Annotated in this window: 53 protein-coding genes (2 of these 53 only partly in view); 33 read left to right on the top strand and 20 right to left on the bottom strand. The window is 73.1% G+C overall.

Features of this window, described 5'->3' with window-relative positions; all coding sequences use genetic code 11:
- Positions 1 to 197: the beginning of a DUF1731 domain-containing protein gene (locus NNW99_RS38525; RefSeq protein WP_215124044.1), read on the bottom strand. The gene continues 751 nt to the left of window position 1, outside the view; 197 of the gene's 948 nt are visible here — the first part of the coding sequence; its start codon is at positions 195 to 197; its stop codon lies off the left edge, out of view.
- A gap of 116 nt (positions 198 to 313) precedes the next feature.
- On the opposite strand from NNW99_RS38525, the gene NNW99_RS38520 reads away from it, so the two are divergent.
- Entirely contained in the window at positions 314 to 640 is a 327-nt protein-coding gene (locus NNW99_RS38520; RefSeq protein WP_215124043.1) for an antibiotic biosynthesis monooxygenase, read from the top strand.
- A 68-nt stretch (positions 641 to 708) separates the two neighbouring features.
- On the opposite strand, the gene NNW99_RS38515 is transcribed toward NNW99_RS38520, so the two are convergent.
- Positions 709 to 2061, bottom strand: coding sequence for a diacylglycerol kinase family protein (locus NNW99_RS38515; protein ID WP_215124042.1), 1353 nt, complete (start codon positions 2059 to 2061; stop codon positions 709 to 711).
- A 326-nt stretch (positions 2062 to 2387) separates the two neighbouring features.
- Between NNW99_RS38515 and NNW99_RS38510 the strand changes: the two genes are divergently transcribed.
- The 5 genes from NNW99_RS38510 (at position 2388) to NNW99_RS38490 (ending at position 6468) form a co-directional block, all read left to right on the top strand.
- On the top strand, positions 2388 to 2894 hold the full coding sequence (locus NNW99_RS38510) for an SRPBCC family protein (protein ID WP_215124041.1): 507 nt from the start codon (positions 2388 to 2390) through the stop codon (positions 2892 to 2894).
- Positions 2894 to 3952 carry an LLM class flavin-dependent oxidoreductase gene (locus tag NNW99_RS38505; RefSeq protein ID WP_215124040.1) on the top strand — a complete coding sequence of 353 codons (1059 nt, stop codon included), beginning with the start codon at positions 2894 to 2896 and terminating at the stop codon, positions 3950 to 3952. The genes NNW99_RS38510 and NNW99_RS38505 overlap by 1 nt, the downstream gene beginning before the upstream one ends.
- 92 nt (positions 3953 to 4044) lie before the next feature.
- A complete protein-coding gene (locus NNW99_RS38500; RefSeq protein WP_215124039.1) occupies positions 4045 to 4734 on the top strand; it encodes a hypothetical protein in 690 nt (229 codons plus the stop codon).
- A gap of 145 nt (positions 4735 to 4879) precedes the next feature.
- The gene (locus NNW99_RS38495) at positions 4880 to 5266 is read left to right on the top strand and encodes a hypothetical protein (protein ID WP_251058051.1); all 387 of its coding nucleotides are present in this window, start codon (positions 4880 to 4882) and stop codon (positions 5264 to 5266) included.
- Positions 5267 to 5364: 98 nt separating this feature from the next.
- Complete coding sequence (locus tag NNW99_RS38490; RefSeq protein WP_215124612.1) at positions 5365 to 6468, top strand: GNAT family N-acetyltransferase; 1104 nt, start codon at positions 5365 to 5367, stop codon at positions 6466 to 6468.
- A gap of 44 nt (positions 6469 to 6512) precedes the next feature.
- Here the strand turns inward: NNW99_RS38490 and NNW99_RS38485 are convergent, their stop codons facing one another.
- The gene (locus tag NNW99_RS38485) at positions 6513 to 7100 is read right to left on the bottom strand and encodes a hypothetical protein (protein ID WP_215124038.1); all 588 of its coding nucleotides are present in this window, start codon (positions 7098 to 7100) and stop codon (positions 6513 to 6515) included.
- A gap of 150 nt (positions 7101 to 7250) precedes the next feature.
- Here NNW99_RS38485 and NNW99_RS38480 point away from each other — a divergent pair, with 150 nt between their 5' ends.
- Complete coding sequence (locus NNW99_RS38480; protein WP_215124037.1) at positions 7251 to 9800, top strand: SpoIIE family protein phosphatase; 2550 nt, start codon at positions 7251 to 7253, stop codon at positions 9798 to 9800.
- Between the two features lie 259 nt (positions 9801 to 10059).
- On the top strand, positions 10060 to 10722 hold the full coding sequence (locus tag NNW99_RS38475) for an ANTAR domain-containing protein (RefSeq protein WP_370869219.1): 663 nt from the start codon (positions 10060 to 10062) through the stop codon (positions 10720 to 10722).
- 23 nt (positions 10723 to 10745) lie between these two features.
- On the opposite strand, the gene NNW99_RS38470 is transcribed toward NNW99_RS38475, so the two are convergent.
- Positions 10746 to 12878 (bottom strand): SpoIIE family protein phosphatase, encoded by a 2133-nt coding sequence (locus NNW99_RS38470; protein WP_215124036.1) that lies wholly within the window; start codon positions 12876 to 12878, stop codon positions 10746 to 10748.
- A gap of 158 nt (positions 12879 to 13036) precedes the next feature.
- Here NNW99_RS38470 and NNW99_RS39020 point away from each other — a divergent pair, with 158 nt between their 5' ends.
- Positions 13037 to 13765: an ankyrin repeat domain-containing protein gene (locus NNW99_RS39020; protein WP_215124035.1), complete on the top strand. Its 729-nt coding sequence runs from the start codon at positions 13037 to 13039 to the stop codon at positions 13763 to 13765.
- 7 nt (positions 13766 to 13772) lie between these two features.
- Here the strand turns inward: NNW99_RS39020 and NNW99_RS38455 are convergent, their stop codons facing one another.
- Positions 13773 to 13955, bottom strand: coding sequence for a hypothetical protein (locus NNW99_RS38455; protein WP_215124034.1), 183 nt, complete (start codon positions 13953 to 13955; stop codon positions 13773 to 13775).
- Between the two features lie 234 nt (positions 13956 to 14189).
- On the opposite strand from NNW99_RS38455, the gene NNW99_RS38450 reads away from it, so the two are divergent.
- The 3 genes from NNW99_RS38450 (at position 14190) to NNW99_RS38440 (ending at position 18401) form a co-directional block, all read left to right on the top strand.
- Complete coding sequence (locus NNW99_RS38450; protein ID WP_215124033.1) at positions 14190 to 15002, top strand: chitosanase; 813 nt, start codon at positions 14190 to 14192, stop codon at positions 15000 to 15002.
- Between the two features lie 92 nt (positions 15003 to 15094).
- The gene (locus NNW99_RS38445) at positions 15095 to 16081 is read left to right on the top strand and encodes a DMT family transporter (protein WP_215124032.1); all 987 of its coding nucleotides are present in this window, start codon (positions 15095 to 15097) and stop codon (positions 16079 to 16081) included.
- A gap of 58 nt (positions 16082 to 16139) precedes the next feature.
- Entirely contained in the window at positions 16140 to 18401 is a 2262-nt protein-coding gene (locus NNW99_RS38440) for an MMPL family transporter (RefSeq protein WP_215124031.1), read from the top strand.
- A gap of 10 nt (positions 18402 to 18411) precedes the next feature.
- Here NNW99_RS38440 and NNW99_RS38435 read toward each other — a convergent pair whose 3' ends face one another.
- From NNW99_RS38435 to NNW99_RS38425, 3 genes are all read right to left on the bottom strand, one after another.
- The gene (locus tag NNW99_RS38435; RefSeq protein WP_215124030.1) at positions 18412 to 19179 is read right to left on the bottom strand and encodes a sulfite exporter TauE/SafE family protein; all 768 of its coding nucleotides are present in this window, start codon (positions 19177 to 19179) and stop codon (positions 18412 to 18414) included.
- Positions 19180 to 19357: 178 nt separating this feature from the next.
- Positions 19358 to 21364, bottom strand: coding sequence for a DUF1996 domain-containing protein (locus tag NNW99_RS38430; RefSeq protein ID WP_215124610.1), 2007 nt, complete (start codon positions 21362 to 21364; stop codon positions 19358 to 19360).
- Positions 21365 to 21628: 264 nt separating this feature from the next.
- Positions 21629 to 22327 carry a lytic polysaccharide monooxygenase gene (locus tag NNW99_RS38425; protein ID WP_215124029.1) on the bottom strand — a complete coding sequence of 233 codons (699 nt, stop codon included), beginning with the start codon at positions 22325 to 22327 and terminating at the stop codon, positions 21629 to 21631.
- A 201-nt stretch (positions 22328 to 22528) separates the two neighbouring features.
- Here NNW99_RS38425 and NNW99_RS38420 point away from each other — a divergent pair, with 201 nt between their 5' ends.
- Positions 22529 to 23605: a YihY/virulence factor BrkB family protein gene (locus NNW99_RS38420; RefSeq protein WP_251058050.1), complete on the top strand. Its 1077-nt coding sequence runs from the start codon at positions 22529 to 22531 to the stop codon at positions 23603 to 23605.
- A gap of 6 nt (positions 23606 to 23611) precedes the next feature.
- On the opposite strand, the gene NNW99_RS38415 is transcribed toward NNW99_RS38420, so the two are convergent.
- Entirely contained in the window at positions 23612 to 24064 is a 453-nt protein-coding gene (locus NNW99_RS38415) for a flavodoxin family protein (protein ID WP_215124028.1), read from the bottom strand.
- Positions 24065 to 24159: 95 nt separating this feature from the next.
- Between NNW99_RS38415 and NNW99_RS38410 the strand changes: the two genes are divergently transcribed.
- Positions 24160 to 24609, top strand: coding sequence for an SRPBCC family protein (locus NNW99_RS38410; protein ID WP_215124027.1), 450 nt, complete (start codon positions 24160 to 24162; stop codon positions 24607 to 24609).
- 70 nt (positions 24610 to 24679) lie between these two features.
- On the opposite strand, the gene NNW99_RS38405 is transcribed toward NNW99_RS38410, so the two are convergent.
- Both NNW99_RS38405 and NNW99_RS38400 read right to left on the bottom strand, forming a co-directional pair.
- Positions 24680 to 29011: a cation-translocating P-type ATPase gene (locus tag NNW99_RS38405; RefSeq protein WP_215124026.1), complete on the bottom strand. Its 4332-nt coding sequence runs from the start codon at positions 29009 to 29011 to the stop codon at positions 24680 to 24682.
- Between the two features lie 16 nt (positions 29012 to 29027).
- A complete protein-coding gene (locus tag NNW99_RS38400) occupies positions 29028 to 29612 on the bottom strand; it encodes a hypothetical protein (RefSeq protein ID WP_215124025.1) in 585 nt (194 codons plus the stop codon).
- A gap of 223 nt (positions 29613 to 29835) precedes the next feature.
- Here NNW99_RS38400 and NNW99_RS38395 point away from each other — a divergent pair, with 223 nt between their 5' ends.
- The 5 genes from NNW99_RS38395 to NNW99_RS38375 all read left to right on the top strand — a co-directional run bounded on the left by NNW99_RS38395 (position 29836) and on the right by NNW99_RS38375 (position 34900).
- Entirely contained in the window at positions 29836 to 30513 is a 678-nt protein-coding gene (locus tag NNW99_RS38395) for a nucleotidyltransferase family protein (protein WP_215124024.1), read from the top strand.
- Positions 30514 to 30523: 10 nt separating this feature from the next.
- On the top strand, positions 30524 to 30811 hold the full coding sequence (locus NNW99_RS38390) for a BON domain-containing protein (RefSeq protein ID WP_215124023.1): 288 nt from the start codon (positions 30524 to 30526) through the stop codon (positions 30809 to 30811).
- A complete protein-coding gene (locus tag NNW99_RS38385) occupies positions 30808 to 31572 on the top strand; it encodes a metallophosphoesterase (RefSeq protein ID WP_215124022.1) in 765 nt (254 codons plus the stop codon). Before NNW99_RS38390 ends, NNW99_RS38385 begins: the two co-directional genes overlap by 4 nt.
- A gap of 240 nt (positions 31573 to 31812) precedes the next feature.
- Positions 31813 to 33477: an alkaline phosphatase gene (locus NNW99_RS38380; RefSeq protein WP_215124021.1), complete on the top strand. Its 1665-nt coding sequence runs from the start codon at positions 31813 to 31815 to the stop codon at positions 33475 to 33477.
- 55 nt (positions 33478 to 33532) lie between these two features.
- Positions 33533 to 34900, top strand: coding sequence for an alpha-lytic protease prodomain-containing protein (locus NNW99_RS38375; protein WP_215124020.1), 1368 nt, complete (start codon positions 33533 to 33535; stop codon positions 34898 to 34900).
- 7 nt (positions 34901 to 34907) lie between these two features.
- On the opposite strand, the gene NNW99_RS38370 is transcribed toward NNW99_RS38375, so the two are convergent.
- The 5 genes from NNW99_RS38370 to NNW99_RS38350 are packed head-to-tail and all read right to left on the bottom strand — an operon-like array spanning position 34908 to position 38797.
- Entirely contained in the window at positions 34908 to 36023 is a 1116-nt protein-coding gene (locus tag NNW99_RS38370) for a serine hydrolase (protein WP_215124019.1), read from the bottom strand.
- Entirely contained in the window at positions 36020 to 36937 is a 918-nt protein-coding gene (locus NNW99_RS38365) for a hypothetical protein (protein WP_215124018.1), read from the bottom strand. The genes NNW99_RS38370 and NNW99_RS38365 overlap by 4 nt, the downstream gene beginning before the upstream one ends.
- On the bottom strand, positions 36934 to 37896 hold the full coding sequence (locus tag NNW99_RS38360) for a hypothetical protein (RefSeq protein ID WP_215124017.1): 963 nt from the start codon (positions 37894 to 37896) through the stop codon (positions 36934 to 36936). Before NNW99_RS38360 ends, NNW99_RS38365 begins: the two co-directional genes overlap by 4 nt.
- Positions 37893 to 38588 carry a hypothetical protein gene (locus NNW99_RS38355; RefSeq protein WP_215124016.1) on the bottom strand — a complete coding sequence of 232 codons (696 nt, stop codon included), beginning with the start codon at positions 38586 to 38588 and terminating at the stop codon, positions 37893 to 37895. The genes NNW99_RS38360 and NNW99_RS38355 overlap by 4 nt, the downstream gene beginning before the upstream one ends.
- 20 nt (positions 38589 to 38608) lie before the next feature.
- A complete protein-coding gene (locus NNW99_RS38350) occupies positions 38609 to 38797 on the bottom strand; it encodes a hypothetical protein (RefSeq protein ID WP_215124015.1) in 189 nt (62 codons plus the stop codon).
- A gap of 207 nt (positions 38798 to 39004) precedes the next feature.
- Here NNW99_RS38350 and NNW99_RS38345 point away from each other — a divergent pair, with 207 nt between their 5' ends.
- Positions 39005 to 39538, top strand: coding sequence for a DoxX family protein (locus NNW99_RS38345; RefSeq protein WP_215124014.1), 534 nt, complete (start codon positions 39005 to 39007; stop codon positions 39536 to 39538).
- A gap of 78 nt (positions 39539 to 39616) precedes the next feature.
- Positions 39617 to 40180, top strand: a complete 564-nt coding sequence (locus tag NNW99_RS38340; RefSeq protein WP_215124013.1) for a hemerythrin domain-containing protein — start codon at positions 39617 to 39619, stop codon at positions 40178 to 40180.
- A 50-nt stretch (positions 40181 to 40230) separates the two neighbouring features.
- On the opposite strand, the gene NNW99_RS38335 is transcribed toward NNW99_RS38340, so the two are convergent.
- A complete protein-coding gene (locus tag NNW99_RS38335) occupies positions 40231 to 41205 on the bottom strand; it encodes an NAD-dependent epimerase/dehydratase family protein (RefSeq protein ID WP_215124012.1) in 975 nt (324 codons plus the stop codon).
- Between the two features lie 128 nt (positions 41206 to 41333).
- Positions 41334 to 41864 (bottom strand): hypothetical protein, encoded by a 531-nt coding sequence (locus NNW99_RS38330; protein WP_215124011.1) that lies wholly within the window; start codon positions 41862 to 41864, stop codon positions 41334 to 41336.
- A gap of 258 nt (positions 41865 to 42122) precedes the next feature.
- Here NNW99_RS38330 and NNW99_RS38325 point away from each other — a divergent pair, with 258 nt between their 5' ends.
- On the top strand, positions 42123 to 42755 hold the full coding sequence (locus tag NNW99_RS38325; protein ID WP_215124608.1) for a hypothetical protein: 633 nt from the start codon (positions 42123 to 42125) through the stop codon (positions 42753 to 42755).
- Positions 42752 to 43288, top strand: coding sequence for a hypothetical protein (locus tag NNW99_RS38320; RefSeq protein ID WP_215124010.1), 537 nt, complete (start codon positions 42752 to 42754; stop codon positions 43286 to 43288). Before NNW99_RS38325 ends, NNW99_RS38320 begins: the two co-directional genes overlap by 4 nt.
- A 29-nt stretch (positions 43289 to 43317) precedes the next feature.
- On the opposite strand, the gene NNW99_RS38315 is transcribed toward NNW99_RS38320, so the two are convergent.
- Positions 43318 to 43641, bottom strand: coding sequence for a hypothetical protein (locus tag NNW99_RS38315; protein ID WP_215124009.1), 324 nt, complete (start codon positions 43639 to 43641; stop codon positions 43318 to 43320).
- 166 nt (positions 43642 to 43807) lie between these two features.
- On the opposite strand from NNW99_RS38315, the gene NNW99_RS38310 reads away from it, so the two are divergent.
- The 8 genes from NNW99_RS38310 to NNW99_RS38275 all read left to right on the top strand — a co-directional run bounded on the left by NNW99_RS38310 (position 43808) and on the right by NNW99_RS38275 (position 51332).
- Positions 43808 to 44662 (top strand): fructosamine kinase family protein, encoded by an 855-nt coding sequence (locus NNW99_RS38310; RefSeq protein WP_215124008.1) that lies wholly within the window; start codon positions 43808 to 43810, stop codon positions 44660 to 44662.
- Positions 44663 to 44850: 188 nt separating this feature from the next.
- Positions 44851 to 45519 (top strand): hypothetical protein, encoded by a 669-nt coding sequence (locus NNW99_RS38305; protein ID WP_215124007.1) that lies wholly within the window; start codon positions 44851 to 44853, stop codon positions 45517 to 45519.
- 200 nt (positions 45520 to 45719) lie between these two features.
- On the top strand, positions 45720 to 47498 hold the full coding sequence (locus tag NNW99_RS38300; RefSeq protein ID WP_215124006.1) for an ATP-binding protein: 1779 nt from the start codon (positions 45720 to 45722) through the stop codon (positions 47496 to 47498).
- The gene (locus NNW99_RS38295; RefSeq protein WP_215124005.1) at positions 47495 to 47917 is read left to right on the top strand and encodes a roadblock/LC7 domain-containing protein; all 423 of its coding nucleotides are present in this window, start codon (positions 47495 to 47497) and stop codon (positions 47915 to 47917) included. The genes NNW99_RS38300 and NNW99_RS38295 overlap by 4 nt, the downstream gene beginning before the upstream one ends.
- A complete protein-coding gene (locus tag NNW99_RS38290) occupies positions 47914 to 48276 on the top strand; it encodes a DUF742 domain-containing protein (protein ID WP_215124004.1) in 363 nt (120 codons plus the stop codon). The genes NNW99_RS38295 and NNW99_RS38290 overlap by 4 nt, the downstream gene beginning before the upstream one ends.
- Positions 48248 to 48874, top strand: a complete 627-nt coding sequence (locus tag NNW99_RS38285) for an ATP/GTP-binding protein (protein ID WP_215124003.1) — start codon at positions 48248 to 48250, stop codon at positions 48872 to 48874. Before NNW99_RS38290 ends, NNW99_RS38285 begins: the two co-directional genes overlap by 29 nt.
- Positions 48871 to 50109, top strand: coding sequence for a cytochrome P450 (locus NNW99_RS38280; RefSeq protein WP_215124002.1), 1239 nt, complete (start codon positions 48871 to 48873; stop codon positions 50107 to 50109). Before NNW99_RS38285 ends, NNW99_RS38280 begins: the two co-directional genes overlap by 4 nt.
- Positions 50106 to 51332: a cytochrome P450 gene (locus NNW99_RS38275; RefSeq protein ID WP_215124001.1), complete on the top strand. Its 1227-nt coding sequence runs from the start codon at positions 50106 to 50108 to the stop codon at positions 51330 to 51332. Before NNW99_RS38280 ends, NNW99_RS38275 begins: the two co-directional genes overlap by 4 nt.
- 214 nt (positions 51333 to 51546) lie before the next feature.
- Here NNW99_RS38275 and NNW99_RS38270 read toward each other — a convergent pair whose 3' ends face one another.
- Positions 51547 to 53040, bottom strand: coding sequence for a helix-turn-helix domain-containing protein (locus NNW99_RS38270; RefSeq protein ID WP_215124000.1), 1494 nt, complete (start codon positions 53038 to 53040; stop codon positions 51547 to 51549).
- A 136-nt stretch (positions 53041 to 53176) separates the two neighbouring features.
- On the opposite strand from NNW99_RS38270, the gene NNW99_RS38265 reads away from it, so the two are divergent.
- Both NNW99_RS38265 and NNW99_RS38260 read left to right on the top strand, forming a co-directional pair.
- Positions 53177 to 53797 (top strand): L-threonylcarbamoyladenylate synthase, encoded by a 621-nt coding sequence (locus NNW99_RS38265; RefSeq protein ID WP_215123999.1) that lies wholly within the window; start codon positions 53177 to 53179, stop codon positions 53795 to 53797.
- Positions 53798 to 53991: 194 nt separating this feature from the next.
- Positions 53992 to 54727: the 5' portion of a dienelactone hydrolase family protein gene (locus tag NNW99_RS38260; RefSeq protein ID WP_215123998.1), read on the top strand. 20 nt of this gene lie beyond the right edge of the window; 736 of the gene's 756 nt are visible here — the first part of the coding sequence; the start codon lies at positions 53992 to 53994; its stop codon lies beyond the right edge, outside the window.

Here is a 54727-nt window from a genome sequence, read left to right as displayed (position 1 = left end):
CTCCGGCCGGCCAGGTTGACGACGACGTCGCTGCCGTCGATCTCCTCGCACCAGGGCCCCAGGGTCGCACCGTCCCAGTGCACTTCGCCCGGTGCGGGGTGCCTGCTCAACACCACGACGTCATGTCCGGCGGCGCCCAGCGCGCGCTTCAGGACCGTGCCGACCTGTCCGGTCCCGCCGGGTATCACGATCTTCATGAAGGCCTCCCCCTCGACGTGTGGGATCGACCCTAGCCCATATTTGAACGCGTTCAAAACCTCCCGGAGGTGCAGGTCCCGGTCGGCTCGGAGGTGCCATCGGGCAAGATGGGGCCATGAGCGTAGTCAAGATCAATGTGCTGACCGTGCCCGCCGAGCAGCGGGAGACGCTGGAGAAGCGGTTCGCCTCCCGCGCGCACACCGTGGAGAGCTCCGACGGGTTCGAGTGGTTCGAGCTCCTCCGCCCGGTGGAGGGCACCGACACCTACCTCGTCTACACGCGGTGGCGTGACGAGGCGTCGTTCCAGGCCTGGATGGAGGGGCCGATGAAGGCCGCGCACCAGGGCGGCGGCGAGGGCGGCGAGCGGCCCAAGCCGGCCGCGAGCGACTCGAACCTGTGGTCCTTCGAGGTCGTGCAGCAGGCGGGCCCGAAGGGCGCGTAGCCCGCTGGAGCGCGTACGCGAGGTCCCCCATGCCGGAAGCGGCATGGGGGACCTCGCGCCTATCGGGCTCAGGACCGCCGGGAACGCGTGGGCGCGGCCGTACGGCCGACCGCGGCCGCCAGCTTGCGGAGCCGGCGCCAGTCCAGGCGCGGGGGCGCCTCGGGGACCCCGGGGCGGTTGCGGGGCACCCGGACGCGCAGGGCCCGGCGTGCGATGCGGCAGTGGACGGGGGCCGGAAGGGTGAGCGCCTCGCCGTCGAGGCCGACTTCGAGATGCGGTTCGTCGGAGTGGACGACGACGTGCTGGGCGGTGAGCACGGTGAGGCCTTCCGGCCGCGGGGACAGCAGGAGCTCGGCCGCTTCCACGGCGCTGTCCACGCGGACGGCGAGCACGCCCAGCTTCCCGGAGTTGAGCCGCTCGCGCCGGCCGAAGCCGAACGGGTCGTCCATCCGGTAGGCGTTGTTGCTCACCAGGACGGCCTGCGGGTCGGCGATGGTGGTGCCGTCGGCGGTCGCCGTCAGCCGCGGGCCGCTCTGCCGCGTGAGCAGCTCGGGCAGCCGCTCCAGCGCGGCGCCCACCTTGTCGTCGCGGTAGCCGGGGCTCTGGACGACGGCCCCGTAGACGCCGAACGAGGCGTTGTTGACGAAGGGGCGGTCGTCGGCGAAGCCGAGGTCGACGCGGAGTTCGACCCCGTCCGTGAGGGCGTCGAGGCAGGTGGACGGGTCGTCCCGGTCCAGGCCCAGGTCCATGGCGAAGTGGTTGCGGGTGCCGGCCGAGATGACGAGGAACGGCAGGCCGTGTTCCGCCGCGACGGCGGCGACCATCGCCTGTGTGCCGTCGCCGCCCGCGACGCCCAGGAGGTCGGCCCCGTCGGCCACGGCGGCCTTGGCCAGTTCGGTGACGTCCTGGTGGTGCTCCGGGTCGAGCAGGACGACCCGGGCGCCCAGCTCCTCGGCCTTCTCCTTGAGGGAGAACTTCTCGACCTTGCCGCCGCCGGAGCGCGGGTTGAGCAGGAGGAAGGGGCGTCGCGGCGGCGGTGTGCGGTACTCCTTGGCCCGTACCGGCCGCAGCCCCGTGCTGCGCAGGGCGTAGCGGCCGCTCCAGACCGCGACACACCACAGCAGCAGCGAGGCGAAGACCACCCAGATCAGATTGGCGGCCGCGAAGAGGACGATGACGCCGACGGGGGCGACGAGGGCCAGGACGGCCGCCGCCATGCGTGCCGGTCCGCGGCGGGACAGGACCCACCAGAGCGCCGCCGCGGTCAGGGCGAGTCCCGCGATACCGGCCAGAAGCAGCAGCAGTCCCTTCAGACCGCCGGAGACGAGGGGCAGCAGCGCCGCCAGCGCGACCGCGGCCAGGGCTCCCCTGGCCGCCCATCTCTGCCGGCGGTGATCCCGCTCGCCCATCGCCGATCCCATCTCGTTCCTCCGCTCGAAGGCACGGCCCGGGCGCACCCTCGCGACCGCGCCCGGCCGTGCATCTCGGTGCCCGCCGACGGATCGGCTCGGCCACTGCCGTCCCCTGATGACTCCCCACCGGCGGGCACGTCAGACGTGAAGATCCCCGGGGCGGAGCCATCGGTAGCGTACGCGGCCCGGCGCGCATGCTTCCGCGCACCGGGGCACGTCGGCACCGACCTTCACCGCCCGTTGGGGAGACGGACACCCGCGCCCTCTTGACCTAGTGAGTCTTATTACGCAACTCTGCTGCCCACAACCCCTGTCGACGAGGAGGCCGGCACGCGATGGAGTGGACGGGCGCGCGGTACGCGGACCAACCGACGGTCGAGGTGACGACCTGGATCGCGGCGCCGCCGGGGAGAGTGTGGGCGCTGGTGTCGGATGTGACGCGGATGCCGGACCTGAGTGAGGAGTTGCAGTGGGCGGGGTGGGCCGACGGAGCCGCCGGTCCGGCCGTCGGGGCGCGGTTCACCGGCCGGAGCAGGCACGAGTCGTTCGGTGAGTGGGAGACGACCTCCACGGTTGTCGCCTGCGACCCGGAGCGGGTGTTCGCCTGGGCGGTCGGGGATCCGGCCGAGCCCAGCGCCGTCTGGCGGTTCGGGCTCGAGCCCCGGGACGGCGGCACCGAACTGTCGCAGTGGATGCGGATGGGGCCGGGGCGCTCCGGCCTCTCCGTCGCGATCGACGCCATGCCGGAGAAGGAGCAGAAGATCGTGTTCGTGAGACTGCGGGAGTTCGAGCGGGGCATGACCGCCACGCTGGAGCACATCAGGCAGCGGGCGGAGGCGTGATGCGCACGGCGACGACCGTCGAGGCGGCGGCTCTCGGCTCCTGGTCCCGGCAGGCCGACTTCGTCGTCGAGGCGGAGAAACTGGGGCTCGACGTCTGCTGGGTGGCCGAGGCGTGGGGATCGGACGCCCCGTCCGCCCTGGGCTTCTACGCGGCCCGTACGGAGCGGATGCTGCTGGGCTCCGCGGTCATGCAGGTCGGCACGCGCACACCGGTGGCCCTCGCCCAGGCGGCGATCACCCTGTCCAATCTCTCCGGCGGGCGTTTCCTGCTGGGTCTGGGTCCGTCCGGACCGCAGGTGATGGAGGGCCTGCACGGGGTGCCGTTCGCCCGTCCGCTGGCCCGGACGCGCGAGACGGTGGAGATCGTGCGGCAGGTGGTCGCGGGCGGCAAGATCTCCCATTCGGGCTCGGAGTTCAGGATTCCGCTGCCGGGCGGGGAGGCGGTGCCGATGCGTCTGTCGATGCGGGCCGAGCACCCCGTGCCCGTCTACCTGGCCGCGCTGTCGCCCGCGATGCTGCGGCTGACCGGCCAGGTCGCGGACGGCTGGCTCGGCACCAGCTTCGTACCGGAGGGCGCGGCGGAGGCCTACTTCGCTCCGCTGGACGAGGGGCTGGCCGCCGCCGGCCGTGCACGTGCCGGGTTCGACGTCTGCCAGGGCGCCGAGGTCGCGTTCGCGCGGGACGAGGAGGAACTCGGCCCCATGATCGCGGACCGGAGGAAGGAACTCGCCTTCAGCCTGGGCGGCATGGGTTCCGCCTCGACCAACTTCTACAACCGGGCCTACGGCCGTCAGGGCTGGGCCGAGGTCGCGGCCGAGGTACGGGAGCGCTGGCAGGCGGGCGACCGGGACGGCGCGGCCGGTCTCGTCACCGACGAGATGGTGCTGGCCACCACGCTCATCGGCACCGAGGAGATGGTGCGACGGCGGCTGCGGGTCTGGCGGGACGCCGGGGTGGACACGGTCCGTCTCTACCCGGCCGGGGAGACCCTGGACGACCGGCTCGACACCCTGGGCCGAGCGATCGAGTTGGTCCGGGAGACCGGTTCCGGAGCGTGAATCCGGCCTGTCCGCCGGGCGCACCGGCGGACGGGTAGGCTCCCGTGCTGATCATCGGCCGACACGAACATCTGGGGGGCTCCGTGCGGGCCATGGCTACCGTGACGACGACCGCGCTCGCGTGCCTGCTGGCGGGCGCCGCCCTCGCCGGGTGCGGATCCGGCGGCTCCGGCGAGGACAGGTCCGCGGGCGACCTCCTCGACGAGGCCAACGCGACGATGCGGAAGCTGGACTCCGTCACCGTCGACATCACCAACCGCACGACGAGCGGCGCCACCGTCACCAGCCGTCTCGTGACCGACCTGGTCAGCCGGTGCAGGTCGAAGACCGAGATGAGCGGAGGCGCCGCCCTGGAACAGATCCGGCTGGGCGAGACCGACTACGTCCGGCCGAACCGGGCCTACCTGCAGGAGTGGAAGAAGATCCCGGGTGCCACGGGCGAGCAGAAGCTCTGGGTGAAGACGCCGGTGGACCCGGCCGGTTCGGGTGACGGTCTCACCTCGTGCGAACGGCCCTTCGAGTCGTTCGGCACGGCGAAGAAGGGCGGATCCACCCGGGTCGGGGGCACGAAGGCCGTCGAGCTGATCGTGACCGACAAGGCGGACAAGAAGGGGACGTACACCTTCTACGTGGCCGAGGAAGGCGAGCCCTACCTCCTCAAGACCGTCTACAAGAACGGTGCGCAGCACACCACCACCTCGTTCAGCGCCTTCGACGAGCCCCTCGGTATCCGGGCGCCAAAGGCGGGCGAGGTGCTGAGCCTGCCCGGCGGCAGCGGCTGACCCGATCCCGCGAAGGGTGCGGCAGCGCTTTCCGTTGGATTTCGGCAGCAACTGGCCGAGCGGGGCGAATCGGCCCACAAGGGCTTGACGCGGGCGAGATGCGCTCGGCCTACTGGTAGGCGCAGCGGCCGTGTCGGGGGGTCTGATGGTGCGGCGACGATGGGCGGCGGTGGTGGGCCTGGTGGCCTGCCTGCTGGTGCTGCAGCTCGCCGCCCCGGGGCCCGCGCAGGGCGAGCGCACGGCGGGGGCCGCGGTCACGGCAGCCGTGGAGACACGGGCGACCGGTGCGGCTTCGACGCCCGAGGCCGAAGGAGCCGGAGATCCCTGTCCGTGCGAGGCGGAGCCGTCGCTGAGGCACCTGGCTGCACGGACACCGAGGGCCGCCGGCCCGGCCGGGGCGAGCGCGGCGGTGACCGGGACGCCCGTGGTGGACCGGGGCGGTACGGACCTCCGGGCGGCGGGGACGAGCCGGTGTACGGGGACGGTCGTGTCCGCCCCGGACACGGTGGAGCTGCAGACGTTCCGCTGCTGAGCGACGGCAGTACCGACAAAGGGCCTGCGCCGTGCGGCCTGCGTACTGCCTGGTGCCGATTCGCGGCGATGTACAGGCCTTCGTGTGTCCCCATGCCGATGACACAGGAGGCGGAGTTGCCTGGAAAGCGTGTTCTCGTTCTGCGGCCGGACGAACTGGGCCCGAACGACCAGAAGATGTGGCGGGAGATACGGACGGAGTCCGCGGCCCCCGCGAATCCCTTTCTCGACCCGGCGTTCACCATCCTGGTGGGGCGGGTCAGGCCGGGAGCGAGAGTGGCGGTGCTGCTCGACGACGACTCCCCGGTCGGGTTCTTCCCCTACGAGAGGGGACCCTTGGGGCAGGGCCGGGCCATCGGGCTCGGGGTGTCCGACAGTCAGGGGGCCGTACTGCGGCCCGGGATCCGGCTCGACGCCCGCGGGCTGCTGCGGTCCTGCGCGCTGTCGTCCTGGGAGTTCGACAACCTCGAAGCCGGCCAGGGGCTGTTCGTGCCGCACGCGGCGGAGGAACTCGCCTCCCCGGTCGTCGACATCGACGAGGGTTTCGAGCGGTACCGGGAGCGGCTGCGGGCGAAGTCGCCGAGCTTCCTCAGACAGACCCTGGCCAAGGAGCGCAAGCTGGCCCGGCAGGTCGGCGAGGTGCGGTTCGCCTACGACGCCCAGGACCCGGACGCTCTGCGGGCGCTGATGGACTGGAAGTCGGCGCAGTACCGGCGGACCGGCCGGCGCGACCGGTTCGCGCAAGAGTGGATCACCCGGCTGGTGACGCTGCTCGGGGAGAGCGAGGAACCGGAGTGCCGTGGGGTGCTGTCCGTGCTCTACGCCGCGGACCGGCCCGTGGCCGCGCACTTCGGTCTGCGCTCGCGCACGGTGCTGTCCTGGTGGTTCCCGGCGTACGACCGCGCCTACGCCAAGTACTCCCCCGGTCTGGTGCTGCAGCTCAGGATGCTGGAGGCCGCGGCGGCCGACGGTGTCGGGACGGTGGACCTGGGCAGCGGCCCCGCCCGCTACAAGGAGTCGCTCAAGACCCGTGACCTGCGGGTGTACGAGGGGGCGGTGGTACGGCCCGTGCCGGGCGGTGCCGTCCACTGGCTGGGCCGGGAGCCCGCCCGGGCCGCCCGCCGCTTCGTACGCAACCGGCCCCGGCTGGCCGGTGCCGCGGCACGGACCCTGGCGGAGCTGGGGCGTGTGCGGGGACGGTGAGAGACGTCCGCGCCCGGCTCAGGAGAACCGGGCGCGTGGTGCCGTCACCGCGTGGCGGTCCAGCTGTGGGCCACGTCCACGATGAGACGGTCGTCCAGCTGCAGGACCCGGAAGGGCAGCCGGGCGCGCAGACCGAGTCCGACCTGGGTCTCCCCTTCGAAGCTGCCGGCGAAGCGGGTGTCCCGGAAGGTGCTGTAGCCGGTGAGGTCCACGCCCGGCAGCGGGCGCGCCACCCGGCCGGGATACGTGGCGGCGCCGGTCTCCGGGTCGTAGGCGGGCGCGAAGACCCGCACCTCGAGGACGGCTGCGCCGGTCACGGGAATGTGGCGGCCCGATCCGTCCTGGTGGAGCCGGTCGACATAGCGCACGGAGTAGCCGACGTCGCCGCCCGCGCCGGGCAGGTCGACGACCATCCGGTCGAAGCAGGCGTGACGGCCGGTCCTGATGTCCTTGACCGGCGCGAGTGTGGCGCTGGTGTCGGTCTTGGCGAGGCTTCCCCAGCCGGTCGGGCAGGCCGCGGCCCGGGCCGCCTGCGGGGTGGCGGCCGGAGCCGCGCCGGCCGGGACCGCCGCGACGCCCACCGTGGCGCCGACGAGCGCGAGAGTCGCGCATGCTGTTCTGATTCGTACCATTTTCCGCCCCCGAGGCTCGTGTGCTGGTGATATCGGGTGAGACGACCGTGACGACCGAAAGGTTGCGCTTGCCGCGCCGGAGTGCCGACCATGGCACATCCTGAGGGGGAGCGATTGGTGTCCGGTGCGTCCGTACCGGGAGGACGCGAGATGGATGAGGCAGCCGCCGTACCGGACGGGCCCCGGTCACCCGGCGGACCGGGCCGGGACGGGGGCGACGGCCGGATCGAGGACGCCCTCACCGCTCCGCTGACCGCGGCCGTGCGGGACCTCGGCGGGTACGGCGGCCTGGTCTATCTGCGCTCACGCGACCGGCGCTCGCTGGTGCTGGCCCTGGTCACCGGGGTGCCCCGGTCGCTGCTCAGGGCGTGGTGGCGGGTGCCCATGGGCGGGGCGCTGCCCATGGCCGAGGCCTACCGGAGCGACGAGCCGCTGTGGCTGCCGGACGAGCGCGTCACCATGGTGCGCTTCCCGCACTTCACCGCCGGGCTGCCGTACTCCTTCGGCTCCGCCTACCAGCCCGTCCGGGCCGGCGGGGAAGCGGTGGGCGTGCTGGTCGTGCTGCGCTCGGCGGCCCGGTCGCCGATCGACGCGGAGGCGGTGGATCGCGCGCTGCGTCCCGCCGGTCGGGACATGGAGGAGCGCCTCGCCCGCCTCGCCGCCCGCCGGTCGGGACCGGGCTCCGGCGCGTACCGGGTGGAGTACGACGACGAACCCGTCAGCGTGCGGCTGCCCACGGTCGCCGCGCACCCCGTGCGGGTCGGGCTGCTCGACTGGGACCTGGACAGCGGCCGGTGCGCGCCGGACGACGAGGCCCTCGCGCTCCTCGGCATCGCCCGGGCGGACTTCGACGGCACCATCGCGGCCGTCGAGGCCCGGGTCAGCCCGGACGATCTGCACGAACTGCGGGCGAGCCGGCAGGACGCGCTGACGCACGGCCGGATCAGGTCCCGTCACCTGCGGGTCCGGGACGAATCCGTCGGCGGCGAGGAGATCAGCTACCGGCCCGTCGAGCTGTGGGGCCATCTCGTGGGCGGCGGCACCGGCTCCGACCGGATCCTGGTGGGCGCCCTCGTCGACGCGGCCGGCCGGCTCACCGCCGCCGAGGCCGCGGAGCGGCTGCCCGACGGGCTGTTCTCCCTGGACCAGGACGGCCGTCTGACCTATGCCAACCGCCGCTGCGAGGAGTTGCTCGGCGCCGGCCGGGAAGAGCTCCTCGGCCGCTATCCGTGGGAGGTGATCACCTGGCTCCGGGATCCCGCGTACGAGGACCGCTACCGGGCGGCGATGCTGTCGCAGGAGCAGGTGTCCTTCCTCGTGCGGCATCCGGCGGGGAACTGGCTGAGCTTCGTGCTGTACCCGGATGTGCACGGGCTGACCGGCCGGGTCCATCGGACCGGCCCGCCCACCGGAGGCGAGGCGGCGCGCGAGGCCGGGACCTCCGCCGGTCCCGTGCCGGGCACCGGGGCCGTGGCGCCGCCGCCCGGGCCGGTCGCGGCGGCGCGGGCCGGGGCGCTGTACCACGTGGTGCAGATGGCGAGCGTGCTCACCGAGGCGGTCACCGTGCAGGACGTGTGCCGGGCCGTGTCCGAGCAGTTGCTGCCCGCGTTCGGCGCGCGGGAACTCGCCCTGTACACCGTCCGCGAGGGCCGGATGTATCTGCAGTGGGAGTCGGGCTATCCGGAGGGCTTCCTCACCCAGTTCGAGGGGGTCGCCCTCGACAGGCAATTGCCCGGCGTGCACGCGCTGACCACGCGGCTGCCGCTCTTCTTCGAGTCGCCCGAGGACCTCTCGATCGCCTATCCGGGCATCGCCCTGGACCGGATGCACTCCTGGTCGTTCCTGCCGCTGATCGCCTCCGGTCATTCCGTCGGCTCCTGCATCCTCGGCTGGGACGCCCCGCACCGGTTCACCGCCGACGAGCGCTCCGCCCTCACCGCGCTGAGCGGGCTGGCCGCCCAGGCGATGGAGCGGGCGCGGCTCTACGACTCCGAGTCCGCCGTCGCCCGCGGCCTGCAGGAGGGGCTGCTGCCGCACCGGCTGCCGGCCGTCGAGGGGCTGCGCACCACCGGCCGCTATCTGCCCGGCACCCAGGGCATGGCCATCGGCGGCGACTGGTACGACGTGATCACGACGGGGCGTGGCGTGGCCCTGGTGATCGGGGACGTGGAGGGCCACAGTGTCGGCGCGGCCGCGGTGATGGGCCAGTTGCGCAGTGCCGTGCACGCCTTCGCCGCGAGCGAGCGGCCGCCGCAGGAGGTCATCACCCACACCAACCGGCTGCTGGCCGAGCTGGAGTCGGACGCCTTCGCCACCTGCTGCTACATCGAACTCGACCCGCGCACCGGGCGCGCGCTCGCCGTGCGGGCCGGCCATCCCCCGCCGCTGCTGCGCCACCCCGACGGGCACGCCGAGACGCTGGACCTGGTGGGCGGGGTCATGCTGGGGGTGCAGCCCGACTCGGTCTATCCCGTCACCGCGCTCACGCTCGCCCCCGGCAGCGTCCTCGCCCTGTACACCGACGGGCTCGTGGAGCAGCCCGGCAGCGACATCGAGACGGGGATCGAGGAGGTCCGCCGCGCCCTGGCCGGCCCCCCGGCGGACTCGGTGGAGCATCTCGCCGACCGCCTGGTGAGAACGGCCCGCCGCGCGCCCGAACGACCGGACGACGTGGCCCTCCTGCTGACGGCGTATCGCTGACGGGCCGGGCTGCTGGGCGAGGCCGTCAGGGCGGTGAGTCATGGGGCTGAGTCCTCAGCCTCTTCAGGCCGGGTCTCCGGAGCCGTCGCCCGCGACCCCGACATCGCGACGCCCGCCCCGGGCGCCGGGGGGACGGTCTCTCGCGGTGTCACCCGTGGGCCCGCCGGTGCGCGGCCGGGCGGTCGGGCCCGGAGTACGGTGGGCGGGACCGGGGAGTGAGGCGGTGGTGGCCGTGGAGTGGCAGCGGTATGCCGAGCAGATGGCGCAGCTCGCCCGGGATCTGGTGGCCCAGGACTCTGTGCGGGCGACGCTGGACGAGATCGCCGCTTCGGCGGTGAAGCTCGTCGAGGGCTGTGACGCGGCGGGGATCCTGACGGTGTCCAAGGGCCGGGCCGTGACGCTGGCCGTGTGCGGCGACATGGTCGAGGAGTCCGACCGGCTGCAGGGCGAGCTGGGCGAGGGGCCGTGCTTCGACGCCGCCCGCCGGGTGGACGGCGAGCGGCTGTTCCGTATCGCCGACATGACCACGCCGCAGCCGTCCTGGCCGCGGTTCTCCCGGGCGGCCCGCGAGCTGGGGATCGGCAGCATGACCGGTGTGCTGCTCTACACCGAGCAGGAGGACTTCGGCGCGCTGAACCTCTACTCGCGCCGCCCGGGGGCCTTCGGCAAGGACATCGAGGCCGCGGGCTGGCTGCTCGCCTCCCATGCCGCCGTGGCACTGGACTCCGCCCGTACCGTCGACCAGCTCGAGCACGCCCTGGAGACCCGGCACGCCGTCGGAGAGGCCATGGGGATCCTCATGGAACGCCACCGGCTGAGCGAGGACGAGGCCTTCGGCGTACTGCGGCGGATCTCGCAGAACCACAACATCAAGCTGCGCGATGTCGCCCGGCGCGTCCGCGTGGATCCGCCGCAGGGCTGACCGGAGCACTGCGGGCGGTGTCCTCAGGCCCGGTGGCCGTCGGGGCCGTACGCGCGCAGCAGGAGCACCGCGATGTCGTCGGTGTGCTGTCCGGTGGGCGTCGTGTGCTGGACGAGCCGGTCGATGAGCCGTTCCAGGTCGCGGCCGTCGCCGGTGTCCAGCTGCCCGGCGAGGTCGGACGTGGTCCGGGTGGCGTCGGTGCCGGGGAGCTCGACCAGGCCGTCGGTGTACAGGGCGAGGGTGGTGCCGGGGAGCAGGGGCGCGGTGGTGACCGGGTAGTGGCCGCCGGTGTCGATGCCCAGCAGCGGTCCGGGCTCGACGTCGAGGACCGACGCGGGGCGGCTGAGGTGACGCAGCAGCGGCGGCACGTGTCCCGCGCTGGCGAAGGCCACCCGGTGGCGGGCCAGGTCGAGATGGGCGTAGAGGCAGGAGACGAGCAGTTCGGAATCGAGGTCGGCCAGGAGCCGGTTGGTGCGCACGAGGACCTCGTCGGGTGCGGCGCCCGCGGTGGCGTGCGCGTGGATGGCGGTGCGCACCTGGCCCATGAGAGCGGCGGCGGCGATGCTGTGGCCCTCCACGTCGCCGATGACGGCGGCCGCGGTCGTCCCGTCCAGGCGCAGAAGGTCGAAGAAGTCGCCGCCGACCTCGATGCCGTGGCCCGCGGGCAGATAGCGGGCGGCGACGTCGAGGCCGGACAGGTTCGGCAGGGCCCGGGGCAGCAGGGCGCGCTGCAGTTCGTGGACGAGACGGTGTTTGGTGTCGTAGAGCCGGGCGCGGTCGAGGGCCTGGGCGATGAGGCCGGACAGGGAGGTCAGGACGGCGCGTTCGTCGGCGGTGAAGGTGTGCGGTTGGTCGTAGGACAGGATGCAGCAGCCCACCGGGCGGCCGGAGATGATCAGCGGCAGGAAGGCCCAGGCCTGTTTGCCGCTGATCTGGGGGGCGCCTGGGTAGTTGGCGGCCAGCTCGGCCGGGCCGGCGAAGAAGGCGGGGGTGCCGCTGGCGAGGACCTGGCCGGCCGGGGTGAGGTCGGTGTCCAGCGACAGGGCGTCGAGGCGTTCCATGACGTCGGCCGCGTAGCCGTGGTAGCCGGTGATCTTCAGACGTCCGGCCTCGGCGACGGAGAGCACGAGGCCCTGGGCGCCGAAGGCGGGCAGGATCTGGTGGGCGCTCAGCGAGACGAGGTCGCGCACGGTGACCGCCTCGGTGAGCGCGGCGGCCAGGTGCACCAGTTGGTAGAGGCGTCCCGTCGGTGCCGCGGCGGGGCTGCGGGCGGCCGCGGGGGGCGGCCGGGTCTCGGCGTCCTCTTCGCTCGGGACGACGCGGACGCTGATGCCGCTGGTGTCCGGGTAGAGCTGGAAGGTGAGCCACTGGCCGGGCGGGCGGAGCGCGGTGAACGTCACGGGAGTGCGGCCGACGACCGCCGTGCGGTAGTGGTCCTCGTAGACGGGGTCGTCCAGCCAGGACAGGGACTGCCAGGGCCGGGTGCCGAGCAGCCGGTCGGCGGGGCGGCCGAGCAGGTGGGCCGCGGTGGCGGTGGCGAAGGTGACGCGGCCCTCCAGGTCGAGGGCCAGGGCGCCTTCGGGGAGGCGTTCGAGGTAGTCGGCGGCGGCCAGGCCGGTCTGCACGGGGTGGTGTGCGGCGTCGACGGGGACGACGCGCGGCTGGTCGGGCAGTTCGGGCGGCCCGGCGGCGTCGTCCAGCAGGCGGGCCATGCGGCGGGCGCTGGAGGTGATGTGACCGCGTACGCGGGGCGTGATGCCACGCGGCCGCGCCGCGGGCCACATCAGCACGATGCCGCCCCAGCGGCGCCGTACACCGGTCAGCGGGACGGCGGCCAGGGCGAACGGGTAGGGCAGGACCGCGGCGGCGCGGGGGTAGCGGCGGGCCATCTCCTCCTGGCTCGCGATGGTGACCAGGGTGTCGTCGTGGATCGCGTCGGCGACCGGGACGGGTGCGGTCAGGGGCAGTCGCTGCCAGGGGGCGCTGAACGCGATCGGCAGTCCGCACAGCGCGACCAGGCGCAGCACGGGCTCGGCCTCCTCGATGAGGTACAGGCCGCCGATCGAGGCTCCGGTTCCGCGCACGGTGTCGGCCAGGGCCGTCCCCAGGGCGTCCAGCGTCCCGGCGCCCCCGGGCGGCTCGTTGCTCGCGGACATGCTGTCCTCCCGCTCTTACCCGGACGCTACGCCTCGCGGGGCCTGCGGGCATGTCGTCGGCATGACGTCGCGGGTGGGTGCTACGGGCACGGAGCGTGGTGCGCGGGGGCGTCGTCGTACAGAATCGAGGGGCCCTGTACGGCGATCGGGAGGCCGGTTTGCAGACGTTGACTTCACAGGATCCGCTGGCCGTCGCGGTCACCGCGGCGATCCGGGACGGGGATCTGCCGGGGCTCGGGCGGTTGCTCGCGGACCATCCCGGTCTGGCCGCGGCGCGTGTCACCGAGCACGGCGAGGACGGCAAGGGCACCCGCAGTCTGCTGCACATCGCGACTGACTGGCCCGGCCATTTCCCCCGCGGTCCCGAGGTCGTCGCCGCCCTGGTCGCGGCCGGGGCCGATCCCGACGCGCGCTTCGGCGGCGCGCACGCGGAGACTCCGCTGCACTGGGCCGCCAGCAGCAACGACGTGGCCGTCCTGGACGCGCTCATCGCCGCCGGTGCCGACATCGAGGCCCCCGGGGCGGTGATCGCCGGGGGCACGCCGCTCGCCGACGCCCGCGCGTTCGGCCAGTGGCGCGCCGCTCACCGGCTGATCGAGCACGGCGCCCGCACCACCCTCCAGGACGCCGCCACGCTCGGTCTGCTCGACCGGGTCAGGGGGTACGTCGAGGCCGGGGATCCCCCGTCGCCCGAGGAGATCACCAGCGCCTTCTGGGGAGCCTGCCACGGCGGGCATCTGCCCACCGCGCGGTATCTCCACGAGCACGGCGCCGACCAGGACTGGTGCGGCTACGACGACATGACACCGCTCGACATCGCCCGCGCCCACGACGCCGACGACGTCGTGCGGTGGCTGCGCGATCTGGGCGCCAAAAGCCGCTCGTAGGGTCGGGTCACAGGCAGTAGCGCACCATCCACTCGTCCTGGTTGTAGGCGGTGCGCGCGGGGTCGGGGACGCCCACGGCTCGTTCCTCGACCATGTCTTCCACGCGCACCGGCTCCGGCAGTGCGCCGAAGCGGGCCCGGCGTGCCGCTGCCTCCGTCTCGCTCCCCTGCTGCGACGTCGCGTCGTCCACCGCGATTCCCCTCTCTCGCCGCCTTCCGAGGCCGATCCGGCCTCCCTGGACAATGAGTTGACGTGCGGGACGCGCTGTTGGTTCCCGGTTGGTTTCCGTGACGGGCCAGCCAACTTGTTCGACCCTACGAACTTCACCTCTTGCGGTTCCCGGCATCCGCGGAAAGTGATAGGAAACCTTCCTGTCAGTTCTGCACGGCCAGCTCTCCCACCCCCCACTCCGCCTGGAGGCCCCGTGAGACACCCGACCCCGCGCCGCACCGCCCTGGCGTTGTTCGGCGCCGCCCTCGCCGCCGCCCCGTTCCTGAAGCCGCCGCACGCCATGGCTTCCGCCCGGGCGATCGGGCTCGACGACCCGGCGAAGAAGGAGATCGCCATGCAGCTCGTGTCGAGTGCGGAGAACTCCTCGCTCGACTGGAAGGCGCAGTACCAGTACATCGAGGACATCCGCGACGGGCGTGGCTACACCGCCGGCATCATCGGGTTCTGCTCCGGCACCGGCGACATGCTCGACCTCGTCGAGCTCTATACCGACCGCGAGCCCGGCAACGTCCTCGCGAAGTATCTGCCGGCGCTGCGTCGGGTCGACGGTTGCGACTCGCACGACGGGCTCGACCCGGGTTTCCCCGGCGACTGGCGCCGGGCGGCCCGTGACGCCGCGTTCCGGAGGGCGCAGGACGACGAGCGCGACCGGGTGTACTTCGGCCCGGCGGTCCGGCAGGGCAAGGCGGACGGGCTGCGGGTGCTGGGCCAGTTCGCGTACTACGACGCCATCGTCATGCACGGCGACGGCGACGACCCGCTGAGCTTCCGCAACATCCGCAGGCGTGCGCTGCGCACGGCTGAGCCTCCGGCGTCGGGCGGTGACGAGGTGACATATCTCGACGCCTTCCTGGACGCGCGGGTGTGGGCGATGAAGCAGGAGGAGGCGCACAGCGACACGAGCCGGGTCGACACCGCGCAGCGGGTCTTCCTGCGCAAACGGAACCTCGACCTCGACCCGCCGCTGGACTGGAAGGTCTACGGCGACAGCTACCACATCGGCTGACCGACGGGCGGCGGCCCGGGGCGGATTGGTCCATGATTCCGGCACGGGAGTGGACCTCGAGCCGGGCCGCCGCGCTGCCTAGCGTCGCCGGTATGAACGTCACCACCACGCGGGGAGCCCTGCTCGCCGCGTTCGCCTGTGTCCTCGTCGGGGCGTCCTTCACGGCCAACAGCGTGCTGGGCGCGTACCCGTACGCGGGCGGCCAGTTCCTGCGCTACGGGCTGGCCTTTCTGCTGCTCCTGCCTCTGGCCGGGAAGGGCTCGACGGCCCGTCTGAGAGCGCTGACGGCACGTCAGTGGCTGCGTCTCGTCCTGCTCGCCGCCATCGGCATGGTCGGCTTCAACCTGGCCGTCCTCGCCGCGGAGCGCACGGCGGAACCCGCGGTGCCCGGTGTGTTCGTGGGCTGCGCGCCGGTGGTCGTCGCCGTGCTGGTGCCGCTCCTGGACGGGCGCCGGCCCAGCCGGGCGGTCCTGTGCGGGGCGTTGCTGGTGGCGGCCGGCGCCTGCGCGGTCCAGGGCTGGGGGCGCACCGACGGCGCGGGCCTCGCCTTCTCCGCGTGTGCCCTGGCGGGAGAGGTGGGTTTCGCCGTGCTCGCCGTACCCGTGCTGCGGCCGCTCGGGCCCCGGCTGCTGTCGGCCACGGTGTGCGCGGTCGCCGCGCTGGAGTCGGCGGCGGTCGGGGTGCCGGCCGACGGGGCCGGGTGGCTGCGGCGTCCGGACGGCGCCGAGGCCGCCGCGCTGCTGTGGCAGGCGGTGGTGGTCACCGTGGTCGGGTTCGTGTGCTGGTACATGGGCATGCGGCGGATCGGCGCGGAACGCGCCACCCTGTTCTCCGGCCTCATCCCGGTCGCCGCGGCCGCGACCGCACCGCTGGTCGGCACGGGCTCCTACGGCCCGGCGCAGGCGGCGGGCAGCGCGCTGGTCGGCCTCGGTGTCGCCCTGGGGTCCGGGGCGCTGGATCCGGCAGCGGCGCGCCGGTACCTCGGCGGGCGGGCCCGGCGCGCCGACCCGGCGACGACCTTTCGGGGGAACGCCCGCCCGGAGTGGCAGGGTGCCCGCGCGCCGGAAATGCCGGAGTGATCCCCCGCGCATCTAATGGACGGCACCCAATGTCTCAGCCGACACAGGAGCCACATAGATGCCGCACTCCCGCACCGGTGAAGGGGACGAGAAAGCCGCGCGGGCCGGTCGGCTGCGGCGGCTGGGCGAGTGGTGCGCACGCCACTTCGGGATCGTCATCGGCGCCTGGCTCGTGGCGCTGGTGGCGCTCCAGGTCGTCAACCATGTGGCCGGGGGTGAGTACTCCGACAACTTCTCCCTGCCCCAGGCCCAGGCGCAGAAGGGCCTGGACGTGCTGAAGGAGCACGATCCGCAGGCCGGCGGCTACAGCAGCCAGATCGTGCTGCACGACGACAGCCAGGACCTGACCGCGCTGAGCTCGCAGATGTCCACCACGGTCGCCGACCTGGAGAAGCTCCCGCATGTCCTGTCGGCCCAGAACCCGCTGTCGGCCCCGGCCACGCCCTCGGGGCAGCCGAATGTCGGGCCGCTCTCGGACGACAAGAAGTCGGCGTACATCACGGTCCGTTTCAATGTGCAGCCCTCGACCCTCGGCGCCGGGTATCTGAACGGTGTCGACACCGCCGTACAGCCGCTGCGTTCGGCGGGGGCGGAGGTCGAGTACGGCGGGCCGCTCGGCGAACTCGCGAGGCCTCCCGCCGACGACCGGGTGAGCGAGCTGATCGGGTTCGGTGTCGCCATCGTCGTGCTGCTGGTCGGCTTCGGCAGTGTGATCGCCGCCGGTATTCCGCTGCTCACCGCGCTGATCAGCGTCGTCGGAGGCCTCGCCATCCTCGGGCTGCTGGCCGCCGCGTTCACCTTCGCGACCGTGTCACCGACCCTCGCCACCATGATCGGCCTCGGTGTCGGTATCGACTACGCGCTGTTCATGATCACCCGGCACCGGCAGAACCTCATCGACGGCATGGACCCGGTGCGGGCCGCCGGGCAGGCCGCGAGCACCAGCGGCCACGCCGTCCTCGTCTCCGGCTGCACGGTGATCATCGCGCTGGCCGGCCTGTCCGCGTCCGGGGTCTCCTTCATCTCCCTGCTCGGTCTCGCCGCCGCCGTCACCGTCGTCTCGGCCGTCGTCGGCGCGCTCACGCTGGTCCCCGCCCTGCTCGGGCTCATCGGCCGGCACATCGACCGCTACCACGTGCGCCGCCCCGTCGCCGAGACCGACGCCGAGGCCGGTGAGACGCCGCAGGGCACCTGGCACCGGTACGCGCAGCGGGTGGAGCGCAGGCCGCTGTCGTTCCTGTCGGGGGGCGTCGCCGTGATCGCGGTGCTCGCGATCCCGTTGTTCTCCATCCAGCTCGGTCACATCGGCGACGGCGCCGACCCGACCTCCTTCACCGACCGGCGGGCGTTCGACCTGATGACCGACGCGTTCGGGGCCGGGTCCAACGGTCCGCTCACCGTCGTCATCGACCAGAGCGACGTACCGGACTCACAGCGCGACGATCTGGCCTCGCGGGCCCGAACGACGCTCGACTCGGTCGAAGGGGCCGCCGCCGTCACCCCCCTGACGCCCACCCAGGACGGAGACGTCCTGGTCGGCACCGTCTACTCGACCGTGTCCCCGCAGAACGCCGCGACCACGGACCTGACCAACCGTCTCGTCGACGACACGCTGCCGGATGTCGTCCAGGGGACGGACGCCAAGGGGTACGTCACCGGCACGACGGCGACCCAGGTCGACTTCCGTGACATCGTCGCCTCCCAGCTGCCCGTGATCATCGCGGTCGTGGTGGGCCTGGCGTTCCTGATCATCCTGGCGGTGTTCCGGGGGCTGCTCGTCGCCGTCAAGGCGGCCGTCCTGAACGTGCTGTCGATCGCCGCGTCCTACGGCGTGGTCGTCGCGGTGTTCCAGTGGGGCTGGGGCGGGCCCGCGCTCGGCGTGCACGGCAAGGTGCCCATCGAGAGCTATGTGCCGATGATGATGTTCGCCATCATCTTCGGACTGAGCATGGACTACGAGATCTTCCTGCTGTCCCGCGTCCACGAGGCATGGCTGCGCACCGGGGACGCCAGGGCGTCGGTGGCGCACGCCCTGGAGATCACGGCCCGGGTCATCACGAGTGCCGCGCTGATCATGGTGAGTGTGTTCGCGGCGTTCATCATCAGCGACAACATCGTGGTCAAGATGCTCGGCCTGGGGCTGGCCGTCAGTGTGCTCATCGACGCCTCCGTGGTACGGCTGCTGATGGTGCCTGCCGTGATGACGCTGCTCGGGCGGCATGCCTGGTGGACGCCGCGCTGGCTGGACCGGGTGATGCCGCACATCGACGCCGAGGGGGAATCGGCCGGGGCGGGGGCGGGCGGCCGTCCGGCGAAGTAGCCCGCCGGGCTCAGTGCAGCACCAGGTGGACGAGGGCGACGGTGCCGACCGACACGATCAGGGTCCGCAGGACGGCGGGGCTGAAGCGGCGGCCCGTCCTGGCTCCGATCAGGCCGCCCAGCGCGGATCCGGCGGCGATGAGGACGACGGCCGTCCAGTCGAACTCCGCGAAGAAGAGGAAGAGCAGGGCGGCGACGGTGCTGACGACGGCCGCGAGCACGTTCTTCACGGCGTTGAGCCGCTGGAGCGTCTCGTCGAGCAGCATGCCCATCAGGGAGACGTAGATGATGCCCTGCGCTGCCGAGAAGTAGCCGCCGTAGACGCTGGCGAGCGTCAGCCCCGTGAACAGCAGCGGACCGCCGTCGGGACGGGTACGGGCGCCGGTACGGCGACGGCGGCGGCGCACGCGCCGGGCGATGAGGGGCTGGCAGGCGACCAGGACGAGGGCGAGGCCCACCAGGACCGGCACGATCCGCTCGAAGGCCGCGGCGGGCAGCGTCAGCAGCAGCACCGCGCCCGCGAGGCCGCCCAGCACGGCACCGATGCCGAGCAGAAGGACGCGCCGACGCTGACCGCGGAGTTCCTCGCGGTAGCCGATGACCGCGCTGATCGAGCCGGGCACCAGCCCGAGGCCGTTGGAGACGGTCGCCGTGACCGGAGGCAGTCCGGTGGCGAGCAGCACAGGGAAGGTGATCAGCGTTCCCGAGCCGACGACGGCGTTGACGGCACCGGCGCCCGTACCGGCCGCGAACACGGCCGCCATCTCCCAGGGCGTCACGCCCTGACTCCGCCGCCGACGCCGCGTCCGGCGTTCCAGGTGCTGTTCATGGGGTCACGGTAGAGGGTGAGCACTTCGGGGCGCGCCGAAGGGTGCCGGGCCCCGGAAGCGGAACGGCGGCGGGATCCGAGGAGGGATCCCACCGCCGTTCACCGGGGCACGTCAGGGCGTCGTCGTATCAGGTGCGCCTGGCGCGGCGGAGGACCACGAAGCCCGTGATGAGGAGTACGGCGCCCGCCGCGGCCGGCCACATTTGGGCGCCGGTCTCGGCCAGGCTGCCGCTGCCGACCGCCTGGGGTTCGGTCTGGGGCGGGGCCGCCGGGGTCACGGCGGCGCTGGTCGCCTCGCCGACGGCCTGGGACTGGCCGAGGCCGTCCGAGTCCTCGCCGGTGTCGTCCTTCGAACCGTCCTGCTCACCGGACTTCGCCGAAGGCGTCGCGTACACCTCGGCCTCGTCGGCGGGCGGGTCGCTCGGCTCCGGCTCGGGAGCGGGCTTGTTCGTCGCCGGTGGCTCGGAAGCCTCGCCCTCCCCGTCCTTGCCGCCCTTTCCGTCGTTGCCCGTGTCGCCGGGCTTGCCACCGGCGTTGCCGTCCTTCGGGGCGTCCGGGGTGCGGGTGGGCTGCTCCTGCGGGGCCTCGGGGGTCTTCGTCGGCTCCTCGGTCGGCTCCTCCCCCGCCCCGGGGGCCTCGCTCGGCTTCTCGGTCGGCTTCTCGGTGGGCTTCTCGGTCGGCTTGTCGCCGGGCTCGGCTCCCGCCCCGGCTCCGCACTTCCGGCCGTCGTTGATGCAGTCGACCATCTCCCCCATCAGGTCCTCGTCGAAGACGTTGATGAAGTCGCCGTGGTCGGTGACCGGCTTGTGCAGCTGCTCGGGGAAGGAGTCCACCGCGAACAGCGGTGTCGTACGGCCGCCGTCCTTCAGGCTCGGCGCGTCGACGTCGTAGACGATGCGCTGGACCAGCTGCGGAATCGCCCGGAAACCGGACGGGCACGCGCCGGAGGCGTCGGCGAACGCCACGTGGGTGCGGTGGTTGGCGCTGTCGATGTTGCGGCCGTCCCAGCAGCTCTGGAACTTGAAGGAGCGCACCACGTCGCTGCCCTTCGGGCACAGCGGGTACTTGTCCTTGAGCTGCCGGTCCTCGAAGCCGGTGCAGCTCCAGGAGGCGTTGGCGTTGGCCGGGCCGTTGACGAACGACTTGGCGTCGCCGGTGATGATGCGCAGCAGCCGCGGCATGGCCGTGACCTTGTCGCGCGGGTTGCCCACGAAGTCGAGGGTGACCTGCTTGGGCGTGACGATCGCGCCGGCGTTGCCCTCGATGCCGCCGCCGGGCGAGCCCGCGTCCTGCTCCTGGGTGCCGTTCTGCACGCGCAGGACGGGCCAGTAGTAGGAGGACTTGTCGCCCTGGTCGTCGCAGCTGGTCTCGGCGTCCGCGAGGTCCTGGTCGCTGGCGAAGGCGTTGTTGGCCTGGTTGCCGACGTAGTCGTGGAAGTGGTGGGCGCCGTTGGTGACACCCGGGGCGGCGATGATGTTGTCGGAGTTGAACAGGCCGTTCTCGTTCACACCGCAACTGGTGGCGAAGGTGCCTCGGGAGGCGTTGCCCTTCTGGCGGGGGCTGTTCACATTGGGCTGGACGCCGGTGATGTCCGCGAAGTCGGCGGCGACCGGGCCGTTGCCCGCCTGCCCGCCGTTGTTGCCCTGACCCTGGCCCTGGCCGTTCCCCTGCTCCTGGCCGGGCTGCTCCTCGCCGCCGCCGTCGCCGGCGTCCTGGCCCTCGCCCTGCTCGGGAGCCTGGTTGCCGGAGTCCCGGACGGTGCAGGCCGCGAGGGCGTCGAGTCCCTCGGGGCGGTCTCCCACCCGGTCGATGGCGATGGCGATGCGCTCGAGGGTCGCGCCGCGCTTCTCCTTCAGCGGGTTCATGATCGCGTTGTCGGCGAAGCCGGAATCCTGCTGGATCTGCTGGGCCGACTCGCTCAGCCGCTGGTAGGCCTTGGCGATCTGCTCGTCCAGGAGGGCGAGTTCCTTGTCGACCTCCGCCCTCGCCTGCTCGGGGACCGAGGTCAGCTTGCTGCCGACGTCAGGGCAGTCGATCGTGGTGCCGGCGGTCCGCACCCCCGTACCGGACCGCGTCTGGGCGGACTCACCGCCTGAACCGCCGTCCGTGGCCGAGGCGTAGACGTTGGCCGCCATCAGGCCGCCTCCGCCCAGCATCAGCGCGACTGCGGCGAAGGTCGCGCGCCGTGGGCCTGTAGGGCGTCTTCGCGTATTGCGTGCCAAGGGTGCTCTCCTGCGCTTGAGGCGTTCCGGGCATGAAAATCCCCTCGTCCCATACGTGCGCCGGCGCCGGAGCGTTCAGCCGACCCGAGAATTCTTCGAGAACTCTCAGAAAGCCCTCACAGCCGTGCCCCGCCGGACTCGTCCCGTCCGGCGGGGCACTGCACACGAAGCGGCAGGTCAGCGGAAGTTCACATCACTGCACAGGAAGTAGGTCTGGTCCATGTGCGACGCCTGCCAGATCGTGTAGACGACGTGTCGGCCGCTCAGTCCCGAAGTGCTCACGGGGATCTCGTAGTTCTGGCTGGGCCCGTACCTGCCGGTGCGGGTGACGAGCCGGAGGTCGTTCCAGGTCAGCGGCTGGGTGGCGGGGTTGAAGCCCTGCCGTGTGACGTACACCAGGAAGTAGTCGGCGCCGTGGCTGGCCTGGTCGTAGAGCTTCACGGTGAAATTCGCGCCGATGTCCGTCGTCTTCCAGGCGCCGACCGTGTCGAGGGAGTTGTACCGGCCGCCCTCGGTACGGCCGCCGCTGCAGAGCTGGCCGTTGGGGATCACGGCCTGGAAGTTGCCGCCCGAGCCGTTGCGGTACAGGCCGTTCCAGTTCCACATGGCGTTCGCGTCGCTCCGCCACGCCTGCCAGCACATGGGGTCCTGCTGGGCCATGGCGGGATTGAGATGGTCGTTGCCCCAGCGCAGCCAGCAGCCGTAGTTGCGGGATGCCGGGTCGACGACCGAGCCGTGGGCGACGGCCGTGCCGCTCCAGGGGATCAGGCTGAGCAGCGCGGCGACCAGCACGCTCAGGGCGAGCGTCAGACGGGACCGGAGCGTACGGGACCTGACCGGATGGGGCTCATTACAAGCATGACCATGACCATTCATGATCTCCTCTTTCGGATGTGGGGGTCGCGGTGCTTGCGGTGTGCCGTGCGTGGGGAGGACGGGACGGCGTGGGAGCGCTCCCGCACTTCCACGCTGCGCCCTGCGGCACGGGTCGGCAACGCACGATTGCGCCACTTCCGTCGTTCCGGCACGGCCGGCCGAGTTCCGCTTAAGGGCCCGGGCCGGGGTTACCCGGCTCTCATGGTGAAGCTGCACATTCCTGGACGAAAAGAACACGACGCGACGGAGACCCCGTCTGCGGAGCCGTCGGAGAGCACTCGGCCGGCGTCCGGGACGGCCGGTCCGGGGCCCGAAGTGGAGCGTGCGGCGCCCGACACGCCGAGTGAGCTGCCCCGGACGTCGTGGGGTGCGGTGCTGAAGGGGAGCGTGCGGGAGTTCAAGAAGGACGAGCTGACGGACCGGGCGGCGGCGCTGACGTACTACGCGGTGCTGGCGCTGTTCCCGGCGCTGCTGGTCCTGGTGTCGCTGCTGGGCATCACCGGGAAGTCGACCACGGACAAGGTGCTCGAGAACATCCAGCAGCTCGCGCCCGGCTCGGTGCGGGACATCCTCACCCAGGCCGTCGAGCAGTTGCAGGGCAACGCCGGCATCGGCTCGGTGGTGGCGATCGTCGGTCTCGTCCTGGCGGTGTGGTCGGCCTCCGGGTATGTGGGGGCGTTCATCCGCGCCGCCAACGCCGTCTACGACATGCCCGAGGGGCGGCCGGTGTGGAAGCTGCTGCCGGTGCGGGTGGGTGTCACGGTCGTGCTGATGGTGCTGGCCACGTTCAGCGCGCTGATCGTGGTGTTCACCGGCGGGTTCGCCCGTGAGGCCGGAGCGACGCTCGGGATCGGCGACACCGCGCTGACGGTCTGGTCGATCGCGAAGTGGCCCGTGCTCGTCGTCCTGGTCACGATCATGATCGCGATCCTCTACTGGGCGACCCCGAACGCCAAGGTGAAGGGGTTCCGCTGGATCACTCCGGGCAGTGTGCTGGCCCTGCTGATCTGGCTGGCCGCGTCGGCGGGCTTCGCCGTGTACGTGGCCAACTTCGCCTCGTACAACAAGACCTACGGCACGATGGCCGGTGTCATCGTCTTCCTGGTGTGGCTGTGGATCACGAACCTGGCGATCCTGCTGGGCCTGGAGTTCGACGCGGAGACGGTACGGCAGCGGGCCGTCGCCGGTGGGCATCCGCCCGAGGACGAGCCGTACACCCAGCCGCGCGACACCCGGGCCTGGGACGAGGAGGACCGGCGCCGCGTCGAAGACGGCTAGGGCCGGTCAGCCCATGAGTCCGGCGGCGACCGTGGCGCCCAGTTCCCAGCACCTCTCGATGTCGCCCTTGTCGGGCTCGCCGGTCACGGTGACGGCCTCGGCGGTGCGACGCCAGCCGAGGCCCGTCGTGATGGACTCGATGCCGCGCACCGCTCCGGTCACGTCGTTCCCGCCGTGCACGTAGAAGCCGAAGGGGCGGCCGCGCGTCGCGTCCAGGCACGGGTAATAGACCTGGTCGAAGAAGTGCTTGAGGGCGCCCGACATGTAGCCGAGGTTGGCGGGGGTGCCGAGGAGGTAGCCGTCGGCGGCGAGGACGTCGGAGGCGGTGGCGGACAGCGCCGGCAGGCGTTCGACCCGGACGTCCTCGATCTCGGGGTCGCTCGCCCCGGAGACGACGGCTTCGAACATCGCCTGGCAGTTGGGCGAGGGCGTGTGATGGACGATCAGCAAGGTGGCCACGGCATCCGACCTTACAAGTCGTGAAGAGCAGGAGTGGCCGGCGCGAGATCCGGTACCCGTCCCCCGCTCTCCGTAAGAGAAAGGGAGGTACCGCCTTGTCACAGGTAGAGGAATCCATCGAGGTCCACGTCCCGGTGCACACGGCCTACAACCAGTGGACCCAGTTCGAGGACTTTCCGCAGTTCATGGAAGGCGTGGAGCGCATCGAGCAGCGCACCGACACGCTGACGCACTGGGTGACGAAGGTCGGCGGCCAGGAGCGGGAGTTCGACGCGGAGATCACCGAGCAGGTTCCCGACGAGCGCGTCGCCTGGACGACGGTGGGCGGAGAGGCCCGGCAGGCCGGGGTGGTGACGTTCCACCGCATCCAGGACGACACGACCAAGGTCATGCTGCAGTTGGAGTTCGACCCCGTGGGGCTGACCGAGACCGTGGGCGACAAGCTCGGGTTCGTCAAGCGGCAGGTCTCGGGCGACCTGCGGCGGTTCAAGCAGTTCATGGAGGCCCGCGGTTCGGAGACGGGCGCCTGGCGCGGCGCGGTCTGAGCCTGCGACAGAGGGCGGCCGTCACCACGTTCCAGGGTGGCGGCCGCTCTCAGCCGTGCGTGCTCGCCCGCTACGCCACCACAGGCCGGGCGATCCCGCTCTGCAGCAGTTCGCGGGCCTGCTGGGTCAGATCGCCCAGGCGCAGGGCGAGGCGGGTCACGGCCTCGTAGAGCAGGTGGACGGCCCGGAGGTGTTCCAGGCGCGGGGCCAGGGCCGAGAGGGCGATGGCCAGGGCCACGCCCGCCCAGGCCACGGGGCCGAGCGGGGTGCAGCCGAAGAAGTGGCTGACGCCGGGGGTCTGGACGAGGGCGGCGAGGACGGCGGCCGAGCCGAGGGCCGTCACCCACACCAGCGGGCTGCGGCGGCGGCCGGAGAGGGTCTGCACGAGCTGGGCGCCGACCACGCCGCACAGGGCCATGGTGGTGGACCGGCGTTCGGTGCCCGGGGTGAGGCGGCCGATGAGGTAGGCCGTGACCGCACCGAGGCAGGTGGTGATGCCCCGGCGCCGGATGGAGCGCAGCAGCGGGGCGCCGAGGACGTTGAGGCCCATCGGGCCGGTCGCGGCGTGCTCCGCCGTCGAGGGGTCGTCGCTCGGCGTGACCGCCACCGCCATGGCCGGGAACATGTCGGTGAGCAGGTTGACCAGCAGGAGCTGACGTGTCGACAGGGGGGAGGCGCCCGCGAGCAGGGTGCCGAGGACGCTGAAGCCGACCTCGCCGGCGTTGCCGCCGATGAGGATGCTCACCGCGTCGGCGACGCTGCGCCACAGGGCACGGCCCTCGGCGACCGCGTCGACGAGGACGGACAGGTCGCCGGTGGTGAGCACGAGGTCGGCGGCGTTGCGGGCGGCCGCGGAGCCGCGGGACTCGACACCGACCCCGACATCGGCGGCGCGGATCGCGGCGGCGTCGTTGGCGCCGTCGCCGGCCATCGCCACGACCCGTCCGGCCTGTTGCAGGGCCTCGACGACGTGCAGCTTCTGCTCGGGTGCGACCCGGGCGATGACGCCCGCGCCGCGCAGGACCCGGACGCGTTCGCGGCGTCCCATGGCGACGAGTTCGTCTCCGGTCACCGCCTCGGTCTCCTCCGGCCAGCCCAGTTGCAGGGCGATGGCGCGGGCGGTCTCGGGGTGGTCGCCGGTGAGCATGACGGGCAGGATGCCGGAGCGGCGGAGTTCCGCGAGCAGGGCGTGCGAGGTGTCGCGCGGGACGTCGGCGAGGGCGACGAAGCCGCTGAACTCCAGGTCCGCGAGCGGCGCGTCGAGTTCGGCGTCGTCGGCCCGGCAGGGGCGCCGGGCCACGGCCAGGACGCGCAGTCCCTGGCCCGCCAGTTCGTGGGCGGTGTCGCTCGCGTGGCCGGGCAGGTTCCGGCAGGCGGGCAGGATCGTCTCCGGGGCGCCCTTGACGACGAGGAGTTCACCGAAGTCCGGGTCGCCGTCGCGGCCGATCGCCGCGGCGTAGCCCCGCCGTGTCTCGAAGGGCAGCTCGCCGGTCGGGGTCCAGCCCTCGTCGGGCGGGGCGACGTCGAGGACGGCCTCGTCGGTGGCGTGCGCGACCCGGCGGCCCTGTCCCGTCTCCTCCTGCGGGCAGGCGCGCGCGGCCAGGCGCAGGACCGGCAGGGCCTGTTCGGTGCCGGTCTCCAGGACGGTGCCGTCGGCGGTGGCGACGCGGACCAGGCGCAGTCTGTTCTCGGTGAGGGTGCCGGTCTTGTCGAAGCAGACGGTGTCGACGCGCCCGAGCGCCTCCAGGGTGCGCGGGGTGCGGACCAGGACGCCTCGCCGGGACAGCCGCCGGGCGGCCGCCATCTGCGCGACCGTGGCGACGAGCGGGAGTCCTTCCGGTACGGCGGCGACAGCGACGGCGACACCGCCGCTGACGGCGCGTCGGACGGGGCTGCCGCGCAGCAGGGACAGTCCGGTCACGGCGGCGCCGCCCGTGAAGGTCACCGGCAGTGCCTTGCGGGTCAGCTCCTGCAGCCGGGCCTGGACGCCGGCGGGCGGCGGGGTGCGGGCGGCGAGGGAGACGGCGCGGCCCGCCTCGGTCTGCTCGCCGGTGTCGACGACGAGCGCGAGGGCGCGTCCGGCCACGACGGTCGTGCCCTCGAACACCATGCAGGCGCGCTGGGCCACCGGCAGTCCGGGGGTGGCGTCGACGGCCTTGGACACGGGCAGGGACTCGCCGGTGAGCGCCGACTCGTCGACCTCGAGACCGTCGACCTCCAGCAGCCGGGCGTCGGCGGGTACGACGTCGCCGGCGCCGAGGCTGATCTCGTCGCCGGGGCGCAGCCGGGCGGCGTCGACGGTGACGGTGCGCCGGTGGCCGTCCTGTCTGCGGGCCTTGGGCTGCTGCCTGGCGGCGAGCCGGGCCAGTGCCTGTTCGGCGCGCATCCGCTGGAGTCCGCCCGTCACGGCGTTGAGGTCCATGGCGCCCACGACGAGCATGGCGTCGACGAGGGAGCCGAGCAGCGCGGAGGCGACGGCGCCCGTGGCCAGGACGGGGGTGAGCGGATCGTCGAGTTCGCGGCGTACGGCGCCGGCCGCCTGCCAGGTCCAGCGGGCGGGCGTCACGGCCGGGTGGCGGACCAGGCGGCCGGCCTGCTGCCGGGAGCGGTCGGCGAGCAGGGCGAGTCCGCGGGGCTCGCCGTCGCGCCCGGCGCGTCCCAGCCGGTCGCGGGCCTCGTGGGGTTCCAGGGCGTGCCAGGGGATGTGCAGTCGTGGCGGGGGCGGGGTGGCCCGGGCCACTTGGATGCCCGCGAGCCAGCCGGTGAGCAGGGCGTTGGCGGCGGCGATGTTGACGGGGGCGTGGCGGGTCAGGGGCCACATGCCGAGCCGGCCCAGGCGCTGTCCGCCGCGGGCGACCAGGAGCCCCGACAGGGCGGCGCCCGCGCGGGCCAGTGTCTGGGACCGGCGTCCGACGCGCCGAGCCGCGGGGATCGCCGTGAGCAGCCGCCAGACGTCGGCGAGGCCTCCCGGGGCAAGCGCGTCGACGCCCCAGGAGACGGCGGCCCGTCCGTCGGTGAGGGCGATGGCCACGTCGCCGGCGGGCAGTCCGGCCGCCACGTGTCCGTCGCCGGACTCCGTGAGGCGGGCGACGGTCACCACCACGTGGCCGTCCTTCTGCAGGGCCCGGACGACGTCTCCGAACGGTTTCGCGCCCGGGGCGACCTCGTCGGCGAGCCGGGTGATGTCCTTGAGGTCGGAGCCGCCGGCGATCACGACGTGCAGTCCCGCCCTGCGAGCGGCGTCCAGGACGGCCTCGGCGAAGGGGTGGACCGGGTCGTCGGGCAGCCCGTCGGGGCCGTCCTCGGTGTCCTCCCGCCGGCTGCGCAGGGCGTCGGCGTGCAGGACCAGGGCGTCGGCGATCTCCAGTTGGCGCAGGCGCTCGCCGTTGCGCAGGAGGATGCCGGCGTGGGCGAGGAAGGTGCCGAGGGTCGCGCCGAAGGCGGCCGGTCCGTAGCGGGCCGCTTTCGGTGATCCGGCGAGGACCGCTTCGGCCGCGTCGCTCGCCCGGTGTGTGACGAGGAGGGTGGCGGCGGCACCGGCGACGCTGCCGGTGCTGGCGTGGGAGGCGTACTCCGCGGCGGGCGTCACCTTGAGCGGCGGCCGCGTGTCCGGCGGGCAGGGCAGGCTGGTGCGCCGTTCGTGGACGATGTCGTCGTGCAGTGCCTCGAAGGCCGCTGCCCGGGCCACGGCCTCCGTCAGCTGGGTACCGCGCAGGGCGCCGTCGAGCACGAGCGCCAGCGGGGTCTGGCCGGCGCTGTGTGCGGCGGCGTTGGCGGCGGCCAGGACGAGTTCCATGCCGGAGGTGCCGAACCGCTCCCGGAGCAGGGCCCTGAAACGGGGGTTCTCGCGCAGCAGGGTGACGGCCGCGGTGATGATGCGGGAGGTGGGCGGCAGGCGCAAGGACCGGCCCGCGAAGGCGCCTGCCGCGCCGGCGGCGTCCAGCAGGATCGCCGCCGCGCTGACGCGTACCTCGGTGGGGTCGCCGGGGTGGCTGGTGTCCCGCGTGTTCGGGTCGACGCCCTCGTCCAGGCCGAAGCGGGTGGCGAGTGCGGTGGCCCGCTCGGTGACCCGGTCGGTGGCGGCCTCCTCGGCCACGGTGATCACCATGCGGGACAGTCCCTCGTCCCAGTACGCCGTGAGGACGTCCGGGTGGTCGAGGAGTTCCCCGGCCAACTCGCGGGCGAGCGTGCCGGCCTCGCCGTCGGAGCGCCGCAGGGCGAGGTGGACGCGCTGTCCGGCCTTCCAGTGCTGTCCACCGGTCAGGGCGTTGCGCGCGACGTTGCGCACGCGCCGCGTGGTGTCGTAGACGGACGTCACGCCCTGGGCGGTGCCGCGGACGGCCCCTGCGGCCGCCCCGGCCACGGCCCCGACGAGCGGGGCGACGTCGAAGCGTGTGAGCATCTGCCGCCGTCCCGGCTCAGCCGGCTGAGCGGCTGTCGTGTCCGCGCGGGTGGGCGGGTCCCCGGTCCGGCTCCTCGCCGTGCGCGTCGTGGTGCGCGGTGGCCTCGGCGACCTGCTTCAGCGCGGAGGCGGTGGCGGTGTCGCCCACCTTGGCGGGCTGTTCGTGGACGTGCTGTTCGGTCCGGTCGTGCCGGTAGTGGGAGGCGGCGAGTCTGCCGCCGGGCCCGTACGCGGAGGTGTCCTGGTCGTCCGGCCCGTCCTGGGCGCCGGCGCCCTTGCGGCGTTCACCGGTCCGGGTGGTCCGCGTGCCGCCGTTCGGTGACGCGCCGTCCTGTTTCCCTGCGGGCCTGGGCCGGGTCAGCCAGGCGACGGCGGCGCCGGTCAACGCGACCGGCCACTCCACCACTCCGGCCACACCGAGCACACCGGCACCGGCGTAGACGGCCATCCGGCGCCCGCGCGGCGACACCGCGCCGACCTTGTCCAGGGCTCCTCCGGCCACCTTGCCCACCTGTTCCGCGCCCGGCAGATGCCTGAGTCCCGAGGCGACGGCCCGCAACGGCTGCGGAAGATCAGACGAACGTGATGTCTCCTGAGTCATGTCGACCTCCACAGGCGCGGGTTTTATCCGGCTTCAACCGGTTTTCCAGGTTCTCGCCCCATATTCCGTCGTCGGCGGTGTGAGCGCTTGTCTTGTTCGGCCGGAGCAGGGAGTCGCAGCCTTCCGTGTCGGCACGGGCGCGCTGGGTACTCAGAGCGGGCACGCGGGCCCTCGGGGCCAGGTGCGGCAGAGCGGAGTGTCCGGTTCGGCGAATGGAGTGGTCATGGCGGAGAACGGTGATGACGCGACGCTCGTCCGGCGGCCGGGGATCCCCGATCTCCGACTGGCGCCGGACCGGACCGAGCCCGCGCCGCCCCAGGATCCGCAGGCCGCTGAGCCGCCGCACGAACTGCCCCTGGACCGCAATCAGGCGATTCTGGAGGCGGCCAAGCAGGTCGGTTCCCTGCTGAAGCGGAAGGGGCATCTGTTCGCGCTGGCCGGGAGCGTGGCCGCGTACGCGCACGGAGGCGAGAAGAACCTCCAGCACGACGTCGACTTCGCCATCCGCCCCGAGGACGCCGAGGCGGTGGCGGTCACGCTCCGGGACGCGGGGCTGGTCGTCTACACGCCGCCGGAGGACTGGCTGATCAAGGCCACCTGTTTCGGCCAGCCGGTGGACATCATCTTCGAGCTGGCGGACCGGCCGGTCGGGGCGGAGATGCTGGAGCGCGCGGAGGAGATCTCGGTCGACTCGGTGCGCATGCCCGTGCTGGCCCCCACCGACCTGCTGTGGAGCCTGGCCGCCGCCTTCTCCGAGCACCACTGCGACTTCGGCGCCGCCCTGCCCATCGCGCGCGCTCTGCGGGAGAAGGTCGACTGGGAGCGGGTGCGGCGCGAGTGCGGGGACGCGCCCATGCCCGCCGCCTTCTTCTTCCTGCTGGAGCGCCTGAACGTCATCTGAAGGAGCACCCATGAGCACCCACGGTTCCCAGGACTCGGGCGGCGCGCCGCCGGCGCAGAACCTGGACTACCGCATCGCCCACCTCCAGGACCGCCTCGCCTCCGGCGAACTCGGTGAACTGGGCGTACGGGTCGAGGCCCGCGGCCGGACGGTGCTGCTCACCGGCACCGTGCCCTCGGCGCCCTGCCGCGAGGAGATCGTGCGCACCGCCCGCGAGGAACTCGCCGGGATCCCCGTGCACAGCGACCTCGTGGTCACCGAGGCGTCCTCCCCCGACCGTGCGGAGGAACTCTCATGATCCGCGTCGCAGCCGTCGGAGACATCCATATGGGGCCCGACAGCCAGGGTGTGCTCCGCCCCGCCTTCGAGACCCTGCCCGAGTGCGCCGACCTCCTGCTGCTGGCCGGGGACCTCACCCGGCACGGCACTCTTGAGGAAGCCCGGGTGGTGGCCCGCGAGATCCAGGGCCTCGGGGTCCCGGTGGTCGCCGTCCTCGGCAACCACGACCATCACGACGACAGGCCCGAGGAGGTCACGGCGGTACTCAGGGACGCCGGCGCCCATGTCCTCGAGGGCCGGGGGACGGTCCTGTCGTGCGGCGGAGCGCGTATCGGCGTGGCCGGGACCAAGGGGTTCGGCGGCGGGTTCGTCGGCCGCTGCGCCGGGGAGTTCGGCGAGCCGGTCATGAAGGAGTTCGTCAGGCACTCGCGGCGCTGTGCCGACGGTCTGCGGGCGTCCCTGGAGCGGCTCGGCGAGGAGGGCTGTGACGCGCGGATCGCCCTCACCCACTACTCCCCCGTCGCCGACACACTGGCCGGCGAGCCGCTGGAGATCCATCCGTTCCTGGGCAGCTATCTGCTGGCCGAGGCGATCGACACGGCCGGTGCCGATCTCGCGGTGCACGGGCACGCGCACGCCGGCACGGAACACGGCATGACGAGCGGCGGCGTACGGGTGCGCAATGTCGCCCAGCCGGTCATCGGGCGGGCGTTCCACGTGTACCACCTGCCGGTGCGTGACCACGCGGCCTCCGGGGCCGCCGCGCAAGCCGCCCATTAGCACTCCCCGCCCCTCACCCCTGATGCGCCGTCGGCTCACGCCGGCGGCGCTTTCCGTGTTCCGGGTTCCGTCGCAGGTGGCGTGAGGCGCCGTCCCCGTACCGCCTCTGGTGTGAACGCCCCGCAGGTCGCAACCGTTTTAGGCATTTTGTCTGCTTAGCATGCATGCTCCGCGCTCCCCACGTCGGCGATGCCCCACGCGTCCGTCCGGGGCGCCCTGCCCCGTACGAGAGGACATCAGATGGCGCTGACGGGCCGTCGGAATGCACCGTCCGAGCATGCCTTCTCCCCGCACGACGCCGTACTGCGCACCGCGGCGCCGCACGTCGCCCGCCGCCGCTTCCTGACCGTCACCGCGGCGGCGGCGATGCTCGCCTTCAGCACCAACCGGCCGGCCCGCGGCGCCACCGCCGCTCCGGAACTCGACGCCGCCCGGGTCTCCGACGACCCCTTCACCCTCGGCGTGGCCTCCGGCGATCCGCTGCCCGACTCGGTGCTGCTCTGGACCCGGCTGGCCCCCCAGCCGTTCACCGCGGACGGCGGCCTGGGCCAGGAACGGGTCGCCGTCTCCTGGGAAGTGGCCCTGGACGAGTGGTTCGCGCTCGTCGAGCAGCGGGGGGTCGCCACGGCCCATCCCGAGTACGCCCACAGCGTGCACGTCGACATCAAAGGCCTGAGGCCGGACCGCCACTACTACTACCGGTTCCGGGTGGGCGACTGGATCAGCCCCACGGGCCGGACCCGTACGGCACCGGCCGCGGGCAGCGCCACCGCCGGCATGCGGCTGGCCGCCGTGGCCTGCCAGGCCTACCAGGACGGCTACTACACCGCCCACCGGCATCTGGCCGAGGAGGACGTCGACGCGGTGTTCCACCTCGGCGACTACCTGTACGAGTACCCGGTGGACTCCGCCGGCGGGGCCCGCCGCTACAGCGACCGCAAGCTGCCCGACGTGTTCAACCGCGAGACGGTCACCCTCGCCGACTACCGGCTGCGCTACGCGCTCTACAAGAACGACCCGGACCTGCGCGCCGCGCACGCCCGCCACCCGTTCCTCGTCACCTGGGACGACCACGAGACGGAGAACAACTACGCGGGCGCCTTCGACGAGAACGGCACCTCCCCGGAGCAGTTCCTGGCACGACGCGCCGCCGCCTACCGGGCCTACTGGGAGAACCAGCCGCTGCGCGCCGAGCAATTGCCGCAGGGCCCCGACGCCCGGCTGTACCGCCGGCTGAACTGGGGGTCGCTCGTCCAGTTCGACCTTCTCGACACCCGCCAGTACCGCTCCGACCAGGCCTACGACGACCGGCCGCACGCGCCGGGCACCGAGTCGGACGACCCGGCCCGCACCCTGACCGGAGCCACGCAGGAACGCTGGCTGCTGGACGGCTGGCGGGACTCCTCCGCGCTGTGGCACGTGCTGCCCCAGCAGGTGTGCTTCTCACAGCGCAAGTTCGACGTGAGCGGGCCGGCCCGGGTCTCCATGGACGCCTGGGACGGCTACCGCGGCTCCCGCGACCGGGTCACGGCGGGCGCGAAGGCCGCCGGCATCGACAACTGGATGGTCCTCACCGGCGACGTCCACGTCGGGTACGCCTTCGACATCAAGGACGACTTCGACGACCCGAAGTCCAGGACGCTGGGCACGGAGTTCACCTGCACCTCCGTCTCCAGCGGCGGCAACGGGACCGAGAAGCCCGACAACTGGGACACCTACCTGCGGGCCAACCCCCACATGAAGTACTACGACGGCCGGCGCGGCTATGTCCGCGTCGAGCTGGACCGTGCGAAGGCCCAGGTCGACTTCCGGACCGTCCCGTCCATCACCCAGCCCGGGGGCACCGTCTCGACGACCGCGTCCTTCGTCACGGAGGTGGGTTCGCCCGGCCTGAAGACCGCGTGAGACGCCCGGTTCCCGCAGTACCGCACTTCCACCGCGATCGAAGGAGACACATCGCATGGTCCACAGACACGCCGTGACCGGCCGCCGGGCGGCCCTGGCCGCACTCGGCGCACTCGTCGCCACCGGGCTCCCCTCCGCCGTGGCGGCCGAACCCGCGCCCCCCGCGGGCCCGCTGCCCTCGGCCGCCCAGACCCTGGGCGCCGACCGGCCGTCGGCCCCGATGCTGCGCGCCCTGGAGCGCGACCTCGGGCTGACACCGGCCCAGGCGTCCCGGCGGCTGGTCAACGAGGCGGAGGCGGGCACCCGTGCGGGGCGGCTGCGCAACGCCCTGGGCACCCGCTTCGCGGGGGCCTGGCTGCGCGGCACGACGGCGCAGGAGCTGGTGGTGGCGACGACGAACACCGCGGACGTGCCCGCCATCAAGGCCCAGGGCGCCAAGGCCGCCGTCGTGAAGAAGACGCTCCGGGACCTCCAGGCGGCGAAGAAGAAGCTGGACGGGGCGGCGGCCCGTGCCAACACCGGCGACACGCCCCTGTGGTACGTCGACATCCCGGCGAACCGGGTCGCGGTGCAGGCCCGGAGCAAGGCCGCGGCCGCCGCGTTCGTCAAGGCCGCGGGCCTCGACGCCAAGAGCGTGGGCGTCACGGTGACGGCGGAGCGCCCGCGTCTGCTGGCGGACCTCACCGGCGGCGACCCCTACTACATCAACGGCAGCGCCCGCTGCTCCATCGGGTTCTCCGTCACCAAGGGCCAGCAGCAGGGCTTCGCCTCGGTGGGCCACTGCGGCAAGAAGGGCGATACGACGACCGGGTTCGACCAGGCGCAGCAGGGCACGTTCCAGGCCTCCACGTTCCCCGGCAAGGACATGTCGTGGGTGGCCGTCAACGACCAGTGGACGGCGACGGCGAACGTGAAGGCCGAGGGCGAGCAGAAGGTGCAGGTCACCGGCTCGGTGCAGGCGCTCGTCGGGGCCGCCGTCTGCCGCTCCGGCTCCACCAGCGGGTGGCACTGCGGCAAGGTCGAGCAGCACGACGCCAGTGTCAGCTACGCCGAGGGCAGGGTGGACGGGCTGACCCGGACGACGGTGTGCGCCGAGCCGGGCGACTCCGGCGGGCCCTACGTCGCGGGCGTCCAGGCGCAGGGCGTGACCTCGGGTGGTACGGGCGACTGCAAGAGCGGGGGCACGACGTTCTTCCAGCCGATCAATCCGCTGCTCAGCGCCTTCGGCCTCACCCTGAAGACCGCCCCCGCCGCGGCGGCGGCACCGCAGGCCAACGTGGTGCAGACCTGGGCCGCCGGCCGTGTCTACGAGGCCGGGGCCACGGTGACCCACGGCGGGGTGCGCTACCGGTGCCTGCAGACCCACCAGGCGCAGGGCGTGTGGGTGCCCACCCGCACCCCGGCCCTGTGGCAGCGGGTGTGACGAGGAGTCAGTGCGGTCCGGCGCCGGCGCGGCACACGCCGTCGGTGCCGGGCCGGGCCCGCTGATCCTCCGTCAGCAGCCCGTACGCGGTGGCCAGGAACGGGTCGTGGCCCCGGAAGCGACGGGTGCACACCGCGGCCAGGGCCGTGCCGGTGTCGGGCCGGAAGCCCAGGAACGCCTGCTGGCCGAGGGTCGCGCCGCTGTGGAAGTACAGCGGTCCGCCGTCGGCCGGGTGACTGAACCAGGCGGTGGTGTGGACGTGCCGGTGCCCGATGCCCCGGCGGAGCACGGGCCGGCGCACCTCGTGCAGGGGCGCGGCCAGTCGGGGTGGTGCCCCGGCGGGGTCCAGATGGGCTTCGAGGAAGGTGAGCAGGTCGTGCGGGGTGGCCCGGACGGCACCCGCGGCCTGGAAGCCTCCGGCGTCGAAGGCGGGCACGGGTGACCGGCCGTCCGTGCCGTGTCCGAGTGCGTCGAGTCCGGAGCCGTCCGCGCGCAGGGTCGTGCCGTCCAGGCCGAGCGGGTGCAGGACCTGGCCGGTGAGCAGGTCCTCCCACGGTGTGCCGGTCGCGGCGGCGAGTGCGTGTCCGAGGACGGCGACGCCGTAGTTGGAGTAGCGCCATCGGGTGCCGGGGCGGTGGCGCGGCCGGTGACGCAGGAAGGCGTCGACGACCCGGTCGGCCGGGAAACGGCCGTAGGGGTTGGTGTGCCAGGCGGGCAGGGCCCGCCGGAGGAAGCCGGGCGGCAGGGCGGGCAGTCCGGAGGTGTGGGTGATCAGATGGGCGAGCGTCACCGGGTGGGGACCGGTGGGCCGCCCCCCGTCCAGGAGGGCGACGGCCGGTTCACCGCCGGACAGCGGCCCGGTGTGGATCAGCCGGGCCAGCAGCAGTCCGGTGAACGTCTTGGCGGCCGAGCCGATCTCGTACCGCAGGTCCTCTCGGGGAATCGGCGGAGGCGGGGCGGTACCGCCGCTCAGGACGGTGCGGCGGCCGTGCCGCGAGAGGGCGAAGACGACGTCCGGGGCGTCGGCCGCGGCGACGGCGTCCGCGAGCCGCGCGCCGAGTGGCCCGTCCTCCTGGGGAGGATCCGCCGACCGGGCGCGCGAGGCGGGCCGGCCGGTCGTCATGAGGCGTGTGCCAGGCGGGACAGGGAGCGGGAGGTGGCCAGTACGGAGGCGTAGGCGGCGACCAGGGTCGGGTGGTAGACGATGTCGAACACCTCGTCGGGGGCGCCCTCGGGCATCGTCCGCAGGGCCGGCATGGCACCGTCGGGCTGCTGTGCGGCGGCGAAGCCCTCCCAGGCCCTCTCGTCCAGGGTGGGGCGGGGCAGGCAGGCGTCGACCACCAGCAGTTCGCCGAGCAGGTCCCAGCGCTCCAGGTCCAGCCAGTCGTCGATCCAGACGGGCAGCCAGGTCGCGAGGTAGTCGGCGGTGGCGGGCGGCAGGCCGTCCGGGTTCTCTCCCCAGTCGGTCAGATGGAAGACGTTGTGCGTGACGTCGTAGGCGATGTGCCCTTCCACCGTCCAGGGTTCGGGGGTGCGGGCCAGCCAGGTGGTGTCGCGCAGTTCGGCCTCCGCAGGGCGGGGCGGGAGGCCGAAGCGGCGCTGGAACGCGGAGAGTCCGAGCCGCCGGGTGGGGGTCGCCTCGAAGGACACCCAGCTCTCCAGCCGGTGGTTCAGGGCGGCGGCCCGCTCCACCTCCGGCTGGCTGTAGCCGAGTTCCTTGAAGGGCAGGTACACCTCGAACGGGATGGGGGAGATCGGCTCCGTGAGCTGCCCGCGCACCAGCATGCGACCGCCGTCCAGCGTCTCGCGCCAGGCGTGGTCGAGGAGTTGCCGGGCGAGCTGCGCCTGGCGCGATCCCGCGACGCCCTCTCGGAACAGCACCTTGCAGATCATGGCGAGTTCGCCGATGGGTTTGAAGCGCTCCAGGAAGCCGACCTCCGGGTCGACGTCGGGTTCCAGCTCGAATCCGTCGCGGTGGGCCCACAGCCATTCCAGGGCGCCTGCTCCGACGTTGTGGATCAGGCGGGTGTCGGTCATCCCAGCACTCCTTGTCCGCCGGGCGGGTGGTGCGCACCCGCCCGTGCTCCGTCCTCGAGGCGCCCTGTGGTCAGGGTTGCCGCGAAGGCGGCCATGAGGGTGGGGTGGTAGTGGGTGAGGAAGTCCGGGCCGCCGTCGTGGTCCGTTCCGCCTCCTTGCTCCGGGATCGCGCCGGAGGGGTGCTGAACCGCCGCGACCCGGGCCCAGGCGTCCTCGAGGACGGCGGGTTCGGGCAGCAGGGGCAGGCTCGCCGCCACGGCCAGCAGTTCGCAGCCGAGGTCCCACATCCCGGCGTCCAGACAGGTGTCGAGCCAGGGCGGCAGCCAGTCGGCCAGGTAGCCGGCGACGTCCGGTGGTACGCCCCCGGGCCCGGCGCGTCCCCAGTCGGTGAGGTGGAAGACCACGTGGGTGAGGGAGTAGCCGGAGGACTGTTCGAAGGTCCAGGGCTCGGGCAGACCGGCCAGCCAGGTGTGCCGCAGCGCCTGCGGCATTCCGTCGGAGGGCCGGATGCCGCTGCGGGTCTCGGCGTTCAGGACGCCGAGCCGCCGGGTGGGCTCCTGCTCGGTGAGCCGCCAGCCGCGGGTGCGGGCCACCGTGGCGGTGGCCGCCTCGTAGCCGGGGTGCCTGAGGCCCGCCGCGGCCATGGCGGCGTACACCTCCAACGGGTAGGTGGCGAAGGGCTCCAGCCGTTGCAGGCGCACGAACAGCTCGCCCCGGCCGGTCTGCTGCCAGGCGAAGGTCATGAGGTCGGCCGCGCACGCGTGGAGTGGATCGGGGGGCGCGGTGTGCCGGGACACGGTCGCGCACACCTGGGCCAGTTCGCCGAGCGGTTTCCAGCTGCGGTTCACCTGTCCGTCGGCGGCCAGCGCGTCCTCGCCCAGCGCGAACTCCTCGCGATGGGCGGACACCCACGCCAGCGCGTCCTCGGCCACCTGCCGCGGCCCCCGTACCTCCCTCACACGAACGCTCCCGTCCGGGTCAGCCGCGCGGCCCTCAACTGCAGTGCCACGAGCGGGTCCTGGCCGCCCATCAGCTCCACGAAGTCCAGGCCGTTGTCGAGCCCCAGCGTCTTCGGTACGCCGTCCAGGAGCGTCAGCCAGCGTCCGGCACCGGCCGCCTGCCGCCAGTCGCGGCGGCGTACGGCGCGCACGAAGCCGCGGGCGACGTCGACCGGCCGGTGCACGGCGGCGCGGGCGACCGCGCTGTCCTCGCCGGGCAGGGCGAGGGCGGCCAGCACCGCGAGCTGGTGGGTCAGGAGCTGCCAGCTCGCGCCCTCCAGCCAGGCGGCGTCGGGTTCTTCGCCGGGACCGCCTGCGTGGCCCGGGTCGAGCCGCAGCAGGGTGCGTCGCATGGCCCAGTGGCTCCACGCGACGGTGGGGGCGGCCTGGGCGCCGGGCGGGTAGGTCTCCACGGCCTTGTGAAATACGGCGAGTTCGTCGGGCGGGGGCGGGGTGTGCAGAAGGGTGCTCGGCAGCAACGCGTCTGCTCCCAGCACCCGTACGGCGGCGAGGGCGAGTCCCTCCGCTTCCGGGTCGACCGCCACGGGGGCGGCCGCACGCGCGTGGTCTCCGCTCCGAAGAGCGGAGACCACGCCGGAAGCGAGGTCCTGCACCGCGTCCTGCAAGAGAGACGAAGTGCCTGACTGCTTCATGGTTGCTCCTGTCGGTCCACTCAACCCTTCTTGGGGCGCGGGGTGGGCGGCGACAGGAGGAGACCGAATCCGCCCTTGAACAGCGCGAGCGCGGCGCACTCACGGCTGTCGCGGTAGATCCCGTCGGTTTCCGCCGGGTCGAGTGCCGCCTCGATGTCGGCACTGCGGATGCCCGTCAGTTCCTTGGTGACCTTCTCGGTGGAAGTCATTGCACCATCTCCTTGGGGAAGCGGATGCTTCTCCTCTAGTGCACCTGATGCGGACAAATCATGCCAACTTACCCATGAGTTTATTTCGATCACATATTCAACATCCGGCGCACACGTATCAGCCCTGCGGGGCGAACCGGGTGCGTGCCTTCGCCCCTGGCGGGGAACCCGGCGAGCGGCGTACCCCACCGACACCTGGAGAGGGCCATGAGTCTGTTGCGTGTGCTCGGCCGCCCCATGCTGGCCTCGATGTTCCTGACGGGAGGCCTGAGTTCCGTCCGTGCCCCGGAGGACGTCGCCCCGGTCGCCGAGCCTGTCGTACAACCGGTCACCGAACGCGTCTCGGCGTTGCCCGACCGCACCGAGCAGGTCGTGCGGCTGAGCGGCGCCGTGCAGGTCGTGGCGGGCCTGATGCTGGCCACAGGACGCATGCCGCGTCCGGCCGCGCTGGCCATCGCGGCCACCCTGGTACCCACGACGCTTGCGGCGCACCGCTTCTGGGAGGCGGAGGACCCCTCGGAACGGGCCGAGCAGCGCATCCACTTCTTCAAGAACATGTCCATGCTCGGCGGGCTGCTGATCGCCGCCGACGACACCGGTGCCCGCCCCTCGCTGCTGTGGCGTGGCACCCATGCCGCGCGGGGACTGCGGCACGACGCGGGGCTGGTGCGCCGTTCCGTCCGCGCCACCGCCCGCCCGGCGGCCGCGGCCGGGTGGGTCCGGGCCAAGCTCCCCGTCTGAGCCGTCGGCGGTGCCGGTCCGGGGCCGCGCGTTAGCCCGTCCGTGGCCGGGGGGACCCGGGGGCTGGAGGTGACGGAGATGGGACACGGAGGAAACATCATCGACGAGCTGGTGACCGATCACCGCGAAGTCGAGGAGATGTTCGGCAGGATCGAGGCGCTGCCGTCCGGTCACCAGGACCGCAAGGTGTACGCGGACCAGGTCACGATCGAGCTGGTGCGGCACTCGGTGGCCGAGGAGGCCTATCTGTATCCGGCCGTACGCGAGCACGTGGCGGGCGGGGACGCCCTCGCCGACCGGGAACTCGCCGACCACGCGACCGCCGAGCGCATCATGAAGGTCCTGGAGGGCTGCGACCCGGGCGACGCCGACTTCGACCGGCTGATGGGCATGCTGATGAGCGAGATCCGCGCCCACCTCGCGGACGAGGAGCGGGCCCTCTTCCCCGCACTGCGACAGGCCTGTCCGATGGACACGCTCAACGAACTGGGCGACAAGGTCCGCAAGGCGAAGAAGACCGCCCCGACCCGGCCCCACCCGGCTGCCCCCGACAAACCCCCGGCGAACAAACTCCTGGCTCCGGGCACGGGCATGGTCGACCGACTGCGCGACGCGCTGACCGGACGCGGCAAGTTCGACTAGGGCAGCGGCCCGCGCGCCGGGATACGCCGGGCGCGGCGAGCCCGGGTGGGTCAGTCGGCCATCGCCGCCATCGCGTCCTCGCGGAACCAGGCGATCGCCCGCCGTAGCCCTTCCTCGGCGCGTACCTGGGGTTCCCAGCCGAGCTTGTCGCGGGCCAGTGTGATGTCCGGGCAACGTACGGCCGGGTCGTCCACGGGGCGGGCGACGGGGCGGATCTCGGAGGAGGACCCGGTGAGTTCGACGATCAGGCGCGCCAGGTCGAGCATGCTGATCTCGGTCGGGCTGCCGATGTTGACGGGGCCGCGCATGTCGTGGGCGGCCGCCGCCAGGACGCCGCGCACGGTGTCGTCGACGTAGCACAGCGAGCGGGTCTGCCGGCCGTCGCCGGTCACGGTGAGGGGCTCGCCCGCCAGGGCCTGCCGTACGAAGGCCGGCACCACGCGTCCGTCCTCGCCGCGCATCCCGGGGCCGTAGGTGTTGAACAGCCGCACGACGCAGGTGTCGGTGCCGTGGGTCTCGGCGTAGGCGGTGGTCAGCGCCTCGCCGAAGCGTTTGGCCTCGCTGTAGACGCTGCGCGGGCCGACGGGGTTGACGTTGCCCCAGTAGCGCTCGTCCTGGGGGTGCTGAAGGGGGTCGCCGTAGACCTCGGAGGTCGAGGCCAGGACGAAACGGGCGTCGGCGGAGTGGGCGAGGTCCAGGGCGTTGCGGGTGCCGAGGCTGCCCGTCTCCAGGGTGTGCAGGGGCAGCCGCAGGTAGTCCGCCGGGGACGCCGGGGAGGCGAAGTGCAGGACGAGGTCGGGCCGCTGCTTGACCGGCAGTTCCTCCGTGACGTCGGCCTGCACCAGCGTGAAGCCGGGCCGTTCGAGCAGCGGGGAGATGTTCTCCGGCCTGCCGGTGCTGAAGTCGTCCACACAGGTGACGGCGGCACCCGCGTCCAGCAGGGCCGCGCACAGATGGGATCCGACGAACCCGGCACCGCCCGTGACGACGGCGTGTTCCCAGCTTGGTGAGAGGGCGGTGGTCATGTCGGTCTCTCCTCCGTCGGCGGCGTGGCCACGCTCAGCGTCCGCCGCCCGTGCGGGCGGGGCACGGCCGTGTACGGCAAAGAGGTGAGTGACGGAGGGTGAGGGCCGGGCCCGTCCGGGGCGCCGGGTCAGGCGATGGGTGTGCGGCCCGGAGGGAGGCGGTCCAGGAGTTGTGAGTGGTGCAGACCGGCCACCGGGGCGAGCAGATCGGGGTGGCGCAGCAGGGCGGCGGCGCTGCGGTCGCCGTCGTCGGGGGTGAGGAGGCGGCGGAACTCGGCCGGTGTGCCGGTGCTGTGGCTGCCCTCGGCGAGCGCGGCCACGGCCCGCCCGGCCAGCTCCGGGTCGGTGAGGAGGCAGGCCGCCCAGCTCGCGACGACCTCGTCCACCCAGGTGCGCCAGGCGTGCGCGTCGTCCTCGTCGTCGTGTGCGGCCGCGTCGGCGCCGGTGACCCAGTCGAGCCGCGCGGAGCCGCCGGGGCCCGCCAGGCCGAGCAGGGCGGCGTCCGTCCGCGTCGGGTACCTGAGCCACGCCGCGACCGTCACGGCCTGCCGGGCCTGCACCTCGCACAGGGCGGAGGCCAGCGCACCGCCGGAGGCGGGGTAGGCGCGGGTCAGCCACTGGGCGGTCGCCGCGATGACAGGAGAGAGATCTGCTTGCACTGCCGGGCCGTTTCGCAGGGGTGGGGGAAGTGAGGGATCCGCTCGAGAGACCGTAGCCGCCGCCGTGCGCGCCCGGGCGTGACAAGGACCTCGTCCGTGACGTGGCCTCGGCCACATCGCCGGGGCCCGGACGGGAGAGGCCCTGTGCCGTTTCACCAGGAAGGGGCCGGGCACCCGGCCCGCGTGCTCTTCCACGGTCCCGGTGAGTCCGGCGAACCCAGTGGTCCGGCCGCCCGGCGTACCCGATCCCGGTCGCCGCTGCGCACCCTGCGCTTCGACGGCTGGATCGCGGGGGTCGGAACGGCGTCCGGCGCCCGTGTGGTGCTCGGGCACTGGGCCGAATCGCCGTTCGGGCCGTTCAGCGATGTGATGGTCGAGGAGCCCGGCGGGCAGCGGCTGCTGCTGGCGCCCTCACGGGAGACGGCGGACTTCGTGGCCGGCACCTATGTCTTCGACGAGGTACGGGTCGTACCCGTCGGGGTGCGGGTCACCGACCGGCGGCACTGGGCCGTCTCGGCGCCGCCGCTCGACCTGCGCTTCAGCACCGGCCGCAGAGGCCTTCAGGGCGTCGCGCTGCGGGCGGTGCCGGGCCCGATCGCCACGAGTCCCGCGTGGATCACGCTGTGGGACCGGCCCGCCCGGCTGCTGCTGGGCGCGCGCACCCACGGCAGCGCCCGGACCGGCCGGCACCAGTGGTACGGCGCCCGGGACCTGCACCCCGTCACCTCGGCCACCGTCACCTACGAGGGCGAGAGCCTCGGCGCCCTCGCCCCGGTCGAGCCGCCCGTGCGGTTCGGGCCCGGCTCGACGCCCCGAAGACCCTGCCTCGTACGCGTCACCACGCGGGTGGCCGTGGCACAGGGCCGGAGCAGAACAGGAGCAGTGCCATGACGGAACAGCGAGCGGACCCGCCGGGCGCACCGGGTGCTCCGGCCACGGACATGTCCCTGCTGGGCATCTACCTCAACGACCATCTCGCCGGTGCCACCGCCGGGACCGCCCGAGTCCGCTATCTGCTGCGCTCGTGCGGTGATCCGGCGCTCGCCGACGCCCTGGCCCCGATCGCCGACGAGATCGCCGAGGACCGGGCGAGCCTGCTGCACATCATGCGGCGGCTGGATGTCCCGGTACGGCGCTACAAGGTCTACGCGGGCCGGGCGGCCGAGCAGATGGGGCGTCTGAAGAGCAACGGCAGCCTGGTACGGCGGTCCCCGCTGAGCACGCTGTGGGAGCTGGAGGCGCTGCGCCTCGGCGTGGACGGCAAGACCGCGGTCTGGCAGGCACTGCGCGCCCTGGCCGGCACGGACCGGCGCCTCGACGCACGGCACCTCGACGACCTCGTCGAACGGGCCCGTCGGCAGCACACCTCACTGGAGGAACTGCGCCGCAGACAGGTCGACGTCGCCTTCCGCGAGACCACCTGACGCGCGGGCCCCGGAAGTGCGGGCCGGCTTCACCAGAACCGGCTGCTGAGGGCGGGCTGATGCGTCAGATCCACGGCGTCGCGCAGCCGCAGGGCGACGCTGATGGTGGCGCGCAGCGCCGAGGGACGTACGGTCTGGGCCGTCTCGGTGGCCAGGACCAGCAGACAGGCCGCCGCCTGCTCGACGACCGACACGGGGAGGGTGAAGTCGCTGTCGGCCGCCCCGCGGAAGGCCTTCAGGGGGATCGCGGCTCCGTCGATGGCCCGTTGCGCGGCCTGCTCCAGGTGCTGGGCGGTCTGTTCGCACACGGGGGCGGGCAGGGCGATGGTGCGCTGGAACGGTGAAGTCGTCATGACCCGACTGCTCCCCCGGCCGCGGCCTGTTCTGTCGGTGGGCGACGGGATTTCACCGTCCCGCGTGACCGGTGCCTGGCGGATGTCCCGGACTCGGGACGCTGAGGGACTCCGCCGCGACCGTACGCTGGCCGGAGACCGACCGCGGATTCGAGGAGGACCACCCATGACCGCCCGTACGGACGCCGCCGCCCGGCTCACCGGACAGGTGGTCAGCGGCGAACGGCCCCTGTCCGGGGGCCTCGCGGAGGTCACCCTCGACGACGGGCGGGTGGTGGTCGTCAAGCGTGCCGACGATCCGGGGGCGACGCGGGCCGAGGCGGCCGGGCTGCGCTGGCTGGCCGGTGCCGGGACGGTGCGGGTACCGGGCGTGCACGGTCACGACGGGAGCTGGCTGGTCATCGACCGGGTTCCGCAGGGACGGGCGAGCCGGGAGGCGGCGGACCGGTTCGGTCGTGACCTGGCCGCTCTGCACGCCGCCGGGGCGCCCGCGTTCGGCGCGCCGCCGCCGGACGGGCCCGCCGACGCGTACATCGGCCTCGCCCCGATGCGCAACGAGCCGGACACCGACTGGCCGCGCTGGTACGCCGCGCACCGTGTCCTGCCGTATCTGCGGCGGGCCGTCGACCAGGGCACCGTGCGCCCCGGTGAGGCGGCCGTCGTGGAGCGGCTGTGCGAGCGCCTGCCCGGGCTGGCGGGGCCGGCCGAGCCGCCTGCCCGGCTGCACGGCGATCTGTGGAACGGCAACGTGCTGTGGGGGTCCGACGGGCAGGTGTGGCTGATCGACCCGGCAGCGCACGGCGGGCACCGCGAGACCGACCTGGCGATGCTGCGTCTCTTCGGCTGCCCCCACCTGGATGTCGTGCTGGAGGGCTACCGGGACGAGGCGCCGCTCGCCGACGGCTGGGCGGACCGGGTCGGCGTGCACCAGCTCTTCCCGCTGCTGGTGCACGCCGTGCTGTTCGGCCGGGGGTACGCGGAACAGGCCCTCGGGGTGGCCCGTAGCGCCCTGGCGGAGTGACCGGCCGGGGGTCACCACGTGCCGTGGGGCGGGCCGGGTGTCACACGTGCGGGCGGCGGCCCCTCTCCCGGCCAAGGCGCGGGGTGCGGTTGGCCAAGACCTGACCGGCCATGTCCGCGCATGCCCAGCGCGTTGCCCGGGCTTGGGAGAGGGATGGTCGGTGCGTGGGAAACGCGGAAGGGGCAGGGATGGGGACGGACCGGCACGACGAGAGGGCCACCGGCGTGGTGCCTGCCGCGCGGTTGCGGCACGTCCACTGGTTGGGAGGCGGCAGCGGTGCGGGCAAGTCGACGATCGCCCGTCGGCTCGCGGAGCGGCACGGCTGGCGTCTCTACCCGACGGACGATGTGATGCCGGAGCACGCGCGACGGACCACCGCCGGGGAAGCGCCGCTCCTGCACGCGTTCATGGCGATGGACATGGACGAGCGGTGGGTGAACCGGTCTCCCGAGACCATGCTCGAGACGTTCCACTGGTTCCGCGGGGAGGCCTTCGGGCTGATCGTCGAGGACCTGCTGCACATGCCGCGTGAGGTGCCTGTCCTGGTCGAGGGGTTCCGCCTGCTGCCGCACCTCGTACGGCCCCTGCTCACCGTGCCCGGGCAGGCCGTATGGCTCCTGCCCACACCGGAGTTCCGCCGGGCGGCGTTCCGCAACCGGGCCGCTCCGGGGGAAGGCTTCACGGCGAGGACGAGCGATCCGGAGCGGGCGAACCGCAATCTCGCCGCCCGGGACGACCTGTTCACGGAGCGCCTCCACGAGGAGACCGCGCGCCTCGGGCTGCCCGCCGTCACCGTCGGCCTCATGATGTCGGAAGACGACCTGGTCGAGCGGGTGAGCGGAGTACTCGGCCTCTGAGTTCCCTGAGCTCCCCGCGCGGCAATCCCGACAGTTGACCCCAGATACGAACAGAGAGCGATTACTTTCGGAACGAAGTGGCGCTCCACCGTGCGAGATCGGTCGATGACGGTGTGTACTGTGCTGCGGGTAGCTCGCCAGAGCGCCTCGGACTCCCCTGCCCGCCTCCCCCCTGCCCGCCTCTCCCTGGAATCTCTTCGATGATCGAACTACCGGACCTGGCCGTCGGTGGTCTCGCCCTCGGCACACTGTCCGCGTTCGCCCTCGGCGGCGGGCTGCTGCGCTCCCGGCGGCAACTGACCGCCCAGCGCGCGAAGACGGCCGCGCTGCGGGCGCAACTCGACGGCACCTCACGGGCGTTCACGGCCGAGGTCGAGCATCTGGCGGCGCGGCGCCTGCCCTCCGCCGCCCGGCAGGTCGCGCATCCCCACATCGCCGTGCCCGGCCCGCTGAGCCCGCAGCTCGCCGGTTCGCCCCTGGGATTCGCGCTGGAGCAGGTGCTGAAGGGGCTGCACGCCGAACTCGCCGCGCAGCGCACCCGGATCGACGCCGCCGCGCAGGCCGGGATGCGCGGGGCGACCCGGGAGATCCAGGCGGCGCTGTACCGGCTGCAGGACGCCCTGCGCGGTCTGCAGCAGCGCTACGACGACCCCGAGCTGGCGCAGACCCTGTTCGAGCTGGACCACGAGAACGAGCAGTCGCTGCGCCGCGCGCAGATCGCCGCGGTGGTGTGCGGGGCCTGGGTGGGGCTCGCCCGGGAGGAGTCGCACCTCGTGGACGCGGTGACGGGTGGTCAGGCCCGGCTCGCGGGCTACCAGCGCGTCCGGATCCACAACCACCTGGAGGCCGGCACCGCCCTGGTGTCCCACGCCGTCGAGCCGGTCGCCATCATCGTCGCCGAGCTGCTCGACAACGCGCTGCGGCACTCCGCGCCCGACACCGGCATCGTGGTCAATCTGGAGGCCGTCCACCACGGTGTCTGCGTCACCGTGGACGACGCCGGGCTGGGCATGACGCAGGACGAACGGGCCCGGGCCCAGCGGATGGTGGGCGGTCGTGAACCGATCCTGCTCACCGAGCTCGGCGACCCGCCGCGCATGGGACTCGCCGCGATCGGCCAGCTGACCCGGCAGTTCGATCTGAGCGTGGACCTGTCGTCCCCGTCGCCGTACGGCGGTGTGCGGGCGGTGCTGCGGGTGGACCGTCATCTGCTGACGCGGATCGACCCCGAGGAACTGCCCCCGGCGGCGAGCGCCCCGCGCTCCACCCGCAAGGAGGCCGTGCGGGACACGGCGGGCGGCTCCGCCTCGCCCCGCGGCGCGAAGCCGGGCGCGCCCGCGCCCGCCAGGTCCCGCGGAACCGAGTCCGCTCCGGCCTACGCATCCGAGGGGCCTGACCCGTCCGCTGGGTCCCGTGGGGCCGAACCCGCCCCGGCCTCCGCACCCGACCGGCCCCACGCGTCCGCCGGGCCTCACCAGGCAGACGTGCCCTCCGGGTCCGACGAGTCCGAGCCGGCCACCGGGCCCCGGACCCCCGACCCGAACGCCGGGTCCCGGACGCCCGAGCCGGCCACCGAACCCGAGAGGCCCGCGCAGGCCCCCACCGCCTCGGACCACGAGCACGGCTACGGCACGGACCAGGACGACCGAGCCGCCTCCCCCGCCCCGGGCCACCACACGCCCGGTGACAGCGGCGGCCTCCCGCAGCGCCGGCGCCGCCGGGCCACACCCGCGTCGGAGACCCAGGTCCCCTCCCCCGCTCCCGCGCCCCGGCGTCGGCCCCGGCGCCCCGAGGAGTCCGCCGCCGCCCTCGGCGCGCTCCAGTCCGGCACGGCGGCCGGACGTTCCGCCGCCGCCCGGCCGAACACCGGGGCCTTCCCAGCCGTACCTGAGGGTGCCCCGGCCGTGACCACGGCCGAGACGGCATCCGACGACACCGACCACGACCGGAACGACGACGAAGGGGGAACGGCTCGATGACCAGCCGCGCAGCGGGGGACACGGCATGGGTGCTCGAACCGGTCCTGGAGGTGCCGCACGTCGTGGCCGCCGTCCTGCTCACCAAGGACGGACTCGTGACGGGCTACACCGACGCGCTGTCGCAGCCGTCCGCCGAGCGGGTCGCCGCCATCACCAGCACCGTGCAGGGCGCCTGCCGTACCGCGGCGGCGGCGTTCGCCGACACCGACCGGGCCGAGATCCGGCAGGTCGTCATCGAGTCGGACCACGGCTATGTGCTCATCGTGCCGACCGACCACGGCACCTGCGTGGCGGCGTACGGCGATCCCGAGGTGCGTCTCGATCTGCTCGCGCACCGGGTCCACTCGCAGGTCGCCCGGCTGGGTGAGAAGGCGATGGCCGCCGGGCCCCGAGGCGGCGACGGCGGCACGTCGGCATGACCGGCCGCAGAGGCGGCCGTCCCCTGGTTCCCGCGTACCTGTCGACCGGCGGGGTGGCGCGGCCCAGCCGTGCCCATCTGGAGCGGCTGTCCGTGCTCACGCGCAGCGGTGAGCCGGCTCCCCCCGATCTGCCCGCCGCCCAGGCGGCCCTGCTGGAAGAGCTGGAGTACGGGTCGCTGACGGTCGTGGAGGCCGCCGCCCTGCTGCGGCTGCCGGTCTCCGCCGTGCTGGTGCTGGCCGCCGGACTCGTCGACCGCGACCTGGCCCTGGCCCGCGCGCCCATCCCGCCCGCCCGACGCTTCGACCCCGACCTGCTGAAGAGAGTGGCCGATGGCCTCCGCGACCTCAAGCACCGTTGACGCCCAGCCCGGCGACACGGACATCCACCTTCCCGACACCGCGCGCGACCTGGTGAAGATCCTGGTCACCGGGCCCTTCGGGGTAGGCAAGACCACCCTGATCGGCTCCGTCTCCGAGATCCGCCCGCTGCACACGGAGGAGCGGCTCACCGAGGCGTCCGCGCCGGTGGACGATCTCGCCGGAGTGCGGGACAAGTCGACCACCACGGTCGCCATCGACTTCGGCCGGATCAGCCTGCCGGGCGGGATCGTGCTGTACCTGTTCGGCACACCCGGCCAGGAGCGGTTCCGGCCGCTGTGGGACGACATCGCCTACGGGGCGCTCGGCGCGCTCGTCCTGGTCGACGCCCGCCGGATCGACGCCTCGTTCGACGTGCTGGGGCTGGTGGAGGAGACCGGGCTGCCGTACGCGGTCGCCTTCAACACCTTCCCGGACGCGCCCCGCCACCACACGGCCGAGCAGTTGCGCGCCGCCCTGGACCTGGAGCCGACGACCCCGATGGTGACCTGCGACGCGCGGGAGGCGGACTCCTCCATCGACTCCCTGCTCGCCCTGGTCCAGCACCTGATCGACCACCGACCCGCGGAGCACCGGTGACACATCCGTCCCCCGCCGAGCAGGCCTTCTCCCTCGCGTCGCCCGTACGCCTGTGGGAGGACGGCTTCGCCCGCGACCCCGCCCCCTACTACGCGGCACTGCGCGCCCACGGCCCGGTCGGCTGGGCGGAACTCGCGCCCGGTGTGGCGGCGTACGTCGTCACGGACCGGCGGGCGGCGCTGGATCTGCTGCACGACACGGAGACGTTCTCCCACGACCCCCGGCCGTGGGAGGCGACCGTCCCCGACGACTCGCCGGTGCTCGGGATGATGCGGTGGCGGCCCAACACCCTGTTCGCCGACGGCGCCGCCCACCTCCGCTATCGCACCGCGCTGATCGACGCCTTCGACCTGGTGGAGCCGCACGATCTGCGGGCCCGGATCCACCGGGCGGTGCATCTGCTGGTGAGCCGGTTCGGGCCGCGGGGCGAGGCCGACCTGGTCGGCGAGTTCACCAGGCCGCTGATGGCGCTGGTGTTCAACAGCCTGTTCGGGCTGCCGGACAGCGCGAGCGACCGGCTCGACTCCGCGCTCGGCAAGCTGATCGAGGGCGGCGCGCAGGCGGCCGAGGGCGAGGCCGAGTTCGGCGGGTACGTGCTGGAGCTGATCGCCGCCAAGACCGAGCGGCGCGGCGACGACCTGCCGAGCTGGCTGCTGGACCATCCGGCGGGGCTGACGCCCGAGGAGGTCACCTGGCAGGTGTTCCTCACGCTCGGCGCGGGGCACGAGCCGACGGCCAACCTGGTGTCCAACGCGCTGTCCAGGATCCTCGGCAACCCGGCCTACTACTCGACGCTCACCAGCGGCGCCCGTCCCGTGACGGACGCGGTGCTGGAGGTGCTGCACCACGAGACGCCGCTCGCCAACTACGGCATCCACTACGCCCGTACGCCGGTCACCTTCCACGGCGTGTGGATCAGGGCGGCGGTGCCGGTGGTGATCTCGTACGGGGCGCTGGCCCAGGCCGCCGAGCAGGAGCGCGGCGCTGACCGTCACCCGGGGGACGCCTCCCATCTGTCCTGGTCGGCGGGCCCGCACGCCTGCCCCGTGAAGCAGCACACCCTGCTCATCGCCACCGAGGCGATCGAACGGCTCACCCAGTGGCTGCCCGACCTCGAACCCGTGCTGCCCCGTGAACGCCTCACCTGGCGTCCCGGTCCCTTCCACCGCTCGCTCACGGAACTGCCCGTCCGTTTCAGCCCCCGCTCCCCCGACCGTCCAGGAGGACGACCGTGACCGTGACCGACCGCATCGCCCTCGACCCGTTCGGCGCCGACATAGCGGGCGAGAGCGCCCGGCTGCGCTCCCTCGGCCCGATCGTGCCCGTGGAGCTGCCCGGCGGTATCCCCGCCTGGGCTCCCACGCGCTACGACACGCTGAAGGAGCTCATCCTCGATCCGCGGGTGAGCAGGGACCCGCGGCTGCACTGGCGGCTGTGGCCCGAGGTCGGCGAGCACCCGTCCTGGGGCTGGATCCTGGGCTGGGTGGGCGTGGTCAACATGCTCTCCACGTACGGCACGGACCACACGCGGCTGCGCAAACTGGTGGCGCCCAGCTTCACGCACCGGCGCACCGAGGCGATGCGGCCCCGGGTGGAGGCGATCACGGCGGAGCTGCTGGACACGCTCGACGCCCACGGCGACGAGGTCGTGGACCTCCGGGAGGGGTTCGCCCATCCGCTGCCGATGCGGCTGATCTGCGAACTGTTCGGTGTGCCGGACGAGTTGTGGGAGGACACCGCCCGGTTGATCGCGGCCATCATGGACACCTCCGACCCGAGCCCGGAGCACGCGGCGTCCGTCCAGCGGCAGATCGGTACGGTGCTGCCCGCGCTGATCGCGCACAAGGCGGCGCACCCCGGCGACGACATGACCACGGAGCTGATCCGGGTCCGGGACGAGGACGGCGACCGGCTGAGCGACGAGGAGCTGCTGTACACGCTGCTGCTGGTCATCGGGGCCGGCTTCGAGACCACCGTCAATCTGATCGGCAACGCGGTCGTGGCCCTGCTCCGGCGACCCGAGCAGCTGGCCGCGGTGCGGTCCGGGGAGATCGGCTGGGACGCCGTCGTCGACGAGACGCTGCGCGCCCATCCGTCGATCGCCTCGCTGCCGCTCCGGTTCGCCGTCAGCGACCTCACCGTCGGCGACGTCACCGTCCCGGCCGGCGACGCCATCATCACGACGTACGCCGCCGCGGGACTCGACCCCGAGCACTACGGCGCGGACGCGGACCTCTTCGACGCCACACGCGCCGCCGACGACCATCTGGCGTTCGGGATCGGGGTCCACCGGTGCATCGGCGCACCCCTGGCCCGTCTGGAGGCGCTCACCGCGCTGCCCGCCCTGTTCGACCGCTTCCCCGACCTGAGCCTGGCCACCGGTGACGAGGGCCTGCGGCAGGTGCCGTCCTTCATCGCCTTCGGCTGGCAGGAGATCCCGGTGCGGCTGCGGGGCTGAGGCGGCCGACGGACAGCTCGCGGGAGCGCGACCGGTCCCCCGTTCCGGTCGTGCCCCCGCGGTGCGTTGAACTTACGTCCATGGCGGAGGCCTTGTGAACCGCGTCGATGCCCGTTGCGCGCTCAACAAGGCTCACCCGTGCACAGCTGAGTCCGGTTGACCCGGTTTCGTCCCGCCCGCATCCGGCCAACCGGTTGCCCCTGAGGCAAAGAGGTCAGTCGCGGCGGTGGAAAACCGGCAGGTCGAGGTCGCCTACGGCCAGGTGCGCGAGCACCACCTCGTACAGGTCGGTGCCTGCGGCCAGCAGCTGGCGTTCCAGGACGGGTTCGGCGCTGCGGACGTGCTCGCGCACGGTCTGCGCGTGCACGCCCAGGGTCTGCGCGGCCCGTTCGGCGTTGCCGCCGGCGGCGATCCAGGTGCGCAGGGTCCGGCGGGGGTTCCTGGCGTCCGCGTCCAGCCGGCCCAGCAGGTCCTGCGCCCAGGAGCGCACGGCGGGCCCGGACAGCAGGTCGCAGAAGCGGAGTCCGGGGTTGCCGGTGTCGCTCGCCAGCTGCGCGTCGGGCAGCCCGATCTGGGTGTTGAGCGCCAGGTGGACGACGGCCCGGACGGTGAGGTCGGCGAAGTCCGTGCCGAGCAGGCCTTCGACGCGTTCCATGCGGGCGCGCACGGTGTTGCGGCTGACGCCGAGGACCTTGGCGGCGTTGACGGCGGTGAACTCCAGGCCGAGCCGGCTGGTGGCGAGCAGTTCGGCGCGGGTGTGGTGCGGCAGCGTGTCGAGCGGGCGCAGCACGCGGGACGTCCAGTCGCGCAGCGCCACCGGGTCCATCAACCGTTCCGGGTGGGTGCGCTCGGCGTACACGGCCGTCTTGTCGGGCCGGAAGTGGGCGACGGCGAGGGCGCTGACGGCCTGTCCGTAGGCGGTGGCGGTCCGGGCCAGGCTCTGCCGGACGCTGCCTCCGAGGAAGAGGTCCGGGTGGCGTCCCACCAGTGACCGCAGCGCCTCGCGCGTGGCGTCCCGGGGGCTGACGACGATCACGTGCCCGTCCATGGCCGGGCAGCGCACGACCAGGGCCTCCTCCCCGGTGCTGTCCAGGCACTCCTCGGCGACGCGGTCGCGTACGGCGGGGCCGGACTCGACCACGTACACGCAGGCCGTTTCGGCGTCGAGCAGTCCGGGCCAGAGCCCGGCGGCGACGCGGCGGGCGGCGACGGTGTCCTCGACCATGAGCAGTTGCAGGATGGCCAGGCGCAGGTCGGAGGTGGCCCGCCGGAGCCGGTGCCCCGCCGCGGTCGATTCGCGCGCCGTCAGCAGGAGCTCGATCACCTGGGCGGTGTGGGTGACCACGTCGGAGGCCCGCCGGTCGAAGGGGGTCACCCGGGAGACGGCCAGGACGCACGCGTGGGAGGGGTGTTCCACCCGGACCAGGCGCAGGTAGCGCTCCCGGCTCTCCCAGGCGGCCGAGGCGATCCGGCCCGCGGTGATGTCCGTGACGAGGTCCTCGTCCAGCGGCAGCCGGTTCCCGGCGATGAGATTGCCGGCGGCGTCCTGCAGGGCCACCGATCCGCGCACGGCGCCGGAGAGCCAGGCGACGACTCTGCGGACGTCGCGTCCCGCCGGGCGCAGATGCTCGAGCAGTTCCTCCGCCCACGCCGGACCCGCGCCGGCCGGCGTCTCCTGCTGCCGGTTCCCGTCCTCTCGGCCAGCCACCTGGGCCTTCCCCTCGCTCCTCGCACCGCCTCCGGCGCACCGGTCGGGGACGTTACCTCAGGCGGTGTCACCCACTCATCCCGGGCCGAATCCCCACCCCGCGCCACCTGCCCGCGCGGGGGCATAAGCTCGGCAGATGGCGAAGTACTACGACGTGCACCCCGACAACCCCCAGCCGCGCACCATCGGCCAGATCGCCGACAGCATCCGCGCGGACGCTCTTGTCGCCTACCCCACGGACTCCTGTTACGCACTGGGCTGCCGCCTGGGCAGCCGTGACGGCATCGACCGGATCCGATCGATCCGCAAGCTGGACGACCGGCACCACTTCACCCTCGTGTGCCAGGACTTCGCGCAGCTCGGCCAGTTCGTACGGGTCGACAAGGACGTGTTCCGCGCGATCAAGGCGTCGACGCCCGGCAGTTACACGTTCATCCTGCCGGCGACGAAGGAGGTGCCGCGCATGCTGCAGCACCCCAAGAAGAAGACGGTCGGCGTCCGGATCCCGGACCATGTCGTCACCCAGGCCCTGCTCGCCGAGCTCGGTGAGCCGCTGCTGTCCAGCACGCTGCTGCTGCCCGGCGAGGAGGAGCCGATGACGCAGGGCTGGGAGATCAAGGACGAGCTCGACCACGTCCTGGACGGGGTGGTGGACTCCGGCGACTGCGGCACCGAGCCGACGACGGTCATCGACTTCTCCGGCGGGGAGGCGGAGATCGTACGGCACGGCGCGGGCGACACCTCGCGGTTCGAGTAAACGGCACACCAAGGGCCGTTCACGGTTCAACCGTGTGCGGGGGGTGGGCGAAATGCCCCGGGAAAGCGCGTGTCACGATGCCCGTGATCCGCCCGGTCACACGGACGGGTCCCGGGCCGGGATCCCGCGGGTCCGACACCTCGCGGGTCCGCGGCCCCGCAGCTCCGACACCCCCGCAGAGAGGCAGCCCAGCCATGACCGCCGTACAGGGAACCGCTGTCGACATCCCCACCGGGGACGGCACCGCGGACGCGTATCTGGCCCGTCCCGACGACGGGGCCGCCCATCCGGCGGTCCTGCTCTACATGGACGCCTTCGGCCTGCGTCCGCGGCTGCGGTCCATGGCCGACCGGCTGGCCGGTGAGGGCTACACGGTGCTGGTGCCGAACGTGTTCCACCGGCACGGCCGCGCTCCGCTGTTCGATCTTCCCGAGTTCATCGACCCGGGGGCGCGTCCGGAGATATTCGAGCGCATCATGCCGGTCATGCGGACCCTGACGCCGGACGTCGCGATGCGGGACGCCGCCGCCTATCTGGGCTGGCTGGCCGAGTCTCCCGCGGTGGCCGACGGCCCGGTCGCGCTGACCGGCTACTGCATGGGCGCCCGGCTCTCGCTGCTCACCGCCGGCACCTACCCGGAGCGGGTCGCGGCCGCGGCCGGCTTCCACGGCGGTCGGCTGGCGACGGACACGCCGGACAGCCCGCACCTGGTGGCGGGCGCGATCACCGCCGAGCTGTACTTCGGCCACGCCGACGAGGACCCCTCGCTGCCGCCGGAGCAGATCGATCGCCTGGAGGAGGCCCTGACGGCCGCGGGCGTGCGCCACCGCTGCGAGGTGTACGCGGGCGCGCCCCACGGTTTCACGCAGTCCGACACGGCGTCATACCACCAGGAGGGCGACGAGCGGCATTGGGCGGCACTGCTCGACC

Origin of the sequence: Streptomyces sp. CRCS-T-1, assembly GCF_024442335.1 — a bacterium.
Taxonomy (GTDB): domain Bacteria; phylum Actinomycetota; class Actinomycetes; order Streptomycetales; family Streptomycetaceae; genus Streptomyces; species Streptomyces koelreuteriae.
This window is presented reverse-complemented; position numbering and strand designations above follow the sequence as displayed.

What these genes read in the sequence shown, in the direction of transcription:
- NNW99_RS38520 (WP_215124043.1), top strand. Translation starts at nt 314, where the DNA reads ATGAGCGTAGTCAAGATCAATGTGCTGACCGTGCCCGCCGAGCAGCGG.
- NNW99_RS38515 (WP_215124042.1), bottom strand. Translation starts at nt 2,061, where the DNA reads ATGGGATCGGCGATGGGCGAGCGGGATCACCGCCGGCAGAGATGGGCG.
- NNW99_RS38510 (WP_215124041.1), top strand. Translation starts at nt 2,388, where the DNA reads ATGGAGTGGACGGGCGCGCGGTACGCGGACCAACCGACGGTCGAGGTG.
- NNW99_RS38505 (WP_215124040.1), top strand. Translation starts at nt 2,894, where the DNA reads ATGCGCACGGCGACGACCGTCGAGGCGGCGGCTCTCGGCTCCTGGTCC.
- NNW99_RS38500 (WP_215124039.1), top strand. Translation starts at nt 4,045, where the DNA reads ATGGCTACCGTGACGACGACCGCGCTCGCGTGCCTGCTGGCGGGCGCC.
- NNW99_RS38495 (WP_251058051.1), top strand. Translation starts at nt 4,880, where the DNA reads ATGGTGCGGCGACGATGGGCGGCGGTGGTGGGCCTGGTGGCCTGCCTG.
- NNW99_RS38490 (WP_215124612.1), top strand. Translation starts at nt 5,365, where the DNA reads ATGACACAGGAGGCGGAGTTGCCTGGAAAGCGTGTTCTCGTTCTGCGG.
- NNW99_RS38485 (WP_215124038.1), bottom strand. Translation starts at nt 7,100, where the DNA reads ATGGTACGAATCAGAACAGCATGCGCGACTCTCGCGCTCGTCGGCGCC.
- NNW99_RS38480 (WP_215124037.1), top strand. Translation starts at nt 7,251, where the DNA reads ATGGATGAGGCAGCCGCCGTACCGGACGGGCCCCGGTCACCCGGCGGA.
- NNW99_RS38475 (WP_370869219.1), top strand. Translation starts at nt 10,060, where the DNA reads ATGGCGCAGCTCGCCCGGGATCTGGTGGCCCAGGACTCTGTGCGGGCG.
- NNW99_RS38470 (WP_215124036.1), bottom strand. Translation starts at nt 12,878, where the DNA reads ATGTCCGCGAGCAACGAGCCGCCCGGGGGCGCCGGGACGCTGGACGCC.
- NNW99_RS38445 (WP_215124032.1), top strand. Translation starts at nt 15,095, where the DNA reads ATGAACGTCACCACCACGCGGGGAGCCCTGCTCGCCGCGTTCGCCTGT.
- NNW99_RS38440 (WP_215124031.1), top strand. Translation starts at nt 16,140, where the DNA reads ATGCCGCACTCCCGCACCGGTGAAGGGGACGAGAAAGCCGCGCGGGCC.
- NNW99_RS38430 (WP_215124610.1), bottom strand. Translation starts at nt 21,364, where the DNA reads ATGGCGGCCAACGTCTACGCCTCGGCCACGGACGGCGGTTCAGGCGGT.
- NNW99_RS38425 (WP_215124029.1), bottom strand. Translation starts at nt 22,327, where the DNA reads ATGAATGGTCATGGTCATGCTTGTAATGAGCCCCATCCGGTCAGGTCC.
- NNW99_RS38420 (WP_251058050.1), top strand. Translation starts at nt 22,529, where the DNA reads ATGGTGAAGCTGCACATTCCTGGACGAAAAGAACACGACGCGACGGAG.
- NNW99_RS38405 (WP_215124026.1), bottom strand. Translation starts at nt 29,011, where the DNA reads ATGCTCACACGCTTCGACGTCGCCCCGCTCGTCGGGGCCGTGGCCGGG.
- NNW99_RS38400 (WP_215124025.1), bottom strand. Translation starts at nt 29,612, where the DNA reads ATGACTCAGGAGACATCACGTTCGTCTGATCTTCCGCAGCCGTTGCGG.
- NNW99_RS38395 (WP_215124024.1), top strand. Translation starts at nt 29,836, where the DNA reads ATGGCGGAGAACGGTGATGACGCGACGCTCGTCCGGCGGCCGGGGATC.
- NNW99_RS38390 (WP_215124023.1), top strand. Translation starts at nt 30,524, where the DNA reads ATGAGCACCCACGGTTCCCAGGACTCGGGCGGCGCGCCGCCGGCGCAG.
- NNW99_RS38385 (WP_215124022.1), top strand. Translation starts at nt 30,808, where the DNA reads ATGATCCGCGTCGCAGCCGTCGGAGACATCCATATGGGGCCCGACAGC.
- NNW99_RS38380 (WP_215124021.1), top strand. Translation starts at nt 31,813, where the DNA reads ATGGCGCTGACGGGCCGTCGGAATGCACCGTCCGAGCATGCCTTCTCC.
- NNW99_RS38375 (WP_215124020.1), top strand. Translation starts at nt 33,533, where the DNA reads ATGGTCCACAGACACGCCGTGACCGGCCGCCGGGCGGCCCTGGCCGCA.
- NNW99_RS38370 (WP_215124019.1), bottom strand. Translation starts at nt 36,023, where the DNA reads ATGACGACCGGCCGGCCCGCCTCGCGCGCCCGGTCGGCGGATCCTCCC.
- NNW99_RS38365 (WP_215124018.1), bottom strand. Translation starts at nt 36,937, where the DNA reads ATGACCGACACCCGCCTGATCCACAACGTCGGAGCAGGCGCCCTGGAA.
- NNW99_RS38355 (WP_215124016.1), bottom strand. Translation starts at nt 38,588, where the DNA reads ATGAAGCAGTCAGGCACTTCGTCTCTCTTGCAGGACGCGGTGCAGGAC.
- NNW99_RS38350 (WP_215124015.1), bottom strand. Translation starts at nt 38,797, where the DNA reads ATGACTTCCACCGAGAAGGTCACCAAGGAACTGACGGGCATCCGCAGT.
- NNW99_RS38345 (WP_215124014.1), top strand. Translation starts at nt 39,005, where the DNA reads ATGAGTCTGTTGCGTGTGCTCGGCCGCCCCATGCTGGCCTCGATGTTC.
- NNW99_RS38340 (WP_215124013.1), top strand. Translation starts at nt 39,617, where the DNA reads ATGGGACACGGAGGAAACATCATCGACGAGCTGGTGACCGATCACCGC.
- NNW99_RS38335 (WP_215124012.1), bottom strand. Translation starts at nt 41,205, where the DNA reads ATGACCACCGCCCTCTCACCAAGCTGGGAACACGCCGTCGTCACGGGC.
- NNW99_RS38320 (WP_215124010.1), top strand. Translation starts at nt 42,752, where the DNA reads ATGACGGAACAGCGAGCGGACCCGCCGGGCGCACCGGGTGCTCCGGCC.
- NNW99_RS38315 (WP_215124009.1), bottom strand. Translation starts at nt 43,641, where the DNA reads ATGACGACTTCACCGTTCCAGCGCACCATCGCCCTGCCCGCCCCCGTG.
- NNW99_RS38310 (WP_215124008.1), top strand. Translation starts at nt 43,808, where the DNA reads ATGACCGCCCGTACGGACGCCGCCGCCCGGCTCACCGGACAGGTGGTC.
- NNW99_RS38305 (WP_215124007.1), top strand. Translation starts at nt 44,851, where the DNA reads ATGGGGACGGACCGGCACGACGAGAGGGCCACCGGCGTGGTGCCTGCC.
- NNW99_RS38300 (WP_215124006.1), top strand. Translation starts at nt 45,720, where the DNA reads ATGATCGAACTACCGGACCTGGCCGTCGGTGGTCTCGCCCTCGGCACA.
- NNW99_RS38295 (WP_215124005.1), top strand. Translation starts at nt 47,495, where the DNA reads ATGACCAGCCGCGCAGCGGGGGACACGGCATGGGTGCTCGAACCGGTC.
- NNW99_RS38290 (WP_215124004.1), top strand. Translation starts at nt 47,914, where the DNA reads ATGACCGGCCGCAGAGGCGGCCGTCCCCTGGTTCCCGCGTACCTGTCG.
- NNW99_RS38285 (WP_215124003.1), top strand. Translation starts at nt 48,248, where the DNA reads ATGGCCTCCGCGACCTCAAGCACCGTTGACGCCCAGCCCGGCGACACG.
- NNW99_RS38265 (WP_215123999.1), top strand. Translation starts at nt 53,177, where the DNA reads ATGGCGAAGTACTACGACGTGCACCCCGACAACCCCCAGCCGCGCACC.